At 49.7% G+C, this 57,671-nt stretch carries 51 protein-coding genes and 1 pseudogene (1 of these 52 running past the window's edge); 23 read left to right on the top strand and 29 right to left on the bottom strand.

Going from position 1 to position 57,671, the window contains the following annotated elements; genetic code table 11:
• From TCA2_RS09160 to uxaC, 4 genes are all read right to left on the bottom strand, one after another.
• Positions 1 to 226, bottom strand: partial view of an ABC transporter ATP-binding protein gene (locus TCA2_RS09160; protein ID WP_047911308.1) — the 5' end (the start) only. 1,628 nt of this gene lie to the left of the window's left edge; the window shows 226 of its 1,854 coding nt (coding positions 1–226); its start codon is at positions 224 to 226; its stop codon lies beyond the left edge, outside the window.
• Positions 223 to 1,950, bottom strand: a complete 1,728-nt coding sequence (locus TCA2_RS09155) for an ABC transporter ATP-binding protein (protein ID WP_047911307.1) — start codon at positions 1,948 to 1,950, stop codon at positions 223 to 225. The genes TCA2_RS09160 and TCA2_RS09155 overlap by 4 nt, the downstream gene beginning before the upstream one ends.
• Entirely contained in the window at positions 1,947 to 2,576 is a 630-nt protein-coding gene (locus TCA2_RS26110) for a MarR family winged helix-turn-helix transcriptional regulator (RefSeq protein WP_052511851.1), read from the bottom strand. Before TCA2_RS26110 ends, TCA2_RS09155 begins: the two co-directional genes overlap by 4 nt.
• 261 nt (positions 2,577 to 2,837) lie before the next feature.
• Complete coding sequence (gene uxaC / locus TCA2_RS09145; protein ID WP_047911306.1) at positions 2,838 to 4,265, bottom strand: glucuronate isomerase; 1,428 nt, start codon at positions 4,263 to 4,265, stop codon at positions 2,838 to 2,840.
• 259 nt (positions 4,266 to 4,524) lie between these two features.
• Between uxaC and TCA2_RS09140 the strand changes: the two genes are divergently transcribed.
• The 3 genes from TCA2_RS09140 (at position 4,525) to TCA2_RS09130 (ending at position 6,986) form a co-directional block, all read left to right on the top strand.
• Complete coding sequence (locus TCA2_RS09140) at positions 4,525 to 5,217, top strand: dihydroorotate dehydrogenase electron transfer subunit (protein WP_047911305.1); 693 nt, start codon at positions 4,525 to 4,527, stop codon at positions 5,215 to 5,217.
• A complete protein-coding gene (locus TCA2_RS09135) occupies positions 5,214 to 6,152 on the top strand; it encodes a dihydroorotate dehydrogenase (protein WP_047911304.1) in 939 nt (312 codons plus the stop codon). Before TCA2_RS09140 ends, TCA2_RS09135 begins: the two co-directional genes overlap by 4 nt.
• A gap of 87 nt (positions 6,153 to 6,239) precedes the next feature.
• The gene (locus tag TCA2_RS09130; protein ID WP_047911303.1) at positions 6,240 to 6,986 is read left to right on the top strand and encodes an MBL fold metallo-hydrolase; all 747 of its coding nucleotides are present in this window, start codon (positions 6,240 to 6,242) and stop codon (positions 6,984 to 6,986) included.
• A gap of 27 nt (positions 6,987 to 7,013) precedes the next feature.
• On the opposite strand, the gene TCA2_RS09125 is transcribed toward TCA2_RS09130, so the two are convergent.
• Both TCA2_RS09125 and TCA2_RS09120 read right to left on the bottom strand, forming a co-directional pair.
• Complete coding sequence (locus tag TCA2_RS09125) at positions 7,014 to 9,335, bottom strand: ATP-dependent DNA helicase (protein ID WP_047911302.1); 2,322 nt, start codon at positions 9,333 to 9,335, stop codon at positions 7,014 to 7,016.
• A 187-nt stretch (positions 9,336 to 9,522) separates the two neighbouring features.
• Entirely contained in the window at positions 9,523 to 10,350 is an 828-nt protein-coding gene (locus TCA2_RS09120) for a glycerophosphodiester phosphodiesterase family protein (RefSeq protein WP_052511849.1), read from the bottom strand.
• Positions 10,351 to 10,578: 228 nt separating this feature from the next.
• Here TCA2_RS09120 and TCA2_RS09115 point away from each other — a divergent pair, with 228 nt between their 5' ends.
• Positions 10,579 to 11,082 carry an antibiotic biosynthesis monooxygenase gene (locus tag TCA2_RS09115; RefSeq protein WP_238546331.1) on the top strand — a complete coding sequence of 168 codons (504 nt, stop codon included), beginning with the start codon at positions 10,579 to 10,581 and terminating at the stop codon, positions 11,080 to 11,082.
• Between the two features lie 281 nt (positions 11,083 to 11,363).
• Positions 11,364 to 13,262 carry an LTA synthase family protein gene (locus TCA2_RS09110; protein WP_081872399.1) on the top strand — a complete coding sequence of 633 codons (1,899 nt, stop codon included), beginning with the start codon at positions 11,364 to 11,366 and terminating at the stop codon, positions 13,260 to 13,262.
• Between the two features lie 156 nt (positions 13,263 to 13,418).
• Here the strand turns inward: TCA2_RS09110 and TCA2_RS09105 are convergent, their stop codons facing one another.
• From TCA2_RS09105 to TCA2_RS09090, 4 genes and pseudogenes are all read right to left on the bottom strand, one after another.
• Positions 13,419 to 14,090, bottom strand: a complete 672-nt coding sequence (locus tag TCA2_RS09105; RefSeq protein WP_047911300.1) for a hypothetical protein — start codon at positions 14,088 to 14,090, stop codon at positions 13,419 to 13,421.
• A 22-nt stretch (positions 14,091 to 14,112) separates the two neighbouring features.
• A pseudogene (locus TCA2_RS09100) lies at positions 14,113 to 14,759 on the bottom strand (GNAT family N-acetyltransferase).
• A gap of 37 nt (positions 14,760 to 14,796) precedes the next feature.
• On the bottom strand, positions 14,797 to 15,651 hold the full coding sequence (locus TCA2_RS09095; RefSeq protein ID WP_047911299.1) for a carbon-nitrogen hydrolase family protein: 855 nt from the start codon (positions 15,649 to 15,651) through the stop codon (positions 14,797 to 14,799).
• 101 nt (positions 15,652 to 15,752) lie between these two features.
• On the bottom strand, positions 15,753 to 16,640 hold the full coding sequence (locus TCA2_RS09090) for a LysR family transcriptional regulator (RefSeq protein ID WP_047911298.1): 888 nt from the start codon (positions 16,638 to 16,640) through the stop codon (positions 15,753 to 15,755).
• A 175-nt stretch (positions 16,641 to 16,815) separates the two neighbouring features.
• Between TCA2_RS09090 and TCA2_RS09085 the strand changes: the two genes are divergently transcribed.
• The 4 genes from TCA2_RS09085 (at position 16,816) to TCA2_RS09070 (ending at position 18,953) form a co-directional block, all read left to right on the top strand.
• Positions 16,816 to 17,247, top strand: a complete 432-nt coding sequence (locus TCA2_RS09085) for a CidA/LrgA family protein (RefSeq protein ID WP_081872349.1) — start codon at positions 16,816 to 16,818, stop codon at positions 17,245 to 17,247.
• Positions 17,183 to 17,857, top strand: coding sequence for an LrgB family protein (locus TCA2_RS09080; RefSeq protein WP_047911297.1), 675 nt, complete (start codon positions 17,183 to 17,185; stop codon positions 17,855 to 17,857). Before TCA2_RS09085 ends, TCA2_RS09080 begins: the two co-directional genes overlap by 65 nt.
• 111 nt (positions 17,858 to 17,968) lie before the next feature.
• Entirely contained in the window at positions 17,969 to 18,505 is a 537-nt protein-coding gene (locus tag TCA2_RS09075; RefSeq protein ID WP_047911296.1) for an AbrB/MazE/SpoVT family DNA-binding domain-containing protein, read from the top strand.
• A gap of 136 nt (positions 18,506 to 18,641) precedes the next feature.
• Positions 18,642 to 18,953 (top strand): helix-turn-helix domain-containing protein, encoded by a 312-nt coding sequence (locus TCA2_RS09070; RefSeq protein ID WP_047911295.1) that lies wholly within the window; start codon positions 18,642 to 18,644, stop codon positions 18,951 to 18,953.
• Positions 18,954 to 19,035: 82 nt separating this feature from the next.
• On the opposite strand, the gene TCA2_RS09065 is transcribed toward TCA2_RS09070, so the two are convergent.
• The 4 genes from TCA2_RS09065 to TCA2_RS26105 form a co-directional block, all read right to left on the bottom strand.
• Positions 19,036 to 20,016, bottom strand: a complete 981-nt coding sequence (locus tag TCA2_RS09065; RefSeq protein WP_047911294.1) for a Gfo/Idh/MocA family protein — start codon at positions 20,014 to 20,016, stop codon at positions 19,036 to 19,038.
• A 35-nt stretch (positions 20,017 to 20,051) separates the two neighbouring features.
• Positions 20,052 to 20,363, bottom strand: coding sequence for a hypothetical protein (locus tag TCA2_RS09060; RefSeq protein ID WP_152557685.1), 312 nt, complete (start codon positions 20,361 to 20,363; stop codon positions 20,052 to 20,054).
• A 118-nt stretch (positions 20,364 to 20,481) separates the two neighbouring features.
• Positions 20,482 to 22,137 carry a glycerol-3-phosphate dehydrogenase/oxidase gene (locus TCA2_RS09055; protein WP_047911292.1) on the bottom strand — a complete coding sequence of 552 codons (1,656 nt, stop codon included), beginning with the start codon at positions 22,135 to 22,137 and terminating at the stop codon, positions 20,482 to 20,484.
• 248 nt (positions 22,138 to 22,385) lie between these two features.
• Positions 22,386 to 23,042: a GntR family transcriptional regulator gene (locus TCA2_RS26105; RefSeq protein ID WP_052511847.1), complete on the bottom strand. Its 657-nt coding sequence runs from the start codon at positions 23,040 to 23,042 to the stop codon at positions 22,386 to 22,388.
• A gap of 237 nt (positions 23,043 to 23,279) precedes the next feature.
• Here TCA2_RS26105 and TCA2_RS09045 point away from each other — a divergent pair, with 237 nt between their 5' ends.
• From TCA2_RS09045 to TCA2_RS09025, 5 genes are all read left to right on the top strand, one after another.
• Positions 23,280 to 24,209 carry a phosphate/phosphite/phosphonate ABC transporter substrate-binding protein gene (locus TCA2_RS09045; protein ID WP_047911291.1) on the top strand — a complete coding sequence of 310 codons (930 nt, stop codon included), beginning with the start codon at positions 23,280 to 23,282 and terminating at the stop codon, positions 24,207 to 24,209.
• Positions 24,210 to 24,287: 78 nt separating this feature from the next.
• A complete protein-coding gene (phnC, locus tag TCA2_RS09040; protein ID WP_047911290.1) occupies positions 24,288 to 25,055 on the top strand; it encodes a phosphonate ABC transporter ATP-binding protein in 768 nt (255 codons plus the stop codon).
• A 1-nt stretch (position 25,056) separates the two neighbouring features.
• Positions 25,057 to 25,848, top strand: coding sequence for a phosphonate ABC transporter, permease protein PhnE (gene phnE / locus TCA2_RS09035; RefSeq protein ID WP_047911289.1), 792 nt, complete (start codon positions 25,057 to 25,059; stop codon positions 25,846 to 25,848).
• Positions 25,845 to 26,684, top strand: coding sequence for a phosphonate ABC transporter, permease protein PhnE (gene phnE, locus TCA2_RS09030; RefSeq protein WP_047911288.1), 840 nt, complete (start codon positions 25,845 to 25,847; stop codon positions 26,682 to 26,684). Before phnE (TCA2_RS09035) ends, phnE (TCA2_RS09030) begins: the two co-directional genes overlap by 4 nt.
• Positions 26,685 to 26,768: 84 nt before the next feature.
• On the top strand, positions 26,769 to 27,776 hold the full coding sequence (locus TCA2_RS09025; RefSeq protein ID WP_047911287.1) for a tyrosine-protein phosphatase: 1,008 nt from the start codon (positions 26,769 to 26,771) through the stop codon (positions 27,774 to 27,776).
• Between the two features lie 390 nt (positions 27,777 to 28,166).
• Here the strand turns inward: TCA2_RS09025 and TCA2_RS27155 are convergent, their stop codons facing one another.
• The 3 genes from TCA2_RS27155 to TCA2_RS09015 form a co-directional block, all read right to left on the bottom strand.
• Positions 28,167 to 28,331: a hypothetical protein gene (locus TCA2_RS27155; RefSeq protein ID WP_193746015.1), complete on the bottom strand. Its 165-nt coding sequence runs from the start codon at positions 28,329 to 28,331 to the stop codon at positions 28,167 to 28,169.
• An 82-nt stretch (positions 28,332 to 28,413) separates the two neighbouring features.
• Positions 28,414 to 29,907 (bottom strand): glycerol kinase GlpK, encoded by a 1,494-nt coding sequence (gene glpK / locus TCA2_RS09020; RefSeq protein ID WP_047911286.1) that lies wholly within the window; start codon positions 29,905 to 29,907, stop codon positions 28,414 to 28,416.
• A 25-nt stretch (positions 29,908 to 29,932) separates the two neighbouring features.
• Positions 29,933 to 30,490, bottom strand: a complete 558-nt coding sequence (locus TCA2_RS09015; protein WP_047911285.1) for a glycerol-3-phosphate responsive antiterminator — start codon at positions 30,488 to 30,490, stop codon at positions 29,933 to 29,935.
• A gap of 332 nt (positions 30,491 to 30,822) precedes the next feature.
• Between TCA2_RS09015 and nagE the strand changes: the two genes are divergently transcribed.
• The gene (nagE, locus tag TCA2_RS09010) at positions 30,823 to 32,298 is read left to right on the top strand and encodes an N-acetylglucosamine-specific PTS transporter subunit IIBC (RefSeq protein ID WP_047911284.1); all 1,476 of its coding nucleotides are present in this window, start codon (positions 30,823 to 30,825) and stop codon (positions 32,296 to 32,298) included.
• A gap of 68 nt (positions 32,299 to 32,366) precedes the next feature.
• On the opposite strand, the gene TCA2_RS09005 is transcribed toward nagE, so the two are convergent.
• The gene (locus tag TCA2_RS09005; RefSeq protein WP_047911283.1) at positions 32,367 to 33,125 is read right to left on the bottom strand and encodes a GTP cyclohydrolase II; all 759 of its coding nucleotides are present in this window, start codon (positions 33,123 to 33,125) and stop codon (positions 32,367 to 32,369) included.
• A gap of 355 nt (positions 33,126 to 33,480) precedes the next feature.
• Here TCA2_RS09005 and TCA2_RS09000 point away from each other — a divergent pair, with 355 nt between their 5' ends.
• Genes TCA2_RS09000 through TCA2_RS08990 form a run of 3 tightly spaced genes read left to right on the top strand, consistent with a single transcriptional unit; the run spans position 33,481 to position 36,570 of the window.
• Entirely contained in the window at positions 33,481 to 34,740 is a 1,260-nt protein-coding gene (locus tag TCA2_RS09000; protein ID WP_047911282.1) for an ABC transporter substrate-binding protein, read from the top strand.
• A 45-nt stretch (positions 34,741 to 34,785) separates the two neighbouring features.
• A complete protein-coding gene (locus TCA2_RS08995) occupies positions 34,786 to 35,727 on the top strand; it encodes a carbohydrate ABC transporter permease (protein ID WP_047911281.1) in 942 nt (313 codons plus the stop codon).
• A gap of 15 nt (positions 35,728 to 35,742) precedes the next feature.
• On the top strand, positions 35,743 to 36,570 hold the full coding sequence (locus TCA2_RS08990) for a carbohydrate ABC transporter permease (protein WP_047911280.1): 828 nt from the start codon (positions 35,743 to 35,745) through the stop codon (positions 36,568 to 36,570).
• 115 nt (positions 36,571 to 36,685) lie between these two features.
• Here TCA2_RS08990 and TCA2_RS08985 read toward each other — a convergent pair whose 3' ends face one another.
• The 7 genes from TCA2_RS08985 to TCA2_RS08955 form a co-directional block, all read right to left on the bottom strand.
• The gene (locus tag TCA2_RS08985; RefSeq protein ID WP_047911279.1) at positions 36,686 to 38,272 is read right to left on the bottom strand and encodes an FAD-dependent oxidoreductase; all 1,587 of its coding nucleotides are present in this window, start codon (positions 38,270 to 38,272) and stop codon (positions 36,686 to 36,688) included.
• 35 nt (positions 38,273 to 38,307) lie between these two features.
• The gene (locus TCA2_RS08980) at positions 38,308 to 39,132 is read right to left on the bottom strand and encodes a MurR/RpiR family transcriptional regulator (protein WP_047911278.1); all 825 of its coding nucleotides are present in this window, start codon (positions 39,130 to 39,132) and stop codon (positions 38,308 to 38,310) included.
• Complete coding sequence (locus TCA2_RS08975; RefSeq protein WP_047911277.1) at positions 39,110 to 39,829, bottom strand: N-acetylmannosamine-6-phosphate 2-epimerase; 720 nt, start codon at positions 39,827 to 39,829, stop codon at positions 39,110 to 39,112. The genes TCA2_RS08980 and TCA2_RS08975 overlap by 23 nt, the downstream gene beginning before the upstream one ends.
• Before the next feature lie 30 nt (positions 39,830 to 39,859).
• Positions 39,860 to 41,377, bottom strand: a complete 1,518-nt coding sequence (locus TCA2_RS08970; protein ID WP_370510326.1) for a DUF4127 family protein — start codon at positions 41,375 to 41,377, stop codon at positions 39,860 to 39,862.
• 371 nt (positions 41,378 to 41,748) lie between these two features.
• On the bottom strand, positions 41,749 to 42,549 hold the full coding sequence (locus TCA2_RS08965) for a carbohydrate ABC transporter permease (protein WP_370510330.1): 801 nt from the start codon (positions 42,547 to 42,549) through the stop codon (positions 41,749 to 41,751).
• An 80-nt stretch (positions 42,550 to 42,629) separates the two neighbouring features.
• Entirely contained in the window at positions 42,630 to 43,508 is an 879-nt protein-coding gene (locus TCA2_RS08960) for a carbohydrate ABC transporter permease (RefSeq protein WP_047911274.1), read from the bottom strand.
• Between the two features lie 90 nt (positions 43,509 to 43,598).
• Positions 43,599 to 44,918 (bottom strand): ABC transporter substrate-binding protein, encoded by a 1,320-nt coding sequence (locus TCA2_RS08955; protein WP_047911273.1) that lies wholly within the window; start codon positions 44,916 to 44,918, stop codon positions 43,599 to 43,601.
• 320 nt (positions 44,919 to 45,238) lie between these two features.
• Between TCA2_RS08955 and TCA2_RS08950 the strand changes: the two genes are divergently transcribed.
• The 5 genes from TCA2_RS08950 to TCA2_RS08930 all read left to right on the top strand — a co-directional run bounded on the left by TCA2_RS08950 (position 45,239) and on the right by TCA2_RS08930 (position 50,343).
• On the top strand, positions 45,239 to 46,198 hold the full coding sequence (locus TCA2_RS08950; protein ID WP_081872347.1) for an MraY family glycosyltransferase: 960 nt from the start codon (positions 45,239 to 45,241) through the stop codon (positions 46,196 to 46,198).
• A 200-nt stretch (positions 46,199 to 46,398) separates the two neighbouring features.
• The gene (locus tag TCA2_RS08945; protein WP_047911271.1) at positions 46,399 to 47,577 is read left to right on the top strand and encodes a hypothetical protein; all 1,179 of its coding nucleotides are present in this window, start codon (positions 46,399 to 46,401) and stop codon (positions 47,575 to 47,577) included.
• 11 nt (positions 47,578 to 47,588) lie between these two features.
• The gene (locus tag TCA2_RS08940) at positions 47,589 to 48,338 is read left to right on the top strand and encodes a glycosyltransferase family 2 protein (RefSeq protein WP_047911270.1); all 750 of its coding nucleotides are present in this window, start codon (positions 47,589 to 47,591) and stop codon (positions 48,336 to 48,338) included.
• A 2-nt stretch (positions 48,339 to 48,340) separates the two neighbouring features.
• Positions 48,341 to 49,684: a glycosyltransferase family 4 protein gene (locus TCA2_RS08935; RefSeq protein WP_047911269.1), complete on the top strand. Its 1,344-nt coding sequence runs from the start codon at positions 48,341 to 48,343 to the stop codon at positions 49,682 to 49,684.
• Entirely contained in the window at positions 49,681 to 50,343 is a 663-nt protein-coding gene (locus TCA2_RS08930; RefSeq protein ID WP_047911268.1) for a class I SAM-dependent methyltransferase, read from the top strand. Before TCA2_RS08935 ends, TCA2_RS08930 begins: the two co-directional genes overlap by 4 nt.
• 31 nt (positions 50,344 to 50,374) lie before the next feature.
• On the opposite strand, the gene TCA2_RS08925 is transcribed toward TCA2_RS08930, so the two are convergent.
• The 4 genes from TCA2_RS08925 to TCA2_RS08910 all read right to left on the bottom strand — a co-directional run bounded on the left by TCA2_RS08925 (position 50,375) and on the right by TCA2_RS08910 (position 57,611).
• Positions 50,375 to 52,354: a glycosyltransferase gene (locus tag TCA2_RS08925; RefSeq protein ID WP_052511845.1), complete on the bottom strand. Its 1,980-nt coding sequence runs from the start codon at positions 52,352 to 52,354 to the stop codon at positions 50,375 to 50,377.
• 16 nt (positions 52,355 to 52,370) lie between these two features.
• Positions 52,371 to 54,194: a glycosyltransferase gene (locus TCA2_RS26100; RefSeq protein WP_052511842.1), complete on the bottom strand. Its 1,824-nt coding sequence runs from the start codon at positions 54,192 to 54,194 to the stop codon at positions 52,371 to 52,373.
• On the bottom strand, positions 54,187 to 56,469 hold the full coding sequence (locus tag TCA2_RS08915; RefSeq protein WP_047911267.1) for a glycosyltransferase family 2 protein: 2,283 nt from the start codon (positions 56,467 to 56,469) through the stop codon (positions 54,187 to 54,189). The genes TCA2_RS26100 and TCA2_RS08915 overlap by 8 nt, the downstream gene beginning before the upstream one ends.
• Before the next feature lie 86 nt (positions 56,470 to 56,555).
• Positions 56,556 to 57,611 carry a DUF6385 domain-containing protein gene (locus TCA2_RS08910; protein WP_238546330.1) on the bottom strand — a complete coding sequence of 352 codons (1,056 nt, stop codon included), beginning with the start codon at positions 57,609 to 57,611 and terminating at the stop codon, positions 56,556 to 56,558.
• Positions 57,612 to 57,671 lie beyond the last annotated feature (60 nt).

Genomic DNA, 57,671 nt, shown 5'->3' with positions numbered 1-57,671 from the left:
CCGCCATTAATTTAGGTGAAACAATCGTGAACACCGTGCTCAGAATAGCCATAATAAACACAACGATCAATATTGTGTTTTGCGGCTTCAGATAACGAACCAGCCTCTTCATCGTGCCTTTGAAATCCTTGGCCTTCTCAACCGGCCCACGGCCGGGATGGCCCCCTGGATGCTTCGGCCCTGCCGTACTGGACGGGTTCTGCGAAGCTTTATTTTTACGACTCATGCAATCTCCTCCTCTGACAGCTGTGAGGACACAATTTCTCGGTATACCTCACTATTTCGGAGCAGCTCGTCGTGAGTTCCACTGCCTACGATTACGCCTTCATCCATAACAAGAATCCGATCCGCATCTCTTACCGTGCTTACACGCTGGGCTACGATAATCACCGTTGAGTTGACGGTTTCGTCAACAAGAGCAGCTCTAAGCTTGGCATCCGTCTTGTAATCCAGAGCGGAGAAGCTGTCATCAAATACATAGATCTCCGGTCTGCGGACCAAGGCTCTCGCAATAGACAGTCGCTGCTTCTGTCCGCCTGATACATTGCTGCCTCCCTGCGAGATCATGCTCTCATATCCTTCCTCCATCCCGCTGATAAACTCAGCGGCCTGAGCGACCTCTGCAGCATGCCTTATCTCCTCCTCGGTTGCATCCTCCTTGCCGTAACGGATGTTGTCTGCGATGGTACCCGTGAATAGTACGGCTTTCTGCGGGACATATCCGATCTTCGAGCGCAGCTCTTGCTGAGAAATATCTTTTACATCGATGCCATTCACGCGAACACTGCCTTCGGTGACATCATAGAAGCGCGGGATCAACGCAAGCAGTGTTGATTTGCCCGACCCTGTTCCACCGATAATGGCAGTAATCTCTCCCGGCTGTGCCGTGAAGCTGATATCCTTAAGCGCATATTCCTCGGCGCCCGGATATTTGAACGACACATTATCAAATTCAAGTGTTCCATGCAGCTGACCAGCCGGCTTGGACACTTCAGGATCTGCAAGCTCCGGCTTCATTGTCAGCACTTCATTGATCCGAGCCGCAGAAGCCGCTGCCCGGGGCAGCATGACGAAGATGATCGACACCATCAGCAGAGAGAACATGATCTGCATGGCATATTGAATAAACGCCATCATATTCCCCACCTGGATCTCTCCCGTGTTGATCCGAAGACCGCCGAACCAAATAATAGCGATGACAGAGAAGTTCATCACCAGCATCATAACCGGCATCATGAAGGCCATAATCTTGTTCACCTTGATTGCGGTATCTGTGAGGTCAACATTCGCCTCGGTGAAGCGCACCTTCTCGTACCCGGTACGATTGAATGAACGGATGACTCGAATGCCTGTCAACTGCTCGCGCAGAACGAGATTCAGACGATCCAGCTTCTTCTGAATGGCCTTAAAGAGCGGCAGCCCCTTGAAGGCAATCAGCGCAATAGCTCCTGCAAGGATCGGAAGCGATACTACAAGAACAAGAGACAGCTTGGCATCTTGGGATATGGCCATTATAAGACCACCTATAAACATCAGCGGTGCACTGATCATCATCCGCAGCATCATCAGCAGCACGTTCTGAACCTGAGTAATATCATTCGTCGTTCTGGTGATGAGCGAAGCTGTTCCCACCTGGTCAAACTCGTGAAGAGAGAAATTCTCTACATGTCTAAACAATCGGCTGCGAAGATCACGTGCAAATTTGCCAGTAACCTGGGAGGACAGGAAGCTCACAAGAATCGAGCATACTGTACCGAGAAGAGCGACAATGAGCATTACACCGCCAATACTCCATATGTAAGAAACGTCCCCCTCTGGTATTCCAAAATTGACGATATCAGACATTAATGTAGGCAAGAATAAATCAGATAACGATTGCAGCAGAAGTAAAAAAACGACGAGCGCTACACCCGCCTTATACGGATTCAGCATCCGCAGCAGTTTCATCATGTGTGATCACTTCCTTTTGTTGAAAATCTATCTTTGCAGTGCGGGTCAGTGCTTATCCGCTTCTGTTCCTTATACTCGTACACACGAGTCAGTAATTTCGCTAATTGAGCACTATCCTCTTCACCTAGATATTCAATCATTTCCTTCATATTGCTAATGAGCTCGCGGTGAACGCCGCGGACTGCCTCTCGTCCGGCTTCAGTGATGGTAATCCGCATCACTCTGCGATCCGTCTCGTCCATTCTTCTCTCGACTAAACCCTGCTCCTCCAGCCCTTGAATGACAGGAGTAATGGTCGGCGCCTTGACCCGCATAATATCACTGATCTCGGATATCTTAAGCCCTTCAAGCTGATCCTTGGTCGTTGGACCATTCTCTTGAAATTCTGTAATCATCCGCCCGACCACAGCAGGATCGTGCTTCTCAGGCGTTTCCTTCCCTCGGATTAACGTAACCAGCAGCACAATCTCGCTCGGATTGCGGCCTTCCGTCTTAGGCTGCTTCCAATTGCTGCGGTTAAATCTCATAAATGCAAAGAGCAGATTCTGTGCTAGTATATCCTTCTCTTTCAATGCCTCACCCACTTTTTTTATTTGAACAAGATTCATAACGAAATTGCGGTGCAACGAATTAATTAGGTCTCCTAATTAATTATAAATCCATGCAGATTATATGCTTTTGCACTCCTAAGTGTCAAACCGGAACCTTGCAGAATTTTGCAAATCCATAATTTATATATTGGCTGTTCTTGGGCCTTCACATTCTCTTTATTCCATATAAAAAAGACGACCGTGACTCTATAGCCACAGCCGTCCATCCACAGAACTGTTATCCTTGCATCTATTCCATGCTCAGCTCATTACGATTCAGCATTAATAACTACTCTACTATACCTTGCTATACGCACTCTCAAAGTTAAAATAAGTCCGTGCATTCTCGTAGGATATGCCCTGCACGATACGGCCGAGCAGCTCAAGGTCATGCGGCGCCTCTCCGTTCTCTACCCATTCTCCAAGCAGATTGCACAGCAAGCGGCGGAAGTACTCATGCCGTGTGTAGGACAAGAAGCTTCTTGAATCGGTCAGCATGCCGACAAACCGGCTGAGCAGACCGACGTTGGACAATGCCTTCATCTGAGCGAGCATGCCGTCCTTCGTATCGTTGAACCACCATGCCGCACCGAGCTGGATTTTGCCAGGAATACCGTCACCCTGGAAGCTGCCAGCGATCGCAGCCAGCACTTCATTGTCTCGAGGATTGAGCGAATACAGGATCGTTCTTGGCAGCGCATCTTCACTAGCCAGTCCATCCAACAGCTTCACCAGCGGACCGGCAAGCGGGCTGTCATTCACGGAATCATAGCCGGTATCCGGGCCAAGCAGTCCGAGCATACGTGAGTTGTTGTTTCTTGCTGCATTGATATGGTATTGCATCGCCCAGCCGCGTGCCGCATACAGCTTGCCGAGGAAGATCAGTGTGTAGGTCTTATACTTCTGCTCCTCCAGCAGACTAGCCTTCTCGCCATTTAACACCTTGGCGAAGATGCCTGCTGCTTCCTCGCGGGTTACTTCCGCATACGGTACATAATCGAGCGCATGGTCGGACACACGTCCTCCAACAGAATGGAAGTAATCCACCCTTGCCTCCAGCACCTCAAGAAACGTATCGTAGCTCGTAATCGAACGTCCGGCGGTCTGCTCCAAGCGGGAGAGCCACTCGCCGAACCCTTCGCGGTTAATTTCAAGACCCTTATCAGGACGGAATGAAGGCAGCACCGCGGTATCAAAACCATTCAGATCCCGAATCGCGGTATGATATTCCAGTGTATCCGCAGGATCATCTGTCGTGCAGACTACGGTTACTTTAGATTTCGTAATCAAGTCGCGAGCACCAAAGCCTTCACCGTTCAGTTTGGCATTTACTTTCTCCCAGATGACCGGCGCGTTCTTCTCATTAATCAGCTCATATACACCGAAGAAACGCTGCAGCTCCAGGTGTGACCACGCATATACCGGATTTCCGATCGTCATCGGCACGGTTCTTGCCCAAGCGAGGAACCGATCGTAATCGCTGACTCCCTCGCCTCCTGTTACATACTTCTCTTCAACGCCGTTTGCCCGCATCAGCCGCCATTTGTAATGATCGCCGTACAGCCAGGCTTCGGTTACATTGCGAAACGTTTTATTCTCATAAATCTCCTTGGGACTCAGGTGGCAGTGATAATCAATAATCGGCATATCCTTTGCATACTTCTCGTACAGCTCAATCGCTGTATCATTCGTAAGTAGAAATTGTTCATCCAAAAAAGACTTCATCTTCCTTACCCACTCCCTTTAGGTTGATTTTGGTTCGTTCAGGTTTATTTCTGATCTCAAACTCTAAGCTACACCCTTTCCCAAGAAAGTTCAACAATAAAATGAGAACGCTAACAAAAATGTTTGCTGAATGGACATGTGCGTACGCTCACTGACATTTTTCGTGAGTTCATGCAATGTAAATGACTGTTGACTGACATCTCGGCATTGTGATGAACCGGAGAATTGAATAGAGAATTTGGATCAGGGAGGGCTTCTGGTGGCGAGAGTTATTTCTAATATACAAGTGAATGATCACATTGGTCTTCTGGAGGTGGAAGCCGCAAGCGGCGGAGCACCAGGACAATTCTATATGCTGCGCGCTTGGAATGCAGGGCCGCTGCTTCCGAGAGCGATCAGCATTTTTGATGTGAAGGAGCATTCTATACAATTTCTATACCAGGTGGTGGGGGAAGGTACTCGGCAGCTGTATCGTCTGCGGCAAGGGGAAGAAATTCAGCTCACCGGACCTTTCGGTAACGGATTTCCCCAGCTGACTGGACGAGTAGCGCTTGTCGGCGGCGGCATTGGAGTCGCTCCCTTTTATTATGCTGCCAGGCAATACAAGAGTGCCGACCTCTACCTCGGCTTCAGTGAGCAACCCTATCTGGTTGAAGAATTCAGCAGGATGGCCTCCTCTGTCAAGGTTGATGTCGGAGGAAGCATCCTCGGCTGTCTGGTGTTCTCAGACTACGATCTTGTGATCGCCTGTGGACCGTCAGGCATGCTGAAGGCGGTACAAATGAAGCAAGCCGCAGAGAGTAGTCGTACGAACGTCTATATATCGGTAGAAAATAAAATGGCCTGTGCAGTAGGCGCCTGCCTCGCATGCAGTATCCAGCATCACTCCGGCAGAGTTCAGACCTGTACAGACGGTCCTGTATTCCGGGCGGAGGAGGTAACTCTCCTATGATGAATCTATCCTGCTGTATTGCCGGCGTTCACTTCAAGAATCCAGTCATTATGGCCTCCGGAACCTTCGGATTTGGCCGTGAATATAACGGCATCTACGATATCAGTCAATTGGGTGGATTCGTTGGCAAGGGTCTTACCTTGCATCCTAGAGCAGGCAATGATGGAGAGCGGATCATAGAGACCTCTTCTGGCATGATGAACAGTATCGGGCTCGCGAACCCGGGGATGGATGCTTTTCTGGCGAAGGAATCTCCCTTCTGGCAAACACTCGATACCGTCCGCATTGTGAATTTGGGGGGAGGATCGCTGCAGGAATATACAGCTGGTGCTGCTCAAATCGAAGCGCATGAAGAGAGACTCAGGCGCTCAACCGGGGGTAGAGGTTCCATCGATATGATCGAGCTGAACATCTCCTGCCCTAACGTCAAGGAAGGTGGAATGGCCTTCGGTATCAACACAGAAGCCGCGAGAAGCGTTATTTCTTCGGTACGTGAAGCCACCCGTCTGCCACTCATCGTCAAGCTCTCACCGGGTGCCGAGAATCTGGTAGAGATGGCACAAATGTGCGAGCAGGAGGGGGCGGATGCAATTTCTCTGATCAACACCATCTCTGCGATGAGGATTAACATCCGTGAGCGGAGGAGTGTATTTAAGCATGGGTATGCCGGATTGTCTGGTCCTGCCATCAAGCCGATCGCCCTTCGTATGGTTCATCAGACCGCTCATGCTGTCCGTATACCGGTCATCGGAATGGGCGGGATCATGAGCACTGATGACATGATTGAATTTATTATGGCTGGTGCGGCAGCAGTCCAGATCGGGACAGCGAACTTTGTGAATCACCAAGCAGGTCCTGAGCTGATCAGGGGACTATCCGAATGGATGACCCGAGAGGGCGTATACACCCTGGATGAGATCCGCGGTATCGTGTAATTTGATCCAACTTTTTCTGAATTTTAACGTTCTTCTATATTGGGAACGGTATAATTGAGAAAAACGAAAATGAGGTGTATCGGACAAATGCAAATTACTTTTCTGGGGACGGGAGATATGTTCAGCTTCGAACAAGACCACAATAGCGCGATGCTCCTGTATAATGACACTCGGCTCATTATTGACTTTCCCGAGTCGAACGCGAAAGTGCTGTATAAGATGGGAATCAAGCTGGATGAGATCAAGGATGTGTTTATAACCCATCTGCACGATGATCACATCAACGGCCTGCAGCAGCTCGGTTATTACGCGCAAGTATTTGGTAAGCAGAAGCCTAGGCTCTACATCCACGAGGATTTAATGGAGCCGCTCTGGCGCTCGCTTGAGCCTGGGATGCGTTATACCGTACAGGGTGAACGCACCCTGGAAGATTATTTCGAGCTGGTTCCGCTGCAGGAACAGAAGCCCTTCAGCATTGGAGGCGTTACATATGAGCTTACACTGACGAATCATGTACCCGGCATGCTGAGCTGTGGATTGTATGCACCTGGACTATTCTATTACAGCGGTGATGCAACGATGGATTCCGATCTGCTTGAGCGCATTGCTGATGATGTCCAGGTTATTTTCTATGAATGCCATCTGCAGAACGTGACCATCTCATCGCACACCCATTTGGACGATATTAAGTCCTTACCGCTGCCCATCCAGACTAAAATCCAGCTCATGCACTACCATGACGGCTATGCGTCACCTGATGCCCGTGAACAATTCAACAAGGGTGCCGTATCCAAGCTCGTAGAGCCGCTGGAGGTGATTCGGCTGCATGAATAATCTGAATCAAGCTCGTCCACAGCTATACTAGATCGAAGCAGGGTTAACCTGCTTGTACTCCCTCCACTCTTCAGGCAGCAAGGAACGGTAAGGCTCCTGTCCGAAGCGATCATCGATCAGCACGAGCACACCCTCGTCCTCCTCCGTACGGATGAGTCTCCCGCCTGCCTGAAGCACTTTGTTCATACCCGGAAAAACATAAGCGTAATTAAATCCGTTCCGCCCCGTCTGATTAAAGTAATCCCGCAGCATATTGTTCTCCAGTCCAATCTGAGGCAGGCCTGTACCCACGACGATTACACCGTTCAGCCTGTCACCGGGAAGATCCACCCCTTCGGAGAATACGCCCCCGAGCACCGCAAACCCCAGCCGCGTGCGCTCAGGATTCGGCTGGAAGCCGGATAGGAAGGCATCCCTCTCCTCCTCACTCATGGAAGACTGCTGTATGATGGCATCTACACCCTTGCCTTCATCCTGAGTATAGACTTCATATACTTCCTGCATATAGGAATAAGACGGGAAAAAGACGAGCAGGTTGGTCCCCGGCCGCTCCTCTGCGACCCGCTGCAACAGTCTTGCGATGGCTCCCTTCGACCTCTCCCGGTCGTTGTATCTGACCGACAGCGGTACCAGCCGCACATCAAGCTGTTCCTTGCTGAACGGCGAAGGAATGCTGAGCGTATAATCCTCTTCGCCAGCACCCAGCATATCCCGGTAATAATTCATCGGAGACAGTGTGGCAGAGAAATGAATGATAGACCGGTAGCCTTTGCCAGCCTGCCGTAGCAGCTCCGAAGGATCGAGACAATACAGCTTGATTCGGAAGTCACTGCGGATGATCTCCGCATATGTCAGGTAGTGATCATCGTATAGCTTGGCCATTCGAATAAAGTTCTGGGCCGCAAAATAAGTGCCGAGCAGCTCTTCCTGTGCCTCAAGACTGACCCGGTCTGCAGAAGAGCCGGAGACCAGCTCAATTTCTGCTGTCTCTACGAACTTTTCCAGCCGCTTGATCAGCTCTTCCGGCAGCTCAGACTGAATGATCCGCCCCTCGCTGTTGCAGTTGTTCTTGACTGCGTACAGGAACGAGTTAACCTCTCCGGCCGTTCGGGATACCCCTTCATTGGCCGTCTTGTACTCATCCTTGATCCCGAGAAAGACCGATTTGACGAGCTCCGCCGAGAACATATTTCGGCCTCGATCGACCAGGTTATGCGCCTCATCGACCAGCACAGCCGTCTTCTTCTTCTGATCCTCAAACAATCGCTTCAAGGACACTCGCGGATCAAAAATATAATTATAATCACATACGACCGCATCCGCCGCGTAAGCAATGTCGAGCGAATACTCGAATGGGCAGACCTGGTGCTTGCGTGCGTACGCTTCAATGACCGGCCTAGTCATGATCGTCTCGTGCTTCATAATATCCAGAACTGCCCCGTTGATCCGGTCGTAATAGCCTTCGCACATCCTGCACTGCCCGGCATCACATGCTTCCTCTTCCTTGAAGCAGATTTTGTCCTTGGCGGTGATCGTCACCGAGTTCATATACAGCCCCTGTGCCTGCATTCGCGCAAAGGCTTCCTCCGCCGTTGCCCGGGTCGTTGTCCGTGCTGTCAAATAGAAGATTTTGCTGATATGTCCTGCTCCGACTGCCTTGACAGCCGGGAATAAAGTCGACATCGTCTTGCCAATTCCTGTCGGTGCCTTCGCCATCAGCCCGGCACCCTCGGAGATGGTTTTGAATACGGCACCTGCCAGCTTGCGCTGTCCCGCACGGTAAGAAGGAAAAGGAAAGCCAAGCGCTTCAATGGACGGCTGGCGCTTTTCTTCATGCTCCCTCAGCATCTCCGCATAAGGAGCATAAGCTTCAACAATTCCACGTGCAAAGACCTCAAGCTCTTCCATAGAGTGGGTAACCAGCATTCTCTTCTGCTCACCACTGCCTGTCCGTACATAGGTCAGCTGGATCTGCATGGCTGAGAGTCCCTCTGTCTTGGCATACATATATGCATACATTTTACCCTGTGCCCAGTGAACCGGAAGCCCGTCCCCCAAGTCCTCCAGCGGAGCTGCTGTCGACTTGATCTCATCAATCGTCCATGCCCCGTCCAGCTGAATAAGTCCATCGCATCTCCCTTCCACCTTGAATAGAAGATCACCGCAAGGGATCTCGCCCTTGAGAAATACTTCTTTTTGATCCGTATCTGCATAGGTCTTCTGAATGCTCTGATGAATCCGGGTCCCTTCGTGCATCGTCGCATTCGTCCGGAATCCCCCCGTAATGCTGCCGCTTCGATATACATACTCCACCAAAGGTCTGACGGATATAGAAATTTCATATGGCATGCGTTTCACCCGTTCCTGTTCATTTTCGTCTTCTCACTGTAACAAAATGGAGGTGAAGATACCAGTTCTCTAAGCGCTTATCGGTGTCCGTAAAAGAACTACAATAACCCCTCTTACGACCACTTGAATGAAAGCAGCCAGAGAGGGGTTCTATGAACAATTCACATGAAATCTCTTTAAATTCGCTTTATTTCTTCGTTTCCTTATAGGGCACGTAATCTGGATAGTCGGTAATAATTCCGTCTACCCCCAGATCAAGCAGATAGTCTGCTTCCTCACGGCTGCGCAGTGTCCAAGCATAAATCTTCATTCCTCTGGCATGGATTTGACGAACGAGTGAATGCTCTACAGCATAGATATGCGGATTCACATACGAAGCATAGGCTCGGTATTCATCCAGCTTGTCGTTATCCAAATCTGCAGGATCCTCAATCAGCACACCCGTCGGTACGGTGGGCAGCATGTCATGGAATGTCGCCATGGATTCATGGTTAAAGGACTGAACGATCACCTGCCCGGGCCCCATTTTGTCATATCCGTACTTGATCAAGGAGTCCGCCACTTGTCTCTCGATGCCGGGATACAGCTCCGGTGCCTTCAACTCGATGAGAAACCCGATATTCTTACCTCTGTAATGCGCCAGAACCTCTTCGAAAGTAGGAATCTGCTGGCTGCTATACTCTCCTCCAAACCAGCTTCCTGCATCCAGGCTTCTCAGCTCCTCCAGCGTATGCATTCTGACTTCTCCCGTCCCGCTTGTCGTCCGATCCAATGTGAGATCATGAATGACGACGAGCTCTCCATCCAGGCTCCGCTGCACATCCAGCTCGATCATACTTGACTGCATTCGGTATGCTAATTCAAAAGCAGCCATCGTATTCTCCGGCGCGTACCCCGCTGCTCCCCGATGAGCAACAACTACCGGATCAGCCGAGTTGGCAGCGGCAATATGATCTGTATCTCCACCAATTCCGATGATGGAAGCGATAAGCAAAGTTCTCAAGGTTTTGACCACGCCCGACTCACCTCTCCTTTTTTTACCTCAACATAACAGGAGAATGTAAAGACCTATCATCATCTGCTGTATATGAATGTAAAGATTTTGAGTTTACTGTTATATACCCGATTTCAATTCATAATACCCGCAGCGTTATTGTTTCCATTGATCTGTTTAGTTAATAGAGGAGAGAATGAGTTATGCTATATTGATATTGAACATGTTAAATAACAGGAGGTCTGAGCGATGTATCTATATTTTTTGTCATCACCAATATCGGATGCACTTAAGGAGCACCCTTATTTCACACTTCAGAATGATGAAGACACACGTTATGTGATCGAACTGGATGCTATGGTCGACAACGACCCGGCCATTCCTGCCTATGAAGCGATTGATGCAAGCGGAAGCCTTACGGGGAGTAAGTTCATTGTCATGAACAACATTCCAGTCACAGACGATGGAAGAGAAGCATTTGAAGCCAGATTTATGAACCGTGCTCGAAAAGTAGAGGACGAGCCGGGCTTTGCAGGTATTCGCGTGCTTCGCCCACTGAACAGCGATACGTACGTCATCCTTACCGCATGGGATTCCAAAGCAAGCTTTGAGGCTTGGCAGCAATCTCAGGCCTTTGCCCATGCGCATCAGAAGCGCGATTCCCAAGAAGGGCTGAAGGCTCAGGCGCCTTCGATCTTTGCCCGTCCTCGTTTATTACGACGTACACGGTGGAATAATCTAATGAAAGACTAACATGATCCTCATGTAAGCCCGTATTACCTGATCCTGATCATTTGGGGCTGGTGAATGCGGGCTATTTTACATTCATTTCCCACCTGACCGATTTTGACAACTTTTTAAATCCATAGGATAATATTTTATTGCAGTGCTGTAACAAGCACCCGATCTTATTGTATACTAATACCATTATTTTACATTGCAGACTGCTTGCAAGTGGAAGGAAGGCGGTACATTTGGAACGCTTCGCTTGGAAGACTTTCTTAACCAAGCCGTTTGTTTTCTTTACCTTAATCATGCTGATCAAGAGCTACCTTACCTGGTACGCCATATTTGATGATATCCCATTCTGGCAGCCTCTCTTGACCGAGATTCCTTTTGTATGGCTGATCTTTGCCATTATTGAACGCTTCGCTGACAAGAGAAAGATCGGGTATTACATGATAACGAACCTCATCATAACGATTATCTTTTTTGCGGCTATTATGTACTACAAATATTACGGAGTCATCGTTACCTACCATGCTCTTGCCCAGGTTAATCAGGTAACTTCGGTCAACAGCAGTATCTTCTCACTGCTTGCTCCTTATTATCTGCTTATTTTTGTAGATATTATTGTGCTGCTCGTATATTTCATCCAGCGCCGCATTCGTATGAATAAACAGGTATTCTATACGCCGAAGAAGCTGCCACGGCTTGGGAAGAGAACCGCTGCCAGCATATTCGTCATCTCGGCCATCATCACCATATTTAACATCTGGCCGAACCGCGCGAGTATGAATGAGCTGAATCAAGCGGAATCCATGGGTATACTCAATTACGAGGCATTCTTGATTGCCTCAGACAGACCTGAGGACCCGGTGCCTCAGAAGGAGATTACCCAGGAGAGCATTAATGAGCTCAAAGGCATCGATGCACCAGAGTCCACCATATCCAGCTACTGGGACTCAGCCAAGGGCCGCAATGTGATTATCATACAGCTCGAGTCTTTCCAGAATTTCCTGGTCGGGCTGAACGTGGATGGCCAAGAAGTTACGCCTAATCTGAATAAACTGGCGCAGGAAAGCTTGTATTTCCCGCATTTTTATCAGCAGGTCGGGCAGGGGAATACCTCTGACGCCGAGTTTGTCGTCAATTCCTCCTACTACATCCCACCGCGTGGGGCTGCTTCACAGGAGTATGCGGACTATGAAGTGCCAAGTCTGCCAAAACTGCTTACAGAGAACGGCTATAATACAACCACTTTCCATACAAACCATGTAGAATTCTGGAATCGGCTGGAGATGTACTCTGCTCTCGGTTTTGGAGATTACTACGAATATGACTTTTTCGGGGAAGAGGATATGATTGCATTCGCGGCATCAGATGCCGTGCTGTACCGTAAGACAGCAGAGGAGCTGGCAGCTCTGCAAGAGGAAGGGCGGCCTTTCTATTCACAGGTCATTTCGATGTCTGCCCATCATCCTTACCATTTGCCTGAGGACAGATACAAGATGGACCTGCCGGAACGTTTCGAGGGAACACTGGTCGGCAATTATATTCGTGCACAGAATTACGCCGATTACGAGCTCGGCCTGTTTATCGAGCAGCTGAAAGAGAATGGTGTCTGGGATAACAGTCTCATCGTTGTATATGGCGATCACCTGGGCCTGCCCATCTATTCACTTGAATCGGAGGACAAAGCTCTGATGAAGGAAATATTCGGACGTGAATATTCCATGGCAGACATGATCAATATTCCGCTCGTTATTTCTGCCCCTGGTGTTGTAGAAGGTGCAAGAGTAGATCAGCTTGGCGGTCAGGTCGATATCGTACCGACGGTGGCGAGCCTGCTGGGCATCTCAATGGACGATTATATTCATTTTGGCCAGGATCTGCTGAGCGGACAGCCGAATCTGCTTCCTGAGCGCTATTATCTGCCAACCGGATCGTTCATCAGCCAGGAGGGAATGTTTATTCCTGGCAGTGGATTTGAAGATGGCACGCAGCATAAGCTGCCTGAGATTGAAGAAACAGCATCCAAGGAATTTATAGATTCTCTTAAGTCTCCCGAAGACCCTCTGCTCGCGAAGGAAGCCTCAGGAACGGAAGTTCCTGACGTAAGCCAAGATCAATACGAGCGAGCACTTGCCCTGATGCATTATTCATACAGCTATGTGTCACAGCTGCCTGAGCGCACTCAGACAGAGGAATAATAGAGTCGTTTCGATTTATAACGATAAGCAACAAATAAGCCTTCTGCCGCTGGCAGAAGGCTTATTTTCATTCTATATTCGGACCAGACAACTGATTATTCAAGCTAGGCATCAGATCTGTCCGTGGATCATTCGGCTTCGCTATTGTCAGCCCAATTAGAGCGGAAGCAGCTTCAGTTCCTCCTGCTCCTCCAGCTGATCCACCATGGAAGTCCACTCTGCCGGCTTAACAGGCAGCACGGCATAATAGCGCTTCAGGAAGTTCGCCACCAGCTTGCTGGAGATCCCCTTCTGTGATTCATCTGTCGGCAAGAAGCACAGATCAAGCCCGCCGACCGCCTGTCCATCACCTTGCCATGAAGGGTGGACATAAGGGAAATCGATTCTCAAATAACCCAGGTGAGACAGCACTTCTCTACGGACATAAGGATTCATCGACTTGATGCCGCCAAATTCATGCTCATCCGATATGTAGGGATTATAGATTTCAGCAAACATGCCAAAGAGCTCCTTGCCTTCCGCTTGTGCCAGGCCTCTCAGATCACGCCGGCGCGCATTGGCCAGAAACGGTCCGATCCCGAGTCCATCACGCCCGATAATCGTGAAATCGGTCATCGCTACATTCCAATCCGAATAATAACGATACTCCGTAGCACCAACCACCTGATCGTCCAGCACCGCCACGAATACCCGGATACCCGGGTCCTTCAATGGATCCTCCCACAAGGAGAATTCGAGCACTTCCTCCGGAGGAAATACCTCCTGCATCAGCTTATGCATTTGTGCAAACAGCGGATCCTTGATTGAGACAATACGAATATATTCCATAATGACTACCTCCTCCTTCAGCTTACTTAAACGGATTACGCCATTCCATCAGTGCTCCATAGTGACAGGATTCCTCATCATCCAGGTAATTCTCAGCGACAGCCACGGGTGTTCGCCCACAGCGAAGCAAAAAAGAAATGACGGGATCACGAAGCTCACCGCAGGTGACGGCGGACAGGTATTCTGCAGCACTCATCTTGTCCGCTACTGTATGATACCCGGGCATTCGGCCGCCTCCCAGAAGCCGCAGAGCACCTTCCTGTATAACGACATGGTACATGGATTGCATGAGCAGCTGTCCAATGCCAAGCTTGCGATAAGCAGGGCGGACACTGATATCCACGACATATAGTGTATCACCATCCGGCTGGTGATTTCGAATATAGCCTTCATCGGTTGCTTCTGCCCAGGTATGCTCAGGATGCGCCGGGTCGAACATCGTGCGCAGCCCCGTCATTGAGCCAGCTAATATGCCGTCCACCTCTACCGTGAGCGCACCTTGTGGAAATAAAGTAATATGCTGCTCAGCTGTTCTCTGCTCCACCACAGCTCTGGTGGAAAGGGCGGAGGGAAGCATTCTGCCTGAATCGCAATCAGTTCATCAAAGTCAGTCTCGGTATAATTCCGAATGACGACAGGAACCGGCTTGCCCTCACTTAGGATATACATCTCTTTATGATACACCGCAAAAGCTCACCTGCCTTCTCTACCAGTCTGGGTACAGATCTACCCGGCGGTCACGCCAGGTTGTAACCGCTCCGCGCTCACGTACTTCATACAGCAGATCCAGATCCAGATCCGCAGTTACGATCATATCATCATTGATTTCCCCTTCGGCCATAATTCCACGCGGTGGAAACGGAATATCATTCGGGGTAATGATCGCAGCCTGACCATAATTGGCGCGCATGAAGTCAACGGTCGGCAGGCTTCCGACAGTCCCGGTCAGAACCACATATACTTGATTCTCTACAGCTCTTGCATGACTTGTGTACCGAACACGATAGAATCCGTGACGGTCATCCGTACAAGAAGGGCAGAAGATCACATCCGCTCCCTTGGCTTTGGCCATGCGGACAATTTCAGGAAACTCGATATCGTAGCAGGTGAGCACCGCAATTGTTCCTTTATCTGTCTCAAATACCGTTAGTCCCTCGCCTGCTCCCATATTCCATTCCGTCACTTCCGTAGGCGTAATATGCAGCTTCGGCTGCCGTCCGATCGCGCCGTCCGGGTAAAATAGATGTGCGGTATTCAGCAGCTTGTCATCCTGCTTGATCACATGGGTGCCTGCAATAATATGGACATTGTAGTGCTTCGCGAGCTGTGTAAATAAAGCCTCGTAAGCCTCTGTAAAATTCGGTAAATCCTCGATTCCAAGTGCCTTCCCATTCTCATCACCGATGGACATCAGCTGTGTTGTCATAAACTCTGGAAACAGGATAAACTCGGCGCCAAATTCTTCGGCTGTCTTTATATAATGCTCCACCTGGGCTGCAAACTGCTCAAAGCTGGTAATGGTCTGAAGCTTGTATTGTACGGCAGATACACGCAGTTTCATTCGGGCTTCCTCCTTTAACTTATCTAAAGTTCGATGTGGGTCATGGTCTAAGTATTGAATCGTCACTTCAAAGTCATTGTATCAGGGAATATCCCTTCTGTTTAGTCCTTAGGCTTTAGCATTTTCTCTGAGAAAGCAATCCACTCTCGTACCGCAAATGACTGGTAGCGATCCTTCCGCCACACCATGCCGAGATCCCATGGAATCCGCTCCTTCAGCTTAAGTATCCTTACCTCCTCCTGGCGAAGCTCTCTGCAGATCGTCTCCGGCAGCAGAGCAACCCCGAGTCCGGCGGCGACCATGTTGCTGATCAGATCCCACTGTGCGCTCTCATATATAATTCGCGGCTGATATCCTGCCTTCTGACAGGCGCCAATAATCCGGTCATGCAGTGAGAAATCCTCGCGGAACAAAATAAATCCATCCTCGCTAAGCTCAGCCAATTGAATCTCATCCTGTTCTGCAAGTGGATGTGTGGGGTGAAGCACGACCTTCAGGGATTCATCAACGAAAATATAGCTGTCGAATAAATCCTCATCTGCTGGCAGTACCGTTACCCCCACGTCCAGCGCGCCCGACAGAATATCATTCTCGACCTTCTTCCCGCCATCCTCAAACAGCTGAATTGTAATGTTCGGATACTGCTTATAGAATGCTCCAATTACTTTAGGAAAAAAAGAAGCGCCAATCATAGGCGGGAGCCCGATTCGGATATGCCCTTTCTTCAAATTCATCAGGTCATCCAGCTCGGAGGATAAGTTGTGGAATGAAGTTACGATCTCCTGGGCCTGCCGGGCAAATACCTCGCCTGCATCGGTCAGCTTCACGTTCTTGCCATAACGATCAAGCAGGGTCACACCAAGCTCGTCCTCAAGACTCTTTACCGTTTTGCTGATCGTTGGCTGCGTGATGAACAGCACCTGTGCTGCCTTCGTGAAGCTGTGCTGCCTTGCCACCTCGAGAAAATACTGCAAATGCCGAATATCCATCGATTAACGATCTCCTTCTATAGAAAAATGGAATGATAGGCATGCTTATTATGCATTTTACTCATGAAAATAGATCATGTAAAATTTCAGTAACAACTAGTATACATTCTAGGATTCGATACAACGAATGGAAGACATCATTATAACCTTAATATAAAGGAGGCGGACTCATCTTATGAAGCAAACGGGAACGATCCTATTTCAAGTCGTGATTCTGCTCGTCATCTCATTTGTGATGAATGGGTTGGTACAGCTCTTACAGCTGCCGATCCCCGGCTCCATCATCGGCATGCTATTGCTATTCATACTGTTGAAGACGGGTATCGTGAAGCTGCGCTGGATCGAGGCCGGTGCCAGCTGGCTGCTAGCAGAAATGCTGCTATTCTTCATTCCTTCCGCTGTCGGAATCATGAACCATCTGGATCTCATGAAACAGAGCGGTCTCAGCATTCTGCTCGTCATTCTTATCAGTACATTTGTCGTCATGGCACTATCCGGGCTTGCGGCTCAGGCCATCACCAAGAGAAAGGAGAATAAACCCTATGACAGCCCTGCTGTGTCTCCTGTTCACCATAGCCATCTATCTGCTGGCCAAAAAAATGTATAAACAATTCCCTAAGGTCTACCTCTCCCCGCTGCTCATCGTACCTGCGGTGATTGTCGTCGTTCTGCTTCTGACCGGCACGCCTTATGAGACATATAACGAGGGCGGCAGTCTCATTACACTGCTGCTTCAGCCTGCTACGATCGCTTTTGCAATACCGCTCTACAAGCATTTCGATGCTTTGAAGAAGAACTGGCGAGAGATTGCGGCTGGAGTGACCATCGGCTCGCTTACCGCCATCATCTCCACCTTGGTTACCACAAGACTATTGAATCTGGGCACAGCGCTGGAAACCAGTCTGCTTCCTCACTCCATCACAACACCGATAGCTATGGACATTTCGACAATGATCGACGGAATTCCGCAAATAACTGCTGTTTTCGTTGTCATTACAGGTCTTACTGGACTGCTGATCGGCCCCAATGTAGTAAAATGGCTAAAAATCGATGGAGAGATTGCCAGAGGAATCGCTTTTGGCACAAGTGCGCACGGTACCGGGACTTCCAAAGCATTCGAATACAGCCCGCTGACGGGTACCATATCGAGCATTTCCATGGTTCTTGCCGCTCTGGTTACCCTCATGGTCTCCCCCTTATTTTCGGTATTTCTATAATATTAGTCTATAATACTGGCTAATTTTTGAAAAAACCTATTGTATTGCAGTACATTCTTCCCTTAAAATGAAGAAATGATAATATCTGCTGATTAGCGGGGGAGATTACCCATGAAAAGAACCGGTATGAAAAGAGCGCTCGACCGTCTTGGCCGTATTGTACTTCCCAAGGAAATGCGTGACACCATGGAGATCGATATCGGAGATCCGCTGGAGTTTTTTATTGAAGGTAAAGAATTAATTCTTCGGAAATACAAGTCTACTCTATGCATTTTTTGTGGAAATGTGGACACGGAGATGTATTTCAAGGAACAATTTATTTGCAAGAGCTGCGCCCAGGAACTGAAATTTACGGATCATTCGGTGGACACGCCTGAATCTGATCGACAAGGTTCGACTAATTCCAACCAAGAACATCGTCTATCCCCATTTTCAGATCCGAAATACGCAGGTTCATCAGCTGTACATAAACATCTATATTCAACGGGATCGGATGAATTTGCCCGTGACGTACGTCCCAAGACAGCCCAAATGCTTCGCAGAATGAAAGAAATTATAGAAGGCAATCCAGGTATATCGCAGAATCAAATCGCTGAGAAATTAGGCATTAGTCAAGGCCGTGTATCTCAGCTTAAGAAGCTTCTCTAGTAATACGAAGACCTATGAATCACAATGACCCTCTCGGTAATATCGGGAGGGTTAGTTCGAATTTATGGAGTTAAGAGGTATAATAACGTTATATCCATTTATATGATGCTGTTTTATTACAATTCGAGGTGATCTCATGGAGCCCCAAAACAACGAGCGATGCCCGATTACCCAGGCGATGGACCTCTTAGGCAAGAAATGGGCTGTCCTCATCATGTATCATTTATTATCTGGCCCGAAACGCTTTACGGAGCTGGAAGCGGCTATGGCCATCAGCGGCCGGCTGCTGTCCGAAAGACTGAAGGAGATGGAAGTCGCTGGTATTGTCACTCGCAAAATGTATCCCGAAATTCCTCCACGTGTCGAATACGAGCTCACGGATAAGGGCCATGCGATTGAACCCGTTATTAAAGAAATTTACGAATGGTCTACCCAGTGGATTATATAAATCGATGAGCTACAGCCCTGAGCAGAATGAATCAATGCGACTGCACAGGGCTGTCTGCTATGTCATATATGTTAGATGAAGATCATAGAAGAGACACACGTTCTCCGGACTGCGCAGATTTCAGGGCAGCCACCGTGACCGCTTGTGTACGAACAGCATCGGAATAGTCTGAACGGATACGGCTTCGGTCGCCTGTACGCAGTCCATGGATGAAGGCCTCATTTTCCAGCAAGTATGCGTTACTCTTATTCTCTGTTATCGTCATTCCTGCAGGCTCAGGCTGCGCAATCTGCAGTCTCTCCGGATTCCAATTCCATACGCCTCGAGATGAATAGAAGGTCAGCCCGCTGCTACCCGGCACACCATCCGGCAGAATACATGTATTGGAAATATTCGCTACGACTCCGCTCTCAAGCCGCAAATTGACCGTTCCCACATCAGGTACACTTACACCTTCATGAAGCTCGTGCAGGCTGCGGTTTGCGTACATGGCCTGAACCTCCACTACCTCTCCGGCAACATATCTCAGCAAATCTACAATATGTGTCGTTTGTTCAATAAATTGTCCGCCTGATCCTTCCTGACGCCGCCACCAAGCAACTCCCGGCATGCCGCCATTCCACGCTCCATTTGCCATGCCAATGGTATGTCCGGCCAGATCCTGCCTCAGCTGGTCCACCGTCTCCTGATAACGGAAATGATAGCCTACCGATGTCAGCAGCCCCTTCTCCTGAATGGCAGCCTCTATCTTTTGCGGTAGAGCAAGATCCGTTGCCAGCGGCTTTTCCACCAGAAAAGGAATGCTCCGCTCAATGAGCGCGAGCTCAATCTCCCCATGAGACATAGGGGGAACACAAATATATACCGCATCCAGCTGTTCTGCATCCAGCATGTCTGTCAGCTGATCATAACCTTTTGCAGCATAGTCTGCTGCCATTCGGTCTGCCTTCTCCTGGCTTGTCCCAAGGATGGACTGGACCTTAACCCCTTCCATCTGCTGCAGCAGTCCGGCATGCACCTTGCTAAACCAGCCCGTTCCGATAATTCCAATTCTGAGTGTCATCTCCAAATTCCCCTTTTCTAATTAAGATAGCGATTTCACAAAGACCGGTACAAACCAAACATGCGATTTATCCCTTTGAATATAATTGTGCAGGAAATGAATGCAAACAGGGGCATATCCACATCATCGTTCTTCCATCTGACATGCATAAACCAGCCCATTACATAGTTCGCTGCCACAAACAAACCAAGTGAAATCCAGAACGGACCCCATGTACCCTCAAAAAATACGGCTTCAATAAAAGTAAGCACTATGTATCCTCCACCTACGATAAAAATCCCCAAGGCGGTGAACATAACGAACACTCTAAACAGCCAGCCAAGACAACCCATGAAACGCCTCCGCATGTTATCTTCAATTTCCTTATTAAGGATAACAAATTTAACCGGTGAACTCTATCTAAACCACCGATAAAAAATGCCCTCCTGAAGAGGGCATCTTAATCATGATCTGTTCTGAATCGTCTCAGCCTGCTGCCGGCTTCGCTTCTGTGATAAGCTGGTCCAGCTCCTGTGTATAGATCTGCTGCTCGACCTCTGTCCAGCCATTCACCTTCGACATGTACTCAATGACGGGAGCTTTATATTTCTTAACCCAGTCCATATGGAAGAAGAGCGCTCCTGTTCGGCGGATGAAAAAGTCGGCTGGCGTTACCGCCATCTCTTCCTTCATTGCATAATTCAGCTGCATGAGCACCTCCATCGGCAGATTGTTGCCAAGAGATTGTTCACTGCCTTCCGTATGCTGGAATAACCGTTCTGCATTCGATCCGTACATGTGTGACAGCCGTACCGCATCTGCCTGAGTCAGTCCATGCCGCATACCGACCTCCGTCATTCGCTGCACAAATGCAGGGTAGCCCGCACTTCCCCCGACATGCCCGCCTGATATCGGCATACGAACCGTTTGGCATGCCTTGAAAGGCCCTTTTCCTTCGTTATGCAATAGTTTCGCAGTCAGATCCACAACGTTCTCCGCCATCTTGCGATAACCAGTCAGCTTGCCTCCCGCAATCGTGATCAGACCGGAGTTAGACTGCCAAATTTCGTCCTTCCGTGATATTTCTGAGGCACTCTTTCCTTCCTGAAAAATAAGGGGACGAATACCCGCCCAGCCGGATTCGACATCATCGATCGTAATGTCCAGATCACTGAACATATAGTTAATCGCTTTGATAACATACTCGGCATCCTCTTTTTCAATAATAGGATTCGCGAGTTCTTCTTTATATACCGTATCCGTCGTCCCCACATATGCCTTGCCGTCACGTGGAATAGCGAATACCATTCGTCCATCCGGTGTGTCAAAATAGATCGCCTGCTTCAGTGGAAACCGGCTTTGATCAATAACAAGATGAATGCCTTTGGTATGCTGGAGCACTTTCCCTTGCCTCGATTGGTCCTTCTCTCTCAGCTGATCGACCCAAGGACCGGTCGCATTCACGACCTTCGCTCCATGTATGGTAAAGTCGGAGCCACCAATCAGATCCTTCGCCTGGATACCGCACACCTTGCCGTCTTTATAAATGAACGAGTTTGCCTTGACGTAGTTTATGGCGAGAGCCCCATTCTTCACAGCTTCCTTCATAACTTCAATCGTTAGTCGTGCATCATCCGTCCGGTATTCCACGTAGTAGCCGCCGCCCAGCATTCCTTCTTTCTTCAGCAGGGGCTCCTTGCTGAGCGTCTTCTCCTTGCTGAGCATAACCCGGCGCTCGCTTCGCTTCACCCCCGCCAAAAAATCGTAAACACGAAGTCCAATGGAAGTCATGAACTTACCAAATGTGCCCCCTTCATAGAAGGGGAGCAGCATCCACTCCGGTGTCGTCACATGCGGTCCATTCTCGTAAACGATGGCGCGCTCCTTCCCGACCTCAGCGACAACATCGATCTGCATCTGCTTCAAATAACGCAGTCCTCCATGCACGAGCTTCGTGGAACGGCTGGAAGTACCTGCTGCGAAATCCTGCATTTCAACGAGGGCAACCTTCATTCCCCGAGTCACGGCATCTAGTGCAATGCCCGCGCCGGTTATACCGCCGCCTATAATCAACAAATCAAAGTTCTCCTTGCTCATTGCCGTTATGGCATCCGTTCTGTTCATTTCAGCAAATCCTGTCATACGTATGACCTCCGCTTCTTGTATTTACACAGAAAACAGAAAAAGAGACCACGAAATAAACATTAATGGCATGGCGCCAAATAATGTATTCGCGGTCTCTCCTCGTCTCCTGACAACTATTAACTTGTTACAACTATCATAACACGGGTTAACCGTAATGCAAACCTTTAACTGTAATTGGGATTTTTAAAACCGACTATCTGTTTATGCTTACCTCGTTGACGAAAAGTATGCTCTTCTCTTTCGTGCTAAAACTGTCCAGTAGCCAGCATACGCTCCCTCGATATACGGCTCAGTGACAGCACAACCTCCTGGGCAGCTTTATAATTCTGCTCCTCCAGCACCTTCAGCGTATCCCGGTTAATTCCTATCGCGCTATAGTGCTTGATGTGAGGCGTTAGCTTGAACCGGACAATCGCATACATTCCCAATTTATCCTTAAAGGAATCGAAGGTACTCAGCATCACGGTGTTACCAATCGACTCTACGATCTCCCTCATGAACAGAAAATGATGCTCGATATAAGACACATAATTATTATTCTGCTCTGCAATCCGCTGTGCCTCTACATGGGCAGCCAGTGATTCGAGATCTATATAAATATCTCTGCCGCGGTCCTTCATTACCTCGAAGCAGTAGAAGAGCATGGCCTGAATTTGTTCATTCAAATCGATGAATTCCTTGCTGTTCATTTCCTTGACCAGGACTCCACGGTTCTTAAGTGCTGTTACATATCCTTCTGACTCCAGACGAGCGATGGCATGACGGACAGGTGTCCGGCTCATCTGAAAATCTACGGACAGCTCATTCTCTGACAGCAGCGTCCCTGGCATTAATTCCCCGCGAACGATTTGATCACGCAGCAGCGTGTATGCCGTATCAACCAGCGAGTTTTTTTTCATCATTTATGTAGTCCCTTTCTGCCCATGACTTATACTCACACTCGATTGTTATCACAGTTCGAACAAAATATCTATATTTTCGATATCATTTTACCTCATATTAACAATACGCGAAGAAAGGCCGCAACCCTGCCGAATATTTTACAAATCAACAAAATTGCCGATACATTCTTCTTACACTCAACTTGTATCCTACTTGTGTACCACAGAAGTTGAACTTCAATATCGGGAGGATATAACATGTTGAAAAATAGGGGTCGTAAAGGTCGTCAAAGCTTAATCGTATCACTTGTACTTATGCTCGTTATTCTGTCTGGCTGCGGTGCCGAGGCAAGCTCAACCTCTGGTGAAGGTGAGGGCGGCATGCCGGAGGTCATTCGAATTGGGATGATGCCAAGTGAAGAAGGCGAGATGAATCGTTCGCAGGAACAGCTGGCCGCAGATATTACAGAAGCAACCGGCATTCCTGCTGAAATTTTTGTAGCTGAAGATTACAACATGGTTATTGAAGCACTGCGTGCAGGCAAGATTGAAATCGGCATGATCGGTCCATTCGGATACATCATTGCTACAGAACGCGCTAACGCCAAGCTGCTTGTCCGTTCAGAAAGTGATCAACCATCGAATACTGTAATTCTGGTTCAGAAGGATTCTCCTTATCAAACGGTACAGGATCTGAAAGGCAAAGATTTCTTGTTCGCTGATCCAGCATCCACTTCCGGCAATCTATACCCGCGTGCAACGCTTATGAAAGAGCTTGACCTGACGAATGAAGAGCTGGATTCCTTCTTCGGCAGTGTTGCTTTCTCCGGTGGACATGACAAATCCCTGCTTGCGCTGGCTAACGGCAATGCAGATGCGATCGGTACTTCAAGCCTCATGGTACCTATGATGGCAGAATCCGGTCTTGTGAGCGAAGATGATTACCGTGTGATTGCTGAATCCGAGCCGATTGTCGGCGGTGCGCCGCTTTTGTATCGTCAGGATTTGCCTGAAGAACTGGTAACACAGCTGCGTGAGCTTATGGTGGATTACCATGAGAAGAATCCTAGCTTCCTTGAGAGTATGGGGGCATCCCGTTTTGTAGAAGGCAGTGACAGCGACTTTGATCCAATTCGTGATGTTGCAGAGGCACTTGATATGTCTCCAGAAGAACTGTTAAGCAAATAATGAATTTCGTAATTCATAGCGAAGATAAATTTGATTCAAATAAGCTGAGTATTTGAAATGTGGGGAGGATTTTTTAATATGACACTACTACAAGTGGAAGGTTTGTCCAAAGTATATCCTGACGGCACGAAGGCGCTTGATAACCTTGATCTTACAATTAATCCGGGAGAATTCGTTGTTGTCATCGGGCCGAGCGGAGCGGGAAAAAGCACCCTGCTTCGCAGCCTGAACCGGATGATTGAGCCAACGGACGGCAAAATCCAGTTTAAAGGCAGCGAAACGATGGGGATTAAGGGCAAAAGGCTGCGCGAGCTGCGTCGTCATATGGGTATGATTTTTCAGGGATATAATCTTGTCACCCGTGTGTCCGTACTAAGAAACGTACTTCATGGCCGATTGGGCTACATGAGTGCGTTCAAGGGAGCCCTTGGCCTCTTCTCCAAATCAGATACAGAAGCTGCGAAGAAGATGCTGCAGCGCGTCGGTTTGTTTGAACAAATGTATAAGCGGGCCGACGAGCTGAGCGGTGGACAGCAGCAGCGGGTAGGGATTGCCCGCGCACTTGCGCAAAGACCCGATCTGATTCTTGCTGACGAGCCGATCGCGAGTCTGGACCCCGCTTCATCAGAAACGATCATGAACTATTTGTACACGATCTGTAATGAGGAAGGCATCGCTTGTCTATGTAATCTGCATCAAGTAGACATTGCGAAGAAATATGCATCCCGTATTATCGGCATTCACAAAGGTACCAAAGTATTCGATGGAACACCAGATGAGCTTACAGACGAGATGATCCGGCTGATCTACAACCAGACTAATTCCCAAGTGAAGGAGACCGCCTGACATGAATGCGGCACAAATGCAATCTGCCCGTAAAATGAAACGCACTCAAACAATTCTGTTTGTCATCGTGCTGCTTGCCCTCGTAATCTGGTCCTCCATCGGTGCTGAGTTTACTCTCGGAGCTCTGTTTACAGGCGTTGGTGAGAGCTTCCGATTTATCTTTTTCGACTTTCTGCCGCCGGACTTCTCTTCCCTGTCCCAGCTCGTAGAGCCTGCTCTGCAGACGTTATATATGAGTGTCGTTGCGATGGTAATCGGCTCTATTGTTGCTGGACTATTGTCCTTCCTGGCTGCGGCGACAACGAGCCCGCACCCTTACCTGCAGGTATTCGTTCGGGCGGCAACGTCGCTCTTCCGGAATATCCCGGTCATTATTTGGACGATCCTGCTTGTTGCTGCATTCGGACTCGGTGCGGTCGTAGGAACGATGTCCCTCATTCTGATCTCAATCGGAATGCTGACCCGCTCTTTTGCCGAGGTGCTTGAAGAAATTGATATGGGACAGGTTGAGGCCGTCCGCGCATCGGGCGGAAGTTATTTTCAAGTGCTGTCTCAAGCCGTCATTCCGCAGTTTCTGCCTGGCTTTATCGGCTGGACCTTGTACAACTTTGAAATTAACGTTCGCGCCTCCACGATCGTCGGTATGGTGGGCGGCGGCGGTCTCGGATTTATTTTGCAATCCAAATTGAAATTGTTTCAGTACCAGGAAGCCAGCATGGCCGTTCTGCTCGTGCTCGTCATCGTCCTTGTCGTTGAAACGATTACCAATCGCGTAAGGGAGCGGATCATATGAGTATGCAGCTAAACGGGCCTAAACCATCCTTTACGGTGCTGACATCGACGGTCGAGCCGCCGAAGCCGAAGAAAAATAAGCTGGTTGTGATCGGTCTTCCGCTGGTCGCTGTACTGTTTATATTCAGTCTCCTGCAGCTGCAGTTTGATTATGCCAAGATTGCTGAGGGCTTCACGAAGCTGTGGGGTTATGTGGGGACGATGTTCCCTCCTGATTTCTCTGCCTGGAAGCATGTCCTGCTCGCTGCCGTAGAATCACTGCAAGTGGCCATTATTGGCTCCGTGCTGGGTATAGTCGTTGCGTTCTTCCTGTCCTTTCTCGCAGCAAGCAACCTGACACCACATCCCTTGATTGCATGGGTTATCCAAAGCGCAGCCTCTCTGCTGCGTGCGATTCCTACCATTGTGTGGGCGCTCATCTTCATCGTGTCTGTCGGACTTGGGCCACTTCCTGGCGTCCTGGCCATCGCCGTATCTGCTGCAGGTATGCTCGTCAAAGTATTTGCCCAGTCACTCGAAGAGATCGACAAGGGTGTGCTTGAAGCGATGCGGGCAACTGGAGCCAGCTGGCTGCAGATCGTAATGCAGGGTGTGCTACCTACGGTGAAAACGGCGTTCATCGCCTGGTGTGTACTCCAGCTCGAAGGCGGTATTGCCGAATCCACCATTCTCGGTGCAGTCGGTGCCGGCGGGATCGGATTTGAAATGACGCATGCGATGAAATCCTACAATTTTGCGGCAGCTTTGTTTGTCGGCCTGGTCGTCTTCGTCATGGTGTTCAGCGTGGAGTTCATTGCGAATAGGTATAAAATGAAATTGAAAACACGTAAGAGTTAAGATGTGAAGTCGATTCAATTTATGAATCGGTTTAATGAATTTTGAGCCTGTTATGTTCATCGAAATCTAAAGGAGGATTTTATTATGTCTACATTTAACCCATCATTGGAGCAAGGACCGGTTGTACAAGCGAAATACACCAGCAATAATATCATTACGCTCGCCTGGAATATGCCAGAGAGCCTTAAGGCCGAAGCGATCTACCTCTCAGCCAGCCCTGAATTTGATGAGAGCAGCAGCACACCACTTGATGTTCAGATCGAGCCGGTAGGTGCATCCTTTACAAGAACGCCGTTTCCTGGGCGCAGCTATTATCATATAAAGTTTAATGATGGCTCCGTCACTACCGTAACTGACCGTATGATTCACACCGATGGAGTGGTCAATTTCCGTGATATGGGCGGATATCATACAGAGGATGGACGGACAACCCGCTGGGGAATGCTCCTGCGTTCCGCAGATCTGCATGAACTGAGTGAACAGGACCTGAAGACCGCAGATGCTCTGGGAATTGATTGGATCTGTGATCTTCGCAGTGATTTTGAAGTTACAAGCCGCCCTAGCCCTGCAATCGGTAAAGCGATCAACACGAATATCCCTTTTATGGCCGAAGCAAGTCCGCAAGAAATGCAGAAGATTGGACTTGACCTGAATGCAGGCTATAAGGCGATGATCTTGAACACAAATAAATGCTCGCTTATCCTGCATGAGCTTCTGAAAGAAGATCGCGACACCTCCTTGTTCCACTGTGCTGCGGGTAAAGACCGTACGGGTGTCGTATGTGCACTGATTCTCTTAACGCTTGGAGTGCCTCGCGAAGTAGTTATTGAAGATTATGAGCTTACCAACCTGGCGCTTGATGGACTCATGCAGCGATTCCTGTCCTCAAGTAAAGAGGAAGATTATAAACAATACATGGATCAAATGCCTGAACTGAAAAATGGGATTCCAGAAATGATGAAGGCTGCCTTTATCCGAGCTTCGCTGGAAGCGATCGACGATAACTATGGAACATTTGAGAACTACCTTCACGAGGGCCTTGGCATTACCGAGGAAGAAAGAACACAGCTTAAGAACAAATTCCTGGTTTAAACCATTACTGAGAAATGAACCTTCCCCATTTTTAGCCTTGCTAGGTTCATTACCCAAGTCAATGAACCGACCCAAATCAAAGTCCGGCTCGCGAATGCCAAGCCGGACTTTACTACTCCCCCTCCCGTTTGAGGAGGGGAGAGCTGCTTCTACTTGCGGTTCCACTTGCGGAGGGAGTGAAATATTCAGGGAGAAGCGACAGCGTTCGTATTTGGACAGGGATGGCTTCCTTATAGACAATTCACTGCCATCCCTGTCCAAGAACGATCGACGGAATATTCACTACCGGAGCAGCACAAGAACCGCCATCTCTGCATTTCTGCCTCTCTGCCTCTCTGCCACACTACCAATCTACCAATCTTCCAATCTTCCAATCATTGCAATACCATATCAATTTGTTGATTGACTTCGTTCCTTTTCCTTGCGAATTTTCTCATCTCGTTCCATTGCTTCTTGTACAGCATCGGCGACAACGTCCCTCTTCGGAAGCTTTCCATCAATTTTAATCAAGTATCCAATGATAATAATCTGAAGCAATATGATAACAGCTAACATAATTATGCTCTCCTCACTTTAACAGTGAATGAAACACCTTTGTCATTTTACTGAACCAGATCATTCGGAACCTGCAGTGCCACTACACCTTAAACACCATCGCCGCCTCCACAGCCTTTTGCCAGCCTGCATACAGCCGTTCTCTCTGCTCTTCAGCCATCCCCGGCTCAAATATCCGCTCTGATGCCCACTGCTCACAGATCTCCTCCCGGCTGCTCCAGAATCCGACGGCAAGACCGGCAAGATAAGCCGCTCCGAGCGCCGTGGTCTCACTAATAACCGGCCGCTCGACCGGAGCACCCAGAATATCACTCTGGAACTGCATCAGCAGATTATTCTTCACCGCGCCGCCATCAACTCGAAGCTTGGCAAGGGGATTACCGGAATCCTGCTGCATCGCATTCAGTACATCCCGGGTCTGATAGGCCAGTGACTCCAGCGTGGCACGGATAAAATGCTCCTTGCTCGTACCGCGTGTCAGCCCAAATACGGCGCCTCTAACCTCGCTGTCCCAATAGGGACTGCCCAGTCCTACGAAGGCAGGCACCAGATATACGCCGTCCGTCGAGTCCACACGGGAAGAATACAGCTCGCTGTCCTTGGAGTCCTTGATCATGCGAAGCCCGTCACGAAGCCACTGAATTGCCGATCCAGCTACAAAGATACTCCCCTCCAAAGCATATTCAATCTTGCCATCAATTCCCCATGCGATTGTCGTAATGAGTCCGTGCTGTGAATGGATAGCCCGCTCTCCTGTATTCATCAGCATAAAGCAGCCCGTACCGTAAGTGTTCTTGATGGCGCCTTCTTCATAACAGGCCTGACCAAACAGCGCAGCCTGCTGATCTCCTGCAGCACCTGCGATCGGAACCTCTGAGCCAAAGAAATGATACGGAACCGTATGGGCATACACTTCGGAAGATCCTCGCACTTCAGGCAGCATCGCTTGGGGTATATCAAGCAGGTCCAATATTTCCTGATCCCACTCCAGGTCGTGAATGTTATACATCATGGTCCGGGAAGCATTCGAATAATCGGTGACATGGGCTGTACCTCCCGACAGCTTCCAGATCAGCCAGCTGTCTATTGTCCCGAACAGCAGCTCGCCCTGCTCTGCTCTGTCTCTTGCCCCATCCACATGATCCAATATCCATTTGACCTTGGTCGCGGAGAAATAGGGGTCAATGAGCAGTCCGGTCTTTTGACGGATCATATCTTCATACCCTTGAGTTTTCAGGTCCGCGCAAATATCAGCCGTCTGTCGGGATTGCCATACAATTGCGTTATATACCGGATGACCCGTGTCCTTCTCCCACACGACTGCTGTCTCCCGCTGATTCGTTATACCGATACCGGCGATCTGGGCGGGCTTCACCTCCGCTTCTGCCAGGCAAGTTGCAATGACAGCAAGAATAGAGCTCCAGATCTCACTGGGATTATGCTCAACCCAACCGGGCTGTGGAAAATATTGAGGGAACTCCCGCTGTGCGGTGTATACGATCTCCCCTTTTTTATTGAATAGAATGGCTCTCGAGCTCGTTGTTCCTTGATCTAATGACATGATGTACTGTTCCATCTGCAATACCTCCTGTTAACCAATGCTATTTTTGATAATGAGCGATAAGCTCCTGATTAGATGTGGTTACATATGTTGCTCCCGCTTGAATGGCATTGTCGACATCCTCTACGGTTCGAATTAGACCACCTGCAAATATAGGTATTCCAGTTCTGGATGAAACTTCTTTGATAATATGGGGCATAATACCAGGAAGAACTTCAATATAATCGGGCTGGGTCTTCTCAATGAGTACATAGCTCTTCTCAAGTGCAATGGTATCAAGTAAAAAGACGCGTTGAATCGCGATCAGCCCCTTCTGCTTGGCTACACGGATGACACCGGCACGGGTCGAAATGAGACCGGCGGGACGAATCTCTTGGCATAGAAACTCGGCAGCGTACTCGTCATTTTTGAGCCCATTGATCATATCGGCATGAAGAAGGATCTTCTTGCCATGCTGCTCAGCGAGCTTGACAATATTCTTCAGCTGAGCGACATGAGAATCGAGTAGAACGATATACATATAAGGACTGTGCAATACGCGTTCCAGCTCTCTCATGCTCTTGACTGCAGGTAATATAGGCAGTGAATGAAAAGCCATATGCCCTCCCTCTAATAAAGGTAATTGTTGGCATATACGCATGAAGCGCTTTCAAAGAAAACGGGCGCAAAGCCTTGATTTTAGTGATCTTTTTCATAGTTAATCTATCCGGTTGAAGTGAAGAAGTCAATACAGAGCACCTGTAAGATGCAAAAGTCCTATTCCATCTTCCGCAAATATCGTTATAATAGCAAGTGTCGCAAAAATATTTTTCTATTTTTTAACCGTTTTCACGAAAATTTTTTTCATCTATTAAGGACTTTGCATAGCTCTCTAATAAGAAAGCTCAATTAATTTATGCAAAATCCTCATCGAAAAGGAGTGCAGTAAGCATGTTAAAAGGTCTTCAAAAGCTCGGCAAGTCGCTGATGCTTCCGGTCGCTACTTTGCCTGCAGCGGGTATTCTCCAAGCTTTTGCTTTAATAGACTACCAACAGGATATTCCGCTCGGAGCTGTAGGCGGTTTCATCAATCAGTTCATCACCCCCTTTCTGAATGCGGGTGCTGGAACGATTTTCGGCAATCTTCCGATTATTTTCGCCGTCGGTGTTGCTATTGGTCTCGCAGGGGATGCCGTTGCGGCGCTGTCTGCCGTCATCTCTTATCTCATTCTGGTGAAGGTTCTGGAGCAGGTTCCGCTGGTCTTCGGCTATATCCCGGACGATGTTGTGCTCAACACCGGGGTGCTCGGCGGATTTATGACCGGTTTGCTGGCTGCCTATTTATACAAACGGTTCCATACGCTCAAGCTTCCCGAATGGCTCGGCTTCTTCTCAGGTAAACGGTTCGTACCGATTATTACCTCAGTCGCAACCATTGTGTTTGCCGCACTGCTCGGGATGATATGGAGTCCAATTCAGGATGGGATTGCTGCATTTGGTAATTGGGTAGTGAGCCTTGGTGGTATCGGCGCATTTATCTTTGGTACTGCCAACCGGCTGCTCGTACCGATCGGTCTGCATCACGTTCTTAACTCCATTGCCTGGTTCCAGATTGGGGAATTTACAAATGCAGCTGGAGAGGTTGTGAATGGTGACCTGACGCGTTACTTTGCAGGGGACAAAACTGCAGGGATGTTCATGTCCGGATTCTTCCCGATCATGATGTTCGCTATGCCGGCAGCAGCGCTCGCGCTCATTCATACCGCAAAGCCGTCCAAGCGAAAAATGGTTGGCTCCATCTTTATCGGTTCGGCCATTGCTTCCTTCCTGACAGGGATTACAGAGCCGCTGGAGTTCTCATTCATGTTCCTGGCGCCTGTACTGTACGTCATCCATGCCGTTCTGACCGGTTTATCCGGATTCATTATGTATATGCTTGACGTCAAGCTGGGCTTCGCGTTCTCCGCAGGCTTGATCGACTACCTGCTCAATATGAAGCTCGCAACGAATCCACTGCTGCTCATTCCGGTGGGCCTTGCATTTGGAGTTGTGTATTACTTCCTGTTCCGCTTCGTCATCGTCAAATTCAATCTGAAAACCCCAGGTCGTGAAGATGATGATGAGCTTGTAGAAGGAACAGGAACGGGAGATGCCTCAGATAAACCAGCAGTAGCTCCGGCCTCTGCAGCAGGAGATACAAAGGCAGATCAAGTGCTTCATCAGCTCGGCGGCGCTGATAACATTGAGAGCATAGATGCCTGCATTACAAGGCTGCGGCTTGTCGTTCGCGATGAGAAGGTTGTAAATGACGCCGGGCTCAAGAAGCTGGGTGCAGCAGGAATTATGCGTCTGGGCAACGGTGCCGTTCAGGTTATCTTCGGAACCCAATCCGAAGCGCTCAAGGACGAGATCAAGAAGAAAATGTAAAGCCGTAATATAACAAAACCTGCTGAAAATTTTCAGCAGGTTTTTTCATTCGGAATTCTATCGGATAATTAGGATAGCCGCACATCTTGAACCCATTCTGCATGCTCCTCCAGATGCCCTGAACGACTGACCTTTGTCTTCAAGTACTTATCGTTATAGGCAGAGCGGTCTCCCCAGAGCGGAACTCTGCCGCTTACCGACATTCCCGCCTTCTGCAGAGATGCCAGCTTGCGCGGATTATTCGTAATCAGACGTACCGGCTCTTCTCTCAGCGCTCTCAGTACACGAATGGTCTCACTGTAATCCCGCTGATCATCGGCAAAGCCAAGTGCCAGATTGGCATCGACTGTGTCATAGCCCTCTTCCTGAAGGAGATAAGCCATCGTCTTGCTGAACAAGCCAATACCGCGGCCTTCATGATTGGCCAGATAGAAGACTGCGCCTGCACCGTGAGCAGCGATCATCTTCATTGACTCATGCAGCTGATAGCCGCAGTCACAGCGCTTGCTTCCAAAGATATCTCCCGTATGACAAATGCTGTGCATCCGTATCATCGCATCCGGATGGTGTTCAAAATCCCCATACACCAGCACGCTCGATTGCTGCTGATCAGCAAGCTGCGCATTGGCAAGGGAAGCGATGAGCTCCTGCTCATCCATCTGCTTCTCTGAGGTGATCCAGCTGTACCACTTAAACACTAAGGTGTTATCCTCCATGTTTACCGGAAGCTGAACAGGACCGACCAGATAGATGTGCTTCTCGCCGTCACCGCCGCCGATCGTCTTGATTTTATTTTTCAATATTTGGATCGTATCGTTCGTGATCATTTATGCTCCCCCTACTCAGGTCTTCCTTGTACGCTAATAGAACCATGTATTTATCGTATTAATCGCCACAGGGTATGTGCCATATTTTCTTATAGTTACTTTACGTAAGTAAGTATAAAATAGATTACTCATTACTGTCAACATAAAACAAAGTAAACAACTATGAATAATAATTATTTTATAAATGATTAAAATGGTAGATAGAAAATTGATTCAGCCACGAACAATTCGGGGATTTTATGGTATTATGTAACAAACATCATAGATTCTACAGAAAAAAACCTCATATCTTTCTTCTTGTCTCATATCCATAGTTATGCGAGTAACAAACGAAGACTACCAAGGGGGAAAACCTATGAAACGGACGTCCTTGATTATTGTCAGTCTCATTGTTGTGCTTGTCATGAGCGGTTGCAGCTTTGGTGCATCTAAGGATTCTTCTGCATCTGACAAAAAGATAACGCTTACATTATGGTATTGGAATCGAAGTATTGATGATGGACTTCTCGCCAAAGCAAAAGAACAATTTCCCCACATTAACCTGGTCACTCAAAAAATCGGCGGTGATTTCAAATCGAAGCTGAAAACGACGCTTGCCGCCAAATCCGGAGAGCCCGACATCGTTGCCCTGAACGACTGGGTCATGGAGCTCTTTCCGAGTGAGGACCGATTCTACGATTTATATGAGCTCGGAGCTGCCGAGGTCGAAGATCTCTATCTTGACTGGAAGTGGCAGCAAGGAGTAACACCAAACGGTAAAATGATCGCGTTTCCAATGGATACCGGTCCGACCGCACTCTTCTATCGACAAGATCTATTCGAGCAGGCCGGACTGCCAACCGATCCGGATGAGGTCAGCCAGGCCCTCTCAACCTGGGAAGATTATATGGATGCCGGCCTGAAGGTCAAGGAGACCTTTGATGGCAAGGTATTTATGACCGACAATATTGACAACGTTTACAATCAGATCATTTCACAAAGTGAGCAGAAATATTTTACAGAGGATGGACAATACATCGGTGATCAGAACGAGGTGATCAAGTACGCATGGGATACAGCGGTTGCGTTCTCGAATAACGGCCTCATTGCAAATGCTGAGCACTGGACACCGGAATGGAATGCGGGAATCAACAAAGGAACGATTGCTTCCTATGTCGGTGCCGTGTGGATGAAGCAGCCACTGCTTGAAGCGGCTCCAGACAGCGTAGGAAAATGGCGGGTAGCAAGGGCACCGGGCGGAGATGGGAATGTCGGCGGTTCCTTCCTGGCGATCCCTAAATCCAGTGAGCACCCTCAGGAAGCCTTCGAGGTCATCCAATGGCTGCAAAACCCAGAGAACCAAGAGACAGCCCTATCGAACCTCAATCTCTTCCCGTCTACACCGGGTGTATTTGACAGCGATACGGTTCAGAAGGAAGAAGAATTTTTTGGCGGTCAGGTGACCGGAGAAGTATTCGCTGCCTCAGCGAACAATGTCAAAGTCTCCTTCTTCGGCGAGCGCTACCCTGCGGTTCATGGCATCATGACCCGCTGGCTGAAGAACATCTCCAATCTGAATCAGGAAACGGCCTTTGATGAAGCGCTGCAAAGGGTCGAGCGGGAATTGAAGCGATAGGAACTACCTGCACGTATTCCTCACTCACAAAAGGAGGCTACCGATATGCAATCTCTGGAACCGAAAACAGGCTCATCCTATGTGCCTGCAGCCAAGAAAGAATCGCTATGGTCTGAAATTTGGAAGAATCGAGCCGTGTACACAGCCATTTCTCCTTTTTATATTGTGTTCGCCATCTTCGGTCTGTTCCCGATTGGATTCTCTCTGTATCTAGCCTTCCAGAAATGGGACGGCATCGGTGAAATGACGTATAACGGATTGAACAATTTCAGCTACCTGGTGACGGATCCGGAATTTTGGCAAGCGGTTGGGAACACTCTCATAATCTGGATCTATTCCACTTTCCCAATGCTGTTCATCGCCCTTGTCATTGCGTTTCTGCTTCACGCTCCATTTGTCAAATTCAAGACCTTCTTCCGGGTCGGCTTCTTCCTTCCCAATGTCACGTCCATTGTTGCCGTCTCTATTATCTTCGCCGCCCTGTTCTCGAACAATTACGGCATATTCAACTACATTCTTAATCTCTTCGGTATTCCCATGGTGCAGTGGCTGGATACCGGCTGGGGCATCAAGACGGCCATTGCCTCGATGGTCATCTGGCGCTGGGCAGGCTACAATGCCGTCATCTATCTGGCGGGCCTTCAGGCCATTCCGCAGACGCTGTACGAAGCGGCTAAGATTGACGGTGCAACCGGCATCCAGTCCTTCTTCCGTATCACGATACCCCTGCTCCGTCCTGTAATCCTGTTTACGGTCATTACCTCCACGATCGGCGGCATGCAGCTGTTCACCGAGCCGCAAATCCTGCTTGGCAATGATGGCGGGGTCATCGGAGCAGGAATGACGATTGTCCTGTATCTGTACCGTGAATCCTTCATTAACAACTATTTTGGATATGGTGCAGCTGTCGGCTGGGGAATGTTCATCCTCATCGCACTGTTCTCGATCATTAACTGGAAGCTCGTTCAAGGCAAATCATCCAATTAGAAGGAGTGAGGCTTCATGATACAGGCAAGACTCAAATCTATCGGTCTATACGTCGGCTTAGCCATTGGTCTCGTTATCTCGATGTTTCCCTTCTACTGGCTGATTGTCATGTCAACGAGAACGACGGCAGATATCTATTCCTTCCCTCCGAAGCTGTGGTTTGGGGGAGAGTTCTGGAACAATCTCACGAGGGTCATGGAACAGATTGATTTTGTCGGAGCCTTTCTTAACACCTTGTTTGTCTCAGCTGTTGTTACCATTCTGGTATTGTTCTTCGATTCGCTCGCCGGCTTTGCCTTTGCCAAATTTGAATTCCCGGGCAAAAAGTGGCTGTTCGTTCTGCTGCTTGCCACGATGATGGTACCAACCCAGCTCTCGCTCGTACCGTCCTTCGTTATTATGGCTGAGCTCGGCTGGGTCGGCTCTTACAAAGCACTCATTATTCCCGGCATGGTCAATGCCTTCGGGATCTTCTGGATTCGGCAATATGCAGAGGGCTCGATCCCGAAGGAGCTGCTGGATGCAGGACGGATGGATGGCGCAGGCTTCTTCCGACTATACTTTAATGTGGCTCTGCCGATTCTGCGTCCTGCGTTTGCCTTTCTCGGTGCCTTCACTTTCATCGGCGTATGGAACGACTATCTCTGGCCGCTCATTGTACTGACGGACGAGAGCAGATATACGCTTCAGATTGCCTTGTCGCAGCTAAATGGACTGTACAATACAGATTACGCCATGATTATCGCCGGAACATTGCTGGCTATTATTCCACTCATCATTCTGTTCCTATTTATCAGCAAGCAGTTCATTTCAGACATTGCAGCAGGGGCAATCAAGGACTAATCTGAGCTGCAGCTGCAGCTTCATAAAATGGAATTAGGCAAAAATCAAAATAAGCGTTCCCACGTCATTAGTGCTACAGTGGGGACGCTTATTTAAATTGTCTATTCGTACAAACTTAGTACATCGTATCATACACTTCATCAGGCCAATGCAGCTCAACACCTTGCTCCGTAAGGAGAAGCTGATACTGCTCCAGATGCTCGCTTGAATCATACACATGAGCAGGATGGATGCCCTGTTTCAGGCAATAAGCGGCCAGATAGCCGGCTGCCTCGCCAATGTTCCATTCGGTTGGATGCAGACGGTAGCAGCCATTCGCAATCTGCGTCATCCCGATATTTTTGCAGGCAGGAAGCAGGTTCTTCATCCGAATCGGAATAAGTGAGCCAAGCGGGATCTCATAAGGATAATTAGGTATGTAAAAGGATCTCAGCGATTTGGTTGTCGGATGCAGATCCAGATGGTAGCTGCCGACGCCAACGCTGTCTCTGTATCGTTTGATACCTTGATCACCGCGCAGCGCCTTGCTGACATCATGCTCGGTAACCGTGTAGCGTGCCTTGATTCTTCGTGACTCTCTAATATATGCCGTTTTGGCCAGACCATCGGTTGTGCCCAGAATATCCCCTCTCAGCCGAACTCCGGGATAACCTGCACCTCCATCGAGTCGCGGCGCTTCGGTCTGCAGCCAGTAGACGAGCGAGCGTGTCAGATCCCGTGCCTGTTCCTCATGCTCCCGCTGTTTCTGAGCTCCAACACCAATGATTGGTGCCAAGTAGTAATCGTTCTGCGCCCAGTTGAGCAGCGTCACTTCTCCTGTCGGCAACACTTCCCGCCATATGGATGGGTCTACAATTCGGCGGTACGTCCATAACGGTGTAATTCCTTGATCATTGGGAAACATCGTAAATTGTTTCTGCTTCGTTGTGTCATTCGCATCTCCTGCGTACCAGCTGAACAGAGGCATCCGATCCGGCAGCGGCGTATAAGTCTTCCAGAAATCATAGGATGCGGGACGTTCAATCGTAAAATCACTGCCCTCCACGTATTCCAGCGCTGCGACATGCGTAATGGACTGGATATCACAGGGGTCAGCCTTGAATAAAGCATGCGGCTCGCCCGTGTCCTCACCGGATTCCGCACCTACCACAAACTCTGCGCCCACGATCGGCAGCAAATCCCCGTTATCGGTACCATCCAGAAAGTATTCACCTGTTAGCACGAGTTCCTCGCCAGTGTACACCTGTCTTACATTGACGCTCTGTACGTGGTCACCCTTACAATCGGCTCCAGTCGGCACCGTATGATAGAGGATACGAATTTGTCCTGAGTTGATATAGGCCGCCATCATGTCTTCCAGTACTCTTAACGCAATCTTCGGCTCATGAGCAATCCGGCTCACCCAACCGTTGCCCGGGTTGAGTATAGGATCGTTCATCGCCTCATCGTTAAGAGGATAATTCCGTCTGTAATACTCTCTTACCCGGTCCCGAAACTCGCGGTAGCTCGCTGTACAGCCGAAGGATTCAATCCATCGGTGCTCATCCGGCGGAACGGCCTGTGAAGTGAGCTGCCCCCCGATCCAATCTGTTTCCTCCGTCAAAATCACGTTCAGACCTGCTCTTGCTGCCGCTCTTGCCGCTATCGTTCCTCCGAGACTTGCCCCAACTACAATGACATCTGCATGTAAAACTAACGTCATTTCCTGGTCTCCTCTCCTCTAAGGCCCTGCCTGTATCAATAGCTTCGATCAATAACGGACCTTGCTGTCTTTTCCTTCATCTTCTTCGTTTCTACTATGTTTGTTCTTGCCAGACCTTCGCAGATGAGATCTATTATGAACAGCTGTGATATTTTAGCCCCAATAGATCCCCCTTCGAGCGGCATCTCCTTGCCCGCTGTCAGCAGCACGAGGTCCGCTATGGATGTAATCGGTGACTTGGCATAGTTGGTAATGGCAATGACCTTCGCCCCGCTCTGCTTCGCCTTGAGCAGCATATCGTTGGTATCCAGGGTACTGCCAGATACACTAATTCCGAAGGCAACATCACCTTCCCGCATACTGACCGCCATCATCGCCTGAATGTGACTGTCTGCCACCGCCTCGGATCGTCTGCCGATTCGCAGTAGTCTGTTCTTGGCATCCAGTGCTGTAATACCAGAGGCTCCTACGCCGAAGAACTGCACATTGCCGGCCTGATCGATCCATTCGATCGCCTGCTCCAGCTTGCTCCTGTTCAAGAGACTCATGCTTGAATGCAGAATGTCGATATTGTTCTCGTAGACCATACGGACAAAATCCTTGCTGTCCTCATCCTGCTCTCCCGGCTTTTTCGCCCCAGCGTTCTGAGCCAGCGACAGCTTGAAATCCTGATAGCCCTTGAATCCAATCTTCCGGCAAAAGCGCATGACCGTTGTCTCCCCCACCCCGGCAAAATCGGCCAGTTCCGTGACAGAGTAATACATGAGATCATCCGCATTCTGCAGTACGCATTCTGCTACTTTTTGTTCTGACTTGGTCAGCGAAGGATAGTAGGTATTAATGCGATCTTTCATTTCCATGGATTGAAATCACTGCCTTCCGTGCGGCTTCCGCAAACCGCTTCGTTATTAATTGAGGACGGGAAATAGCGGAACCAACCACGACGGCATAGGCACCGAGTCGAAGCACCTCCTCCACTTGAGCCGGCTCACTGATCCTCCCTTCCGCGATTACCGGAATGGCAAGCCGCTCCGCAGTCTCCTTGACCAATTCAAGATGTGGACCTGCAAGGTTCGGTGAGTAGGACGTATAGCCTGACAAGGTGGTTGACACACAGCTGACACCGAGGGACGCGGCATACAGCCCTTCTGCTAAGGTAGAGATATCGGCCATCACCGGCATATTTCGTGACTTCATATATTCCACCATCGTCTCCAGCGTAACCTGACCCGGCCGCTTTCTTCGCGTAGCATCCAGAGCGATCATATCCGCTCCCGCCTCAATAAGTTCATCGACTTCTTTCGTCGTGGGCGTAATATATACCTCCGAATCCGGATAATCTCTTTTGACGATTCCAATGACAGGAAGACCCACTGCCAGCTTGATCGCTCTCACATCTTCAGCGCTGTTCGCGCGAATCGCGATCGCCCCGCCTTCTTCCGCCGCCTTGGCCATCTTCGCCATCGTCTCCGAACCATGAAGCGGTTCACCCGGTAAAGCTTGGCATGATGCAATCAGTCCATATCGTATTTGCTCCAATACGGGATTCACTAGCATACACCCTCTTCCTGGTTACTCCTGCCTGATTCATACGGCATGATATTTCACTTTCAGTCCAACCTCAAAGGTACGATTCCACGGCATGTAACAATCCACAATTTCAATTCGGCCTGCCGGACCGTTGATCTTCTCCTCCAGCACTTGAATAAGCCGCTGTTCGACGCGTTCCGCCACCTTCCCACGCGGTCCATCCAGCAGAAACTTGTTGCAGCCCATCTCCTCCACAACGCCTGCATTCATTTCTTTGCGGACTGTAGCACAGTAGCATGCATCTTCCGCATAACGAAGCGCGAGAAAATCAAGGTGCTCCTGCGTACGTCCGTAGAGCGTATAAATGAGTGCCTGCGAGATGACAGTCCCAAGTGAATTCGAGCTGGTATTCCAAGCGGCATAGCCTGCCAGATCAAACAGCATGCCTTTTTGGCGCAGCATTTTGACCAGCTTGAGATCTGCACCATTCGCATAGCCCACATCGGCAACCGCTACCGCTTTGCCTTGTTCCCTCATCATGTAGCTTCCGTACTCAATCAGCTCCATCAAGTTGCGGTACACATCGTAGCTGAAAAATGGATGCTCCTGCGACACCGCCTCCATCATCGTCTCACCCGGGGTACTGGCCAGCAGGATGAGATCTGCTTCACTCGCGCTGGAAGCAATTAAAGCTCCTGCTGCCGTGATCTGATACTTTAGTGTCTCGTAGAAAAAACGATCTTCATATACCGGGGTAACAAATGCCCCTTGTATCGAGGATAGTCTAGGATACACAAGCGGCTTTACTCCCTTCGTCTCGTTCAACATCCGAGTTATCAGTGTACAGCCGACTTCATCCGCTCCTGGATACATGTAAGCCTTCAGCTCCAAATCGAGCTCACTGATCCGCTGCCTCGCCACCTGCTGATCCTTTGCCGTATAACCATACGGTGCAGAGTCATCCTGCGGGAAGATCAGGAAGTCAATAACCCCATCCTTCACTAAGTCCAGTACGGCCCGGTTCGCCTGAATGTTGATGCTTCTTCTTCCCAGATAATCATCCAGTACCTCCTGTGGAAGGCGGCTGTTCATATCCTGAAGCTCTGCAAGCTCTTCCGCTGTGGCTATCTTCAGCTCCTCTCGGTGACCGATATAGCCTTTGCGGAAAATTTCACGTCCCCAATCGGCATAATAATCCGGCTCTTCATCTGATATGGAGTACTGCGGACAGCGCATGATGAGCTGAAATGCAAAAATTTTAAGATTTAAATGCTTCTCTTTGAGCTTGCGCAGCCTTGTCAGCCTTGCAATGAGTTCATCTTCGGTGAATTTGTGAAGTCTGGAGGGGATAATTCCTCCGTATAAAAGGGTATCCAGTGCGATAACAGCTCCTCCTGCACCTTCGGCCTTCTCTTCGAGCCAGGTCCACAGCTGTTCAATATCGCCTGGTCTTTTTTTTAGTCCCAGCATCGACAGTGGAGGGCGCTCTACTGTAAGCTCCGTGCCCTCTGCCAGCATGTACGGGAATTCGTAGTTGCATGGTCTTTCGTCGAGTGGGATGAAGATGGTTTGCATGATTATCATTCACTCCTGTTCTGACTTCTTCGCTCCGACTTGTTTTGAATGCGAAGTGATTGCTTCGGAGTTGTTCATGCATTCAAAGCCAAAAGTCGCTCAGAATCCAGAACACTCGCTGGCGCTTAGGGGTGGCGGGTTGCTTCGCGTCACCCTTGCCTTGATATTTAGTTAGTTTGTTAAGGGATGAAAGATCAGAATTACATGAAAACCTTTTAGCCTGCGGCTTGCATCTACCTCCTTGGAGGATAGAGGCACATCTAAATCCTTTTAGCCTTCGGCGTAACTCTATCTCCCTTGCGGGATAGAGAAGTTCTAAACCCTTTTAGCCTGCGGCGTAACTCTATCTCCCCTGCGGGATAGAGTAAACCTTAGCCCTTCACTGCTCCGGCGATACCCTCCATGTAGTATCGCTGTGTGAACAGGAACACAACGATGATCGGAATCACCGAGATCATCGTACCGGCGGCAATCCAGCCGAAGTTATACGAGAACTGTCCATTCAGCGTCGTCAGCGCGGACGCAAGCGGGTACTTCAATGGGTCATCCAGAATAACCATCGGCCACAGGAAGCTGTTCCAGAACGACATGAACTCCAGCAGGGCAATAACCGCAATCCCTGGCTTCACCAGCGGCAGGATCAGCTGCCACCAAATCCTAAATTCGGAGGCTCCGTCGATCTTTCCGGAATCACGCACATCAATCGGGATATTCAGGAACGTCTGCCGCATCAGGAAGATATTAAAAACAGACACCGCCGCAGGCAGCACAACACCCAGGTACGAGCCGCCTAGTCCCAAATCCTGAATGGTCAGGTAATGCACGATCATCGCGGTGGAGGATGGAATGATCATCGTTGCAATCAAGGTCACGAACACGAAATTACGGCCCTTAAATCGGAATACGGCGAGCGGATACCCTGTCATACATGACAATACAATATTGAACACTACACCCAGCACCGTAATCACAACGGTGTTCCAGATATACCTCGGGAAGTTCATAAACTGCCATACCTGCACATAGTTCTCAAAATCAATAAAGGTCGGGAAGATCGCAGGCGGCGACGAGAAAATATTACGACCCGGCATCAGCGACACACTCAGCAGCCATAAGAACGGTCCCATCATAAAGATAGCCAGGAGGAGCAATAGCAAGTACGTAATCGCCATCCGCAATCCGTTGACTACTTTTTTCTTGCGCTTGCTCGTCTCGATCAACTTGTCAGCTTGGGTTAACTCGACTGTTTCCATCAGTATGAATTGACACCGCCCTTCTGGTTCAGCTTAAACACGATGACACTGAGTCCGCCGATCAGCACACTCACAATGAGTCCCAGCGCAGAGGCATAACCGAAATTAAACTGCTCCAAACCTTTTTCAAATATATACACACTGGATACGAGCGTCGATGTCCCCGGTCCGCCCTTGGTCAGAATATATACCTCATCAAATACGCGCACTGCACCCATCACGGAGATCAAGGAGCAGAAAAAGATATGCGGGCGCAGAAGCGGCAGGGTAATGGACCAAATCAGCTGCATTCGGTTTGCCCCATCCACTCTCGCTGCCTCGTAGAGGTCATTCGGAATACCCTGAAGTCCTGCGAGATACAGCATCATGTAATATCCAAGCGCTTTCCACATCGTAATAAACATGAGCGTAGCCAGTGCTGTTTCACTGGTCGACAGCCAGGATACCTGCTCACTGATAATTCCTACCTGCATCAGCAGGTAGTTGACCACCCCATTGCTGCTCAGCAGCCAGCTCCAAATCAAGGCTACAGCAACCATGGAGGTAACGACAGGAATGTAGTACGCCGCACGGAAGAGCTTAATTCCAGGTATACGGCTGTTCACGAGAATCGCCATTAAGATAGAAAAGATCTGGATAAACGGAACCACGATAACGTATACCAGTGAATTCCATAAGGAAATGGTGAAGTTCTTATCCAGGAACGCATTCTTGAAGTTATCCAAACCGACATACTTGGTTTCCCCAATGACGGAATAATTCGTTAATGACAGCGGTATTCCATAAATAATCGGCCAAAATACAAACACGGCAATAATGAGCAAACCTGGGGTCATGAATGCCCAGGCTGCAAAAGATTCAGAACGAACCCACCTCATTTGCATTCCCCCCTTGTGAATTAGATGAGGCAAGAAACGTATTCCTTGCCTCACTTAATGCATTCCAGTTCTTCTTACACTCAAGTGGCACTACTGCTTCAGGATATTGTTCACTTCGGTCTCTACTGCATCCAGCGTGGCCTGAATCTCTTTACCGTTCAGCAAGATCTCCTGCAGTCCGCGTGCGATCGCAGAGTTAATGTCGCCTGCATTCGGTACGCCGACCATGTAGTCTGTCGCTTCGGTAAGACTTTGGCTCGATGCCAGCTTCGCTTCAGCTTCAAGCGATCCATCAGATTCCTTGAAGAACGGATCCTCAACGGACTCCTTCGTGGAAGGCAGTGTATTGGCTACTTTGGAGAAAGCCGTTTGATTGGCTGCATTGGTAATAAATTTGGCGAACTCAGCTGCTGCTTCCGGATGCTCAGTCTTGGAAGGAACGACAATGTTCATGGAGTTGGACAATCTGAGGCCGGCTTTACCTGTCGGCAAGGATACAGCAATCGTGTTCTCGTACACATCAGGTGCGGATGTCTTGATAAAGTTGATGAAGGTTGGTCCAGCAAGTACAAAGGCCGTCTGCTCTGCCGAGTAGAACTGGATCTGCTTGGAGAATTCAGCATCCTCCTTCACGACCAGTCCCTCTTCCATTAACCCCTTCAGGTTCTCGATCATAGCCACCATTTCAGGTGTATTGAAGGCAGCTGCGGTCTTGTCTTCGTTCAGAATCTGGATACCGTCGATGGGCAGAAGCTTCGAAACGAGCTGCACCGCATAACCGGCTTTGCCGGTCTTTTCCTTAACCGTACGGGCCCACTCTGCCAGTTCCTCTCTGGTTTGCGGCGGATTTGCCGGATCAAGTCCAGCCTCCTCCACTATTTTCTTGTTCATAAACAGCACTTCGGTACCGGTGTACCATGGGAGGGCATAAGCTTTGTCGTTAATGATGGTGGAATTGAAGATTCCGTCAAAATATACGGCCTTCTCTTCATCTGTGAGGTGTTCGTTCAGGTCGGTCAGCGCACCCTTGGTGCCCATTTGACTCGCAAACTCGGTGTTGAGGTTCACGACATCCGGACTTTCATTATTGGCTGTTGTCGTCAGCAGCTTCTGGGTGATCGCATCAAACGGAAAATCACTCCATTTGATCGTCACATTCTCATGTGCTGCCTCGTACTCGTCAATCAGTCCGTTAAAATAGTCGTTAAACGTAGGCTGAAGGGCAATCGTCCAGAACTCAAGCTCAATCGGCTCACTGGTTTCCTCTGTTCCTCCTGAACCCGGATCAGCAGGTGTTTGTGCAGGGTCCGCTCCGTTATTACCGCCTCCACCACTGCATGCACTAAGCAATAGGGATAGCAACAACAGGGTTAAACACGACAGCTTGAAACCTCTTTTGCTTCTTCTCATTCCTTTTTTCCCCCTTCATGATCGACAAGAGTCATTTGCGAAGAGAAAGACGTGATGTTGTGATAGAAAGCACGGAAGTTTTACCTTTCGCTTCTCTTTGTGGGAAATTATAGCAAACAAAACCAAAATAAAAAAGATTTTTTCCTAAATTTAATTAAAAAGTGGAATATTTTTTCTTTTGTACTATCACGCTCTTGTTACTCGGAATAGTAAGGACTGAAGAAAACCATCGACAATTCCCGAAACAAACAGCTATAATTTGAATAAATGGAATCTATTTCATAATTAAAAAAATGCTGAAAAGTGGTGATTTCTGTTCCATGCTGTATGCTGGTGCCTTTATCGTATCCCTGCTCATTGTTGTGCTGCTCATTCCTCCATTAGGCAGGCTTGCTCTTAAGATCGATTTTGTGGACAAGCCTAGAGAGAATGAGGAGCGCAAGCTGCACAAGAAACCGATCCCTCTGACCGCAAGCTATGCGATCTTTGCCGGATTTTTCATCGCCTATCTGCTATTCTCGGGCGAATATACATGGCAGACGGCGGCCTTATTTGCCGGAGGACTGCTTCTGCTCGTCATTGGAACCGTTGATGATTGGTACAAGACCAGAGGCAAGGACTTTCCCGCTCTGCCCAAAATGCTCGTTCAAGTATCCGCTGCCGTCATTGTATATTTAGCTGGTATTCGTTTTACCGGCTTCTATAACCCTTTCAGTGAGGAATACATCTCACTTCCGGTCTGGCTGCAATTTACACTGACCATTCTGTGGATCTTCGGTGTTACGACAGTTATTAACTTCTCCGATGGAATGGACGGGCTGGCAGGTGGGCTATCCGCCATTTCGGGCACGACATTGTTCATTGTGGCATTAACGATGGGTCAGAGCCACTCGGCCCTGCTCGCAATCGTACTTGTCGGTGTAACTGCAGGCTACCTTAAATTCAACAAACCGCCTGCCAAAGTATTTATGGGAGATGCGGGAGCTACGTTCCTCGGGTTTATTCTCGCCGTCATCGCCCTGGATGGAGCATTCAAGCAGGCAACGGTTCTATCGATTCTTATTCCGATTCTGGCATTAGGTGTTCCGATCTTCGATAACCTCTTCGTTGTCATTAAGCGTTTCCTTGAAGGAAAAGCGATCTATCAGGCAGATGCAAGCCAGGCGCATTACAGATTACTCAGAGCAGGCCTGACCCATAAGCAGACTTTGGCCGTCTTATGTCTCGTGAGTGTATGTCTCTGCTTGTCCTCGATCATTCTGATGCTGGTACAGATCTAACCGCATAGGATTAATATTCAAAAAGAGCATGATCTGAGTGCAAACTCAGGGATCATGCTCTTTTTTTGTGCGCCTGGAAGCCGCCAGTCCGATATGCCCAGCATAAGAAATTGTTCATGAACTGCCCTCTGCTCCCATACAGTATATAGATGCAGGCAGAAGCCTGTGTATCAGTACAGCTGTTGAAGGAGCGGATGAAGTTGGACACTCTTCAATTTGTCATATTTCCATCACCCAACATCGCAGATCCGATACTGAAGCGACTCCTGGCCCTTCTCTGTGAGTCAGCCCCTGTATACTATGTTACAAGCCGGCCGAAAGAAGAATTCCATGAACACTCCGAACCTGTGAAATTAAATTATATACTCAGGAGCGTGCTGCCTCAGATCTGGAATGAGAATACCATTGCCTTCGTGGCCCATCCATACTGGGTGCATGCAGCGGCCTCCATGCACCCGAAGCATATGATTACATACGAGCCTGCCCATCTTGATGAGTCAGATGAAGGACTATACAAAGCATGTATGCAGCAATTGACAGCGATATCCAGTCTTGTATGCTCTGACTCAGAGATGAAATGTCTGGATTGGGCCTTCCGAGGCTATGCCTCCCTCCTCTTACAGGAGGAATCTGCTGTCTATGATGTGCTTTTTCAAGAGGCCATTCATGAGCTTATCCGCAGTGAGACGACATCCGTTTATCGCCGTCAGTGGTCAGAGCGAGCCGCCTACTACGAATCGTTACGGGAACAATCCGGTCCTCATGAGACGGTCTCCTTCCTGCTGTCGGTCTATATGTACTTACTGGAGGATAAGAATGCTCTTCGCTATGCGGAGGAGGCCTTCCTGCAGGCTGTCATGCAGGGCAGAAATAACGCACTGATCACGCATTACAGATTCCTCTCGGCCATTCAAGCACAGCAGGGCAATCTGACTCAGGCTGTCAGCACCTACGGAATTACAGCCTATAGTGATGCTGACACGAACAAATATCATTCACTTCTTCAATTCATGGCTGATGGGCAAGGAACGACGGCCTTGTTCCATATCTATCGATTCAACGATGATTATCGTGCAGCCTTATCCATGCTGGACCTACTGTCAGAGCAGAATGCAAGGCATCTATCCTTTCAGCTGTACCGGGAAACCGGCCGCCTCGAAAAAGCACTCGGCGAGGTTGCAGCCTCCGATCTGCAAACGGAGCAGGACAGAAGGGAATTCCGCATACTGTCAGGCAGTGTAGAAGCCATGAGAGGTGACCGGCACACCGCAATCCGCCTATTCATGGAAGCAGCCGAGAGCGATGAGGATGTGCTTGTGCAGATTATTGCGCTCGATGCGCTCGACGAGAAGCTTCGCATTCTGGAGCAAGGGAGCTGAGCCGAAAGACGATGACAACATCTAATTCATCACCTATATCCCCAGTGAGGAAGAAGGATAACAATAAGCTGACGGCCATGCTTCAGGTTCGTAATGAAGGGGGCCGATATTTGGAGGAAGTGCTGGAGGATCTGTCTACCTTTGTTGATCATATCGTGATTGTGGACGATGCAAGCACAGACCACACGCTTGAAATCTGCAGATCCTGCGACAAGGTAGAGAAGCTGGTTACTTTGGCTTCGTCTCTGTTTGATGAGGAGTGGAAGCTCCGCTCGATCCTGTGGCAGACGACGGTCTCCACTTCACCAGACTGGATCCTTGCCGTCGATGCCGATGAGTTGTATGAAGAGCGTGCGAAGCGGAGTATTCGGAACCTGATTAACCAGGATCGTTACGATTGGGTCAGCTTCCGACTGTATGATATGTGGGGGAGCAGACAGTATTATCGGGAGGATGAACTGTGGCAGGCGCATCGCCGTCAGACGATGACGCTTGTCCGCTATTTTCCAGGCTTCCCCTATCTCTATCCCGAAAGAGCGCATCATGTTCCCCGTCTTCCAGCCACCTGTGCGGCGCTGCAGGGATTAACGACCGATCTGCGGATCAAGCATCTGGGCTGGGCCGGCCCTCTTGAGGAGCGCGTTCAGAAGTATGTCCGCTACAAAAAGCTTGATCCTGAAGGCAAATGGGGGAATATCGCGCAGTATGAATCCATTCTGGATCTATCCCCAAGCCTAGTGGAGTGGAAGGAGGAGATCTAAGCATGGGGTATATCAGTGTGCTTACGCACAGCTTCGCAGATGGCTACAATCGTGACTTCGAACGACTGTTTGGCGGTGGACTGGAACGGTACATATTTCGGCTGTGCCAGGTCATACGTGATATCGGCCATATTCCGGAAGTGCACCAGCTCTCCTATTACGAGGCATTCCATAGAACGATAGAAGAGATTGAGGTATTCGGTTACCCTTATGATCCGGACCACATCCCACAAGCTTTTGACGAAATGGCCTCTCGCGCCCGTGGCCCACTCATCTACGCCAGCTGTATATGGCACCCGCTGAACTATGCGCCAGGCAGTCTCGGTATCTGCCACGGTATTAACTGGGATCGACACAACCTTCCGGCGGCTGCCAAACGCGAGATTGCCGGCTCGATTCAAAGGGCGCTGGACCAGCTCGACACCCTTGTGTCGGTAGATTCGCATTTTCTCACCTACTGCCGCGCTGCATGCACCTATCAGGATCCCCATCAGGTTGTGCTCATTCCGAATAGTGTCGATACCGAATATTTCAAGCCTGTGCACCTGATGCTCGGAGACGCCGAAGCGGACAAGACGATTGATGAAGAAGCACTGCGCAAGAAAGTGAAGGGCCGGACGGCCTACCTTCATCATGGAGATGAAGAGCAGGATGGAGAACTCCGAGATCAAGACAACGAAAAGGACTCCCATTCTCCCCCAGATCTCCATGATGTGACTGAAGCCTCGGACCTGCAGGCTGCTGAAGACAGCTCTAACCAGAAGAGCATCCGGCTCTTGTTCCCCAGAAGAATCAGCCTGGAGCGAGGCATTATTCCGATGATGCTGGCCAGTGACCGTCTGCTGGGCGCCTACCCCGCACTCACGATTGAATTTGCAGGTGAACGGGTTGAAGGCAGTACGATCGGGAAGACGTTCGAGATATGGAGAAAGCATCATCCACACAAAGATCGCATATATGCGAAGAGCTATAAATTTGATGAAATGCTGCTGGCCTATCAGCAGGCGGATATCGCTGTAATTCCGACAATCTTCTCGGAAGGAACCTCATATGCCTGCCTTGAAGCGATGAGCTGCGGGCTCCCCGTTGTCGCGGGCAATGTCGGAGGATTAAATGATATCGTCCAGGACGGATTCAATGGACTGTCTGTTCCTCCCGTAGAGGAGAACCTTGTCGCCGCCATATGCAGGCTGATCGATGATGATGAGCTTAGGGAGCGGATGGGGAATCAGGCAAGACAAACAGCACTTGCTTATGATGATCACAAATGGGAGCTGGCCTGGAAAACGGTGCTTCAACATCACCTCAGCCGCAAGGCCCGGAAGGAGCGTTTATTGCCGCGATGACACTCGACTCAAGATATGTACGGCGTGATGATGATCGAATGGACACGGTGCTGGTTCCACTGCATCCAGCCTGGTGGAGCAGACCGTATGAATACGCCTGGGCCCGTCAATTCGCTCATGCGGAAGAAACTGTGCTGGACGCGGCCTCCGGCATTCCTCACCCTTTCAAATTCTGGCTTGTTGACCGTGTGCATAAAGTATACGCCTGTGATCTGGACCCGCGAATCTTATCCAATGAAGCGATCCGTTCCGCAGTCGCGGACGATTTTGGCATTCAAATATCGAGAATTCTGCCAGAGCGTTACATCGAGAATGTGGAGCGGGCCCAGGCTGACTTAGCTGCACTGCCTTATCCGGATGAGCAATTTGATACGGTCTTCTGCATTTCTGTACTGGAGCATTTAGATCACCCCACAAGGCTGAAGTCACTTAAGGAATTTGCCCGGGTACTAAGGCCTGACGGCAGACTCGTGCTTACTGTGGATGTGCCCGAAATTGAACCGGAACAGCTGACCACTCTCCTGTCTGAAGCAGGTCTTATGATCGTGGGTCCGCTGAGCACCGAACGGCCGGATGATGCGATATTTACGACCATGTATGGTTCAGCCATCTACTGCTTTCGAGCACTTATCAAAAAAAGACATAAGGGTGATTTGTGACGGCAAAGACCGTATCCCAAAAATCATCCCTCTATAACAGCATGAGCTGAGCTGCTGCTTGAAATCTGGCTTCAGCACACTGAGACTTCTGCTTCATGAACAGCTCTAAGGCGTTCCATCCGTATTGAGCCGCTTCGATAGAAGATGCGGGCTTATACTTCTGAATCTGAGCAATCTCTTGCTCATAGCTAGGGAGAGCTGGACCTGCCTCCTTCTCCTTGAAGCTGGCTCTCAAGGCAAGCCGCATAAACAGCTGCACAGGCTGCACCCCTCGGTCAGAATAGTCCTCCTCTTGTTGGACGGCGGCTGCTTCGTGATCTGACGGTCGGCTCGTATATGCTGCTTCAGATACAGGTGACCTCTCCATCATTTCTCGGTCAACCTCCTTCTGCTCCTGCAGCAAGGAGTAGAGCTCCCTGCGGACGGACAGCGGAGCCAGCAGCAGCCCTATTCTTGCAGAAGGAGACAGCTGAACCAGAACGGCAGACGCTTCCTTCACCTCTGGCAGCCAGGCACCGAAGCCAGCCCATGCCCTCAGCCGGATGAACGCTTCTGCCTGCTTCCCCATCCAGCGTACATCCTCCATGGCCATAGATCGGCCGGTATCGCGGCTGCGCAGCTGTCCTCTGTCGGCAGCATCCGAGCAAAGCACCTGCAGATAGATGCCGATCTCTGCGGCCTTATCCTGATGGGTATGCCAAGGCTCAAGCAGCCTTGCAGCAACACGCCGTTCTCCAAGCTGAGCCAGCAGGATGGCTTCTGCCCAGGGCATTTTTATAAAGGCTTCTTGCAGCCAACATTTCTGTTTCGATACCCATACAAATTGCTGCATATCAAGCATTTGCTGGAGAACAACCTGCTGCGCCTTCTCTGTAAGTCCCCTTTTTCGAGTCCATCGCTCTACCTGAGCGAGCTCACCGCTGCATACAGCAAGTGGAATCCAGCGCTGCCACGCCGGCACATAATCAGGGTTCGCCTCCACTGCTTTTTCATAAGCTTCACAAGCACGCTTTCCCTCACCCATGCGTTCATAAACGATTCCCATCAGATAAGAGGAACGATAGGTACCTGCACCGGATACGGAGGTATACTCCCTGCTATGACTTATGTTAGTCAGTACACCCAGCGCCTCATCGTCCCTCCCCAGGTCCATAAGCAGAACAGCCTTCAGCTCCTGCAAGTCGGCAAACCCCGGGTACCTGGATACACCCTCTTCCGCCTTCTCTACCGCTTGATGCAGCTCTCCCTTTTCCCGCAAAGCAAATATCGTCTTAAGAAATACATCGGAGGCATATCCCGCCTCTGGCGGCATCCCATCCAGAAGCGGCTCGAGTATGCGTACCGCAGCATCATATTCCCCCAGCTGAAAATATTCTGTACCCAGTGCATACTGCAATATTCTGCTATCTGGCTCCTGCAGCAAGGCCTCGTTAATGAGCTGAACATTCCGTTCGCTTTTATTTCTCTGTTTAACGATGTGATCGAGGTACCCATAATGCAGGAGCTGAAGCCCCGAGGCTCTAAGTGTATTGGCTCCGAGTGCAAGGATAGAGGTGGCCGCTTCTTCATGAATCCTCCCTTTGAACCTGATTCTCGTATCATTCCGGAAGATCCGGCAGGCACTGTCCGTCACAGACTCCTCTCCAGAACGACCAAGCAGGCTCTTGATCTCCACCTCAAATCCATATACCCCATCACTTGCTTCAAGCAATGAAAACAGCCGGCTCTGCTGTCCTTCGACCCATTGTTCATCCGCATCCATAATCAAAACCCAGGGCTGTGCCGCATGTCGAAGAGATTCATTCCGAGCCGCAGCAAAATCCGATTGCCAATCCATATGGACAACCGTTGCTCCGTACTGTCTAGCGATATCGACACTTTGATCGGTGGACCCCGTATCAACGATGATCATTTCGGAGACGACACTCGCTACCGAAGCCAGACACTGCTCCAGGAACAGTGCCTCATCACGAACAATCATACATAAGGAAATAGGTGATCTGTTATTCATGCCCGCTCTCTCCTCATCACTGATGTCCATCGCTCCATGGCAATGTAAGCCGAAGCCGCTGAATCATCCGCCAGTCCTTGCCTCGATGCTCCTGCTCACGCTGAAGGGTGGTCATATGGGCCAAATGGTGGTCAGCAGCACTGATCATCGTTTGCAGAAGCATATGGACCCCGGACACAGAAGTGAGTTCACCCTCTTGCAAGCCTTGGTCAACCGCCTCGATCCAGCCTTCTAGAACCGATGAGAACAGCTCCTGCCTCTCCGCATTCATTGCTGCCTGGCATAAGCTTGCGAATGAGCTCCAGAGCTGCGGGATTTCCTCCCGGGTTGTTCTGGCAGCTGCACCCTGTTCTGCTCCGCCGCCCAGTGCTTCCGACAAGGAACATTTATTCTGAAGCAGCCGAATAGCCGGATCTTGATAAGCCTCTTCCTTACTCCGTATGTCCATGCTCCAGTTCATAAGCTCAGATGGAGAAAAGGAGGACGGAATATGGGCTTTGCGCCGCAACCGGTCAGCCTGCTTCCATTCCCCTGCCTTCCACATCGCCTCCACCCGATGGACACGAATCTGCTTACGCGCATGCGGAGGACTCTCTTGTTCCAGCTGATGCAGCATTGGGATTACAGAAGAATAGCATCCGCATTCGTTCAGAATATGAATCACTTTCCATGTGCTCTCCGGTGTCGAGAAGGAGAACCGTGCCTTAAGCAGTTCCGGAATATGCTCCTCCTGAAGCGCAGCCTGCATAATCCGAAATATCCGATAGAGCGGCGGAGTTAAGCTGGGCTTGCAGCGAATCGCCTTCACATAACAGTCAACCGCCTCATCCAGTGCCTCTCGCTTCTCTGCATTTAATCCCAGCAGGTAATGCGTCTGATAGGTGCCGATTCCCTCTTCCGTATGATATAGATCCGGCGCCGGACCTAGACGCAGTGCTTCCCTGAGCGCGGCTTCCGCCTGCTTTTCCCTGCCAAATGCCTCCTCGGTCAAGGCTCGGCAGTGCAATAAGTCGGTATAATCCGGATACAGCTGCAGCCCCTTCGTAATCTGTGCTTCCGCTTCCTCCCATCTGCCGAGCGCCTGCAGACATCGAATCTCGTATTTAAGCACCAGATGAGCATAGCTGGCCTTTATTGGATCAAGACCCTCCCACGCCCTGCGAAAGGAGCTCAATGCTTCCTCCAGTCGGCCGATCCTCAGCCATTCAACCCCCATGTTATACCGGTGAAATGGATTGTCTGGATCCTCATGAATCACCTGCTGAAGAAGCCGTGTATTTCGGCTGACCTTGTCTTTTTCCAGCACAATCTCTTCGCTGTAGCCATAATGATGAATGATCATATCTGTCATATGAAAATGCGCCTGGGGATTGTGATTCACAATGGATTCGGCAATCTGCTCATGAATGCGTCCGGAAAAACGATGCTTCGGGTCATTGCGAAACATCCGCAGTACAGGATTGATGGTGACTCCGCCCGATCCGTTGCCGGTATAATTATGAATTTGCAGAAAAAATCCGTCTACTCCCTCCTGTGCTCCCCACAGCGGAAGCTCCTCCCTAGCCTTGTCATCCAGCATTTCATCGGCATCCAGAAACAGAATCCAATCTCCTGTTGCAGCCTCAAGACCCCTGTTGCGGGCAGCCGCAAAATCATCACACCACTCGAATGGAATTACAATAGCACCTTGCTGCCTCGCAAACTGTACCGTTTGATCGGTAGAGCCTGTATCAACCACGATCACCTCATCAACGGCCCCACGCACACTGTTCAAACAAGAAGGCAAGCTTCGTTCTTCGTTCTTCACGATCATGCATAAAGAGATTCGGCCACTAGACATGCTCATTCCTCCGCTCCCGTCCGGATCGCCGCGTCTGCCATCCCAGATCCATCAATTGAAGAGTAGAATCGCCCAGCTTCCTAAGATGACTCTGAAGCTGGGAAGCTCCTGGCAGCTGCCCTGCTGAATTCAGTGTCTGGACCGCCGTGTTGTAAGCCAGCTGTAAGTAACTCGCTGCTGCACCTGCACGGGATGGTTGATGCTGGGGATTCAGCTGGATCGCTCTATCGAATAATGCCGCTGATTTGGCATACAGCTTCTGATCGTACAGCAATTCAGCCAGCTCAAATGCCCCATCGGCATCCAGCTGGTCTTGAGCTAGCAGCTCCAGGTACTGATCTGCCGCAGTCCAGCGGTAACCACAGCGATACAGAATGCCAGCGCACTGTCTTGTGGTGATAAGTCCGGCAGCTTTCATTTGAAGAACAAGCTGCTTCCAGCCGCATTCTGCTGCCCGCTCACACAAGCGGACAGCTAGAGCGGACAGTGCGGCTTCCTCCGCTCTAGCTTCCGCTGCAGGATTCGGAGCACCCGGATCCGCTCCACCTTCATCCGTTGCAGGATTTGCAGCACCCGTATCCGCTTCACCTTCGCCGCTCTGCTCCGTCTGCAGCCCGGAATGAAACAATCGAGCTTCCATCTGAAGATACACTCTCGATTGTTCGCCAAGTATCGTCACAAGAGCTTCCGGCAATCTGGCTCCTATCCTCCATTCGGATAAGCTCCAATCGATTACTGCCATTTCCATTACCGCTGCCCTCTCCTTCACCTGCGCCTCTGTCTCTGCGGACTCTTGTGTCGCTGCTCTTGTCCCTGTCTCTCTCTCTGTTTCTGTCATTGTCTTTTTTTCTCTCTCTGCTTCCCTCTCCCCTTCAGTTCTGATCGCGGCTGTGTCTTCGACTTCCTCTTGAGCAGCCGCTTGTGCTTGCTGCAGCAAGCTGATCTGCTGCTGGGCGCGTCCGGCTGCCCACGGATAACGCTCAGTCTGCATGAGGCATAAACGTACCCAAGCCTCATCACTTGCTTGAATGCGGTCCTCCGGCAGAACGGACAACGCAGCTTCATATGCCCCGCACAAGCTCAAGGCATGAGCTGCTTTATATAGGAATATCGGATCCGTCGGCGTCATGAGCTGAAGTAAGCGCTGAGTAATCGTCGTGTCCTTTTCCCCTTGAAGATGTAGAAGATCTGCAAGGCCAATCGCGGCAGGAACGTAGCCGGGACACTCCTCAAGACTGGCAGAATATCGCTCTTCGGCCTGGGCCCAGCGCTCTTTATGTTTATCAATATCTGCCATATGTACCTGTGGCACATAGCTGTTCATTCCTGCATCCGTTACATAGGAACCGGCAGGCTTCACCTCAAGCGCCGCTTGAAAAGACGCATAGGCAAGATTCATCATGCCTTGTGACCTTTCAATCATTCCGAGCAGAACGTGCAGCTCTGCATAATCTGAATAATGCAGCAGCTCCGTCAATAACAGAGCTCTCCCCTCATCATACAGCTCCAGTGCATGCAGCAGCTTAGCGAGATCACGGACCAGTGTCGCACGGTAAGGTGCAGATAACGGAGAATCCCGTAGTGATGCCTCATAAGCTTCCTTCGCCTGCTCCCACATGCCAAGCTGACAGCAAGTAACCCCAAGATTGTAGAGATGGAACGTATCCTTCGGATCGAGTTCCAATGCTTTTTGAATGAGGCCAAGGTTACGCCGAGCGGTTTGTTTCTCCTGTAAAACTGCAGGCAGATAGCCATAATGCTGCACACGAATCGGACTTTTGCCGATACAAGCTTCGGATGCTCCTTCTGGCTTCATGTTGTCGTTTCGCACAAGCTGTTCATGAATGATTCCCTTATAATAAAATCCGCGAAAGTTACGAAATACTCGCTCCGCCTCATAGAACGTTCGATCCTCGGGCTGCAATCCCGTCCAATTCTCCAATTGTATCGTACAGACATCGGCAGATGTCCCCTGCAAAAAAGCCTTGATCTCGTTCTGACCATGCGTCAGCTCTTCATCTGCATCCAGTACCAGAATCCAGTCGGTCCCTGCCAGCGATATCCCTTCATTCCGTGCCTTTGCGAAGTCTTCCTTCCAGGTGCTGCATACGACAACTGCTCCGAACTGTTTAGCGATCTGCATAGATCTGTCCGTAGACCCGGTGTCTACAACAATAATCTCATCCGCGATGGACTGAATGGAGGCAAGACAATTCGCAAGACGTGCTTCCTCGTTACGTATAATCATGTGAACACCTAGTGTAGGCTGTTTCAACTTGTCTTTCCTCCTTTACACGCAAAAAAAGGTACAGGCTCTTTCGTGTATAGAGATTCCCTGTACCTATATGAAATAAGGCTGTCTTATGTTCCTTGTCCGTTGAAAAACACATCAATTGTCGTTGCAGCACCCGGTGTACTTGAACGATAGGCAAGCCGTGTGTATTTAAGAAAACGCTGAGGCACAAGCACGTCTACCGACCCTGCAGTAATGCCGGTAACCGTGTCTACATCGGCAAACCAGTTCGTTCCGTTGGCACTGATCTCTACCCTTGCGTCCACGCTGTTTGCAGGGCCTGCATTATATACGAAGAAGGAGTACGTTCCGAATACGCTGGTGCTTACCGGACCCAGCGGGGTGAACGCATCCGCTGTCGGAATGCCGAGCACCTGAGTTTCCGTAAAGCTTTTTTGTGAAATGGAGGTGACGCTGCTAAGTGTACCGGCGGTAATCGTTGTTCCCAGTACGCTTGTGATTGTTCCTGCTGTGATCGTCGCTCCGAGTACGCTCGTCAACGTTCCATCCAGCAGGTTCGTCAGCGTTCCCGCCGTAATTGTCGTGCCTAGCACGCTCGTGATTGTCCCTGCGGTGATTGTCGCTCCGAGCACACTCGTCAACGTCCCATCCAGCAAGTTCGTCAGCGTTCCCGCCGTGATCGTTGTGCCCAGCACGCTTGTGATCGTCCCTGCGGTGATCGTCGCTCCCATCACATTCGAGATGGTTCCATCCAGTAAGTTCGTTAAGGTTCCCGCCGTAATCGTCGCTCCGAGCACACTCGTTAATGTTCCATCCAGCAGGTTCGTCAGCGTTCCTGCGGTGATTGTCGTGCCTAGCACGCTTGTAATCGTTCCGGCGGTAATCGTCGCTCCGAGTACACTCGTCAACGTTCCGTCCAGCAGGTTCGTCAAGGTTCCCGCCGTGATCGTAGCTCCAAGCACACTCGTCAATGTTCCATCCAGCAGGTTCGTCAGTGTTCCCGCGTAATTGTCGTGCCCAGTACGCTTGTGATTGTCCCGGCGGTGATTGTAGCTCCAAGCACACTCGTCAACGTTCCATCCAGCAGGTTCGTCAGCGTTCCCGCCGTGATTGTCGTGCCTAGCACGCTCGTGATTGTCCCTCGCGGTCGATTGTCGCTCCAAGTACGCTCGTCAACGTTCCATCCAGCAGGTTCGTCAGCGTTCCCGCCGTAATTGTCGTGC

The sequence above is a fragment of the Paenibacillus sp. TCA20 genome, from assembly GCF_000732325.1.
GTDB lineage: Bacteria > Bacillota > Bacilli > Paenibacillales > Paenibacillaceae > Paenibacillus > Paenibacillus urinalis.
The sequence above is the reverse complement of the archived record's forward strand: the minus strand, read 5'-3'. Positions and strand labels throughout refer to the sequence as shown.

Excerpts from the sequence above, each read along its gene's own strand:
- TCA2_RS09155 (WP_047911307.1), bottom strand. The coding sequence starts at position 1,950 with ATGATGAAACTGCTGCGGATGCTGAATCCGTATAAGGCGGGTGTAGCG.
- uxaC (WP_047911306.1), bottom strand. The coding sequence starts at position 4,265 with ATGAAGTCTTTTTTGGATGAACAATTTCTACTTACGAATGATACAGCG.
- TCA2_RS09135 (WP_047911304.1), top strand. The coding sequence starts at position 5,214 with ATGATGAATCTATCCTGCTGTATTGCCGGCGTTCACTTCAAGAATCCA.
- TCA2_RS09130 (WP_047911303.1), top strand. The coding sequence starts at position 6,240 with ATGCAAATTACTTTTCTGGGGACGGGAGATATGTTCAGCTTCGAACAA.
- TCA2_RS09125 (WP_047911302.1), bottom strand. The coding sequence starts at position 9,335 with ATGCCATATGAAATTTCTATATCCGTCAGACCTTTGGTGGAGTATGTA.
- TCA2_RS09115 (WP_238546331.1), top strand. The coding sequence starts at position 10,579 with ATGTATCTATATTTTTTGTCATCACCAATATCGGATGCACTTAAGGAG.
- TCA2_RS09110 (WP_081872399.1), top strand. The coding sequence starts at position 11,364 with ATGCTGATCAAGAGCTACCTTACCTGGTACGCCATATTTGATGATATC.
- TCA2_RS09105 (WP_047911300.1), bottom strand. The coding sequence starts at position 14,090 with ATGGAATATATTCGTATTGTCTCAATCAAGGATCCGCTGTTTGCACAA.
- TCA2_RS09095 (WP_047911299.1), bottom strand. The coding sequence starts at position 15,651 with ATGAAACTGCGTGTATCTGCCGTACAATACAAGCTTCAGACCATTACC.
- TCA2_RS09090 (WP_047911298.1), bottom strand. The coding sequence starts at position 16,640 with ATGGATATTCGGCATTTGCAGTATTTTCTCGAGGTGGCAAGGCAGCAC.
- TCA2_RS09085 (WP_081872349.1), top strand. The coding sequence starts at position 16,816 with ATGAAGCAAACGGGAACGATCCTATTTCAAGTCGTGATTCTGCTCGTC.
- TCA2_RS09080 (WP_047911297.1), top strand. The coding sequence starts at position 17,183 with ATGACAGCCCTGCTGTGTCTCCTGTTCACCATAGCCATCTATCTGCTG.
- TCA2_RS09075 (WP_047911296.1), top strand. The coding sequence starts at position 17,969 with ATGAAAAGAACCGGTATGAAAAGAGCGCTCGACCGTCTTGGCCGTATT.
- TCA2_RS09070 (WP_047911295.1), top strand. The coding sequence starts at position 18,642 with ATGGAGCCCCAAAACAACGAGCGATGCCCGATTACCCAGGCGATGGAC.
- TCA2_RS09065 (WP_047911294.1), bottom strand. The coding sequence starts at position 20,016 with ATGACACTCAGAATTGGAATTATCGGAACGGGCTGGTTTAGCAAGGTG.
- TCA2_RS09060 (WP_152557685.1), bottom strand. The coding sequence starts at position 20,363 with ATGCGGAGGCGTTTCATGGGTTGTCTTGGCTGGCTGTTTAGAGTGTTC.
- TCA2_RS09055 (WP_047911292.1), bottom strand. The coding sequence starts at position 22,137 with ATGACAGGATTTGCTGAAATGAACAGAACGGATGCCATAACGGCAATG.
- TCA2_RS26105 (WP_052511847.1), bottom strand. The coding sequence starts at position 23,042 with ATGATGAAAAAAAACTCGCTGGTTGATACGGCATACACGCTGCTGCGT.
- TCA2_RS09045 (WP_047911291.1), top strand. The coding sequence starts at position 23,280 with ATGTTGAAAAATAGGGGTCGTAAAGGTCGTCAAAGCTTAATCGTATCA.
- phnC (WP_047911290.1), top strand. The coding sequence starts at position 24,288 with ATGACACTACTACAAGTGGAAGGTTTGTCCAAAGTATATCCTGACGGC.
- phnE (WP_047911289.1), top strand. The coding sequence starts at position 25,057 with ATGAATGCGGCACAAATGCAATCTGCCCGTAAAATGAAACGCACTCAA.
- phnE (WP_047911288.1), top strand. The coding sequence starts at position 25,845 with ATGAGTATGCAGCTAAACGGGCCTAAACCATCCTTTACGGTGCTGACA.
- TCA2_RS09025 (WP_047911287.1), top strand. The coding sequence starts at position 26,769 with ATGTCTACATTTAACCCATCATTGGAGCAAGGACCGGTTGTACAAGCG.
- TCA2_RS27155 (WP_193746015.1), bottom strand. The coding sequence starts at position 28,331 with ATGTTAGCTGTTATCATATTGCTTCAGATTATTATCATTGGATACTTG.
- glpK (WP_047911286.1), bottom strand. The coding sequence starts at position 29,907 with ATGGAACAGTACATCATGTCATTAGATCAAGGAACAACGAGCTCGAGA.
- TCA2_RS09015 (WP_047911285.1), bottom strand. The coding sequence starts at position 30,490 with ATGGCTTTTCATTCACTGCCTATATTACCTGCAGTCAAGAGCATGAGA.
- nagE (WP_047911284.1), top strand. The coding sequence starts at position 30,823 with ATGTTAAAAGGTCTTCAAAAGCTCGGCAAGTCGCTGATGCTTCCGGTC.
- TCA2_RS09005 (WP_047911283.1), bottom strand. The coding sequence starts at position 33,125 with ATGATCACGAACGATACGATCCAAATATTGAAAAATAAAATCAAGACG.
- TCA2_RS09000 (WP_047911282.1), top strand. The coding sequence starts at position 33,481 with ATGAAACGGACGTCCTTGATTATTGTCAGTCTCATTGTTGTGCTTGTC.
- TCA2_RS08995 (WP_047911281.1), top strand. The coding sequence starts at position 34,786 with ATGCAATCTCTGGAACCGAAAACAGGCTCATCCTATGTGCCTGCAGCC.
- TCA2_RS08990 (WP_047911280.1), top strand. The coding sequence starts at position 35,743 with ATGATACAGGCAAGACTCAAATCTATCGGTCTATACGTCGGCTTAGCC.
- TCA2_RS08985 (WP_047911279.1), bottom strand. The coding sequence starts at position 38,272 with ATGACGTTAGTTTTACATGCAGATGTCATTGTAGTTGGGGCAAGTCTC.
- TCA2_RS08980 (WP_047911278.1), bottom strand. The coding sequence starts at position 39,132 with ATGGAAATGAAAGATCGCATTAATACCTACTATCCTTCGCTGACCAAG.
- TCA2_RS08975 (WP_047911277.1), bottom strand. The coding sequence starts at position 39,829 with ATGCTAGTGAATCCCGTATTGGAGCAAATACGATATGGACTGATTGCA.
- TCA2_RS08970 (WP_370510326.1), bottom strand. The coding sequence starts at position 41,377 with ATGCAAACCATCTTCATCCCACTCGACGAAAGACCATGCAACTACGAA.
- TCA2_RS08965 (WP_370510330.1), bottom strand. The coding sequence starts at position 42,549 with ATGGCGATTACGTACTTGCTATTGCTCCTCCTGGCTATCTTTATGATG.
- TCA2_RS08960 (WP_047911274.1), bottom strand. The coding sequence starts at position 43,508 with ATGAGGTGGGTTCGTTCTGAATCTTTTGCAGCCTGGGCATTCATGACC.
- TCA2_RS08955 (WP_047911273.1), bottom strand. The coding sequence starts at position 44,918 with ATGAGAAGAAGCAAAAGAGGTTTCAAGCTGTCGTGTTTAACCCTGTTG.
- TCA2_RS08950 (WP_081872347.1), top strand. The coding sequence starts at position 45,239 with ATGCTGTATGCTGGTGCCTTTATCGTATCCCTGCTCATTGTTGTGCTG.
- TCA2_RS08940 (WP_047911270.1), top strand. The coding sequence starts at position 47,589 with ATGACAACATCTAATTCATCACCTATATCCCCAGTGAGGAAGAAGGAT.
- TCA2_RS08935 (WP_047911269.1), top strand. The coding sequence starts at position 48,341 with ATGGGGTATATCAGTGTGCTTACGCACAGCTTCGCAGATGGCTACAAT.
- TCA2_RS08930 (WP_047911268.1), top strand. The coding sequence starts at position 49,681 with ATGACACTCGACTCAAGATATGTACGGCGTGATGATGATCGAATGGAC.
- TCA2_RS08925 (WP_052511845.1), bottom strand. The coding sequence starts at position 52,354 with ATGAATAACAGATCACCTATTTCCTTATGTATGATTGTTCGTGATGAG.
- TCA2_RS26100 (WP_052511842.1), bottom strand. The coding sequence starts at position 54,194 with ATGTCTAGTGGCCGAATCTCTTTATGCATGATCGTGAAGAACGAAGAA.